This window comes from Nocardia anocheti (assembly GCF_029675105.1).
In the GTDB taxonomy this organism is placed as follows: domain Bacteria; phylum Actinomycetota; class Actinomycetes; order Mycobacteriales; family Mycobacteriaceae; genus Nocardia.
In genome coordinates, this window is the sequence record NZ_JAQQFV010000005.1 from 1 (window position 1) to 55,684 (window position 55,684).

General features: G+C 69.3%; 58 protein-coding genes (1 of these 58 cut by a window edge). 26 read left to right on the top strand and 32 right to left on the bottom strand.

Annotation, left to right across the window (positions count from 1 at the left end):
• Positions 1-232: 232 nt before the first annotated feature.
• Positions 233-511 carry a type II toxin-antitoxin system RelE/ParE family toxin gene (locus tag QC180_RS13940; RefSeq protein WP_278263154.1) on the top strand — a complete coding sequence of 93 codons (279 nt, stop codon included), beginning with the start codon at positions 233-235 and terminating at the stop codon, positions 509-511.
• A gap of 13 nt (positions 512-524) precedes the next feature.
• Positions 525-833 (top strand): HigA family addiction module antitoxin, encoded by a 309-nt coding sequence (locus QC180_RS13945; protein ID WP_278263155.1) that lies wholly within the window; start codon positions 525-527, stop codon positions 831-833.
• Positions 834-856: 23 nt separating this feature from the next.
• Here the strand turns inward: QC180_RS13945 and QC180_RS13950 are convergent, their stop codons facing one another.
• The 4 genes from QC180_RS13950 to QC180_RS13965 are packed head-to-tail and all read right to left on the bottom strand — an operon-like array spanning position 857 to position 3,786.
• Positions 857-1,840, bottom strand: a complete 984-nt coding sequence (locus tag QC180_RS13950) for an LLM class F420-dependent oxidoreductase (RefSeq protein WP_278263156.1) — start codon at positions 1,838-1,840, stop codon at positions 857-859.
• 44 nt (positions 1,841-1,884) lie between these two features.
• The gene (locus QC180_RS13955; RefSeq protein ID WP_278263157.1) at positions 1,885-2,319 is read right to left on the bottom strand and encodes a PIN domain-containing protein; all 435 of its coding nucleotides are present in this window, start codon (positions 2,317-2,319) and stop codon (positions 1,885-1,887) included.
• Positions 2,316-2,561: a ribbon-helix-helix protein, CopG family gene (locus QC180_RS13960; RefSeq protein ID WP_278263158.1), complete on the bottom strand. Its 246-nt coding sequence runs from the start codon at positions 2,559-2,561 to the stop codon at positions 2,316-2,318. Before QC180_RS13960 ends, QC180_RS13955 begins: the two co-directional genes overlap by 4 nt.
• Positions 2,562-2,598: 37 nt before the next feature.
• Positions 2,599-3,786 carry an FAD-dependent monooxygenase gene (locus QC180_RS13965; RefSeq protein ID WP_278263159.1) on the bottom strand — a complete coding sequence of 396 codons (1,188 nt, stop codon included), beginning with the start codon at positions 3,784-3,786 and terminating at the stop codon, positions 2,599-2,601.
• 113 nt (positions 3,787-3,899) lie between these two features.
• Between QC180_RS13965 and QC180_RS13970 the strand changes: the two genes are divergently transcribed.
• Positions 3,900-4,601, top strand: coding sequence for a TetR/AcrR family transcriptional regulator (locus QC180_RS13970; protein ID WP_278263160.1), 702 nt, complete (start codon positions 3,900-3,902; stop codon positions 4,599-4,601).
• Positions 4,602-4,646: 45 nt separating this feature from the next.
• Positions 4,647-5,069 (top strand): limonene-1,2-epoxide hydrolase family protein, encoded by a 423-nt coding sequence (locus tag QC180_RS13975; protein WP_278263161.1) that lies wholly within the window; start codon positions 4,647-4,649, stop codon positions 5,067-5,069.
• On the opposite strand, the gene QC180_RS13980 is transcribed toward QC180_RS13975, so the two are convergent.
• The gene (locus tag QC180_RS13980; RefSeq protein ID WP_278263162.1) at positions 5,070-5,342 is read right to left on the bottom strand and encodes a hypothetical protein; all 273 of its coding nucleotides are present in this window, start codon (positions 5,340-5,342) and stop codon (positions 5,070-5,072) included. It abuts the gene before it with no gap.
• Between the two features lie 308 nt (positions 5,343-5,650).
• Here QC180_RS13980 and QC180_RS13985 point away from each other — a divergent pair, with 308 nt between their 5' ends.
• The 3 genes from QC180_RS13985 (at position 5,651) to QC180_RS13995 (ending at position 8,761) form a co-directional block, all read left to right on the top strand.
• Positions 5,651-7,033 carry a PhoH family protein gene (locus QC180_RS13985; RefSeq protein ID WP_278263163.1) on the top strand — a complete coding sequence of 461 codons (1,383 nt, stop codon included), beginning with the start codon at positions 5,651-5,653 and terminating at the stop codon, positions 7,031-7,033.
• Between the two features lie 183 nt (positions 7,034-7,216).
• Entirely contained in the window at positions 7,217-7,828 is a 612-nt protein-coding gene (locus QC180_RS13990; RefSeq protein ID WP_278263164.1) for an LGFP repeat-containing protein, read from the top strand.
• A gap of 78 nt (positions 7,829-7,906) precedes the next feature.
• The gene (locus tag QC180_RS13995) at positions 7,907-8,761 is read left to right on the top strand and encodes an acyl-ACP desaturase (RefSeq protein WP_278263165.1); all 855 of its coding nucleotides are present in this window, start codon (positions 7,907-7,909) and stop codon (positions 8,759-8,761) included.
• A gap of 51 nt (positions 8,762-8,812) precedes the next feature.
• On the opposite strand, the gene QC180_RS14000 is transcribed toward QC180_RS13995, so the two are convergent.
• Both QC180_RS14000 and glpX read right to left on the bottom strand, forming a co-directional pair.
• The gene (locus QC180_RS14000) at positions 8,813-10,216 is read right to left on the bottom strand and encodes a class II fumarate hydratase (RefSeq protein ID WP_278263166.1); all 1,404 of its coding nucleotides are present in this window, start codon (positions 10,214-10,216) and stop codon (positions 8,813-8,815) included.
• Between the two features lie 122 nt (positions 10,217-10,338).
• Entirely contained in the window at positions 10,339-11,382 is a 1,044-nt protein-coding gene (glpX, locus tag QC180_RS14005) for a class II fructose-bisphosphatase (RefSeq protein WP_278263167.1), read from the bottom strand.
• Between the two features lie 127 nt (positions 11,383-11,509).
• Between glpX and QC180_RS14010 the strand changes: the two genes are divergently transcribed.
• Complete coding sequence (locus QC180_RS14010; protein WP_278263168.1) at positions 11,510-12,079, top strand: DUF4245 domain-containing protein; 570 nt, start codon at positions 11,510-11,512, stop codon at positions 12,077-12,079.
• 18 nt (positions 12,080-12,097) lie between these two features.
• Here the strand turns inward: QC180_RS14010 and QC180_RS14015 are convergent, their stop codons facing one another.
• The 3 genes from QC180_RS14015 to QC180_RS14025 form a co-directional block, all read right to left on the bottom strand.
• Complete coding sequence (locus QC180_RS14015; protein ID WP_278263646.1) at positions 12,098-12,358, bottom strand: exodeoxyribonuclease VII small subunit; 261 nt, start codon at positions 12,356-12,358, stop codon at positions 12,098-12,100.
• Entirely contained in the window at positions 12,355-13,647 is a 1,293-nt protein-coding gene (gene xseA / locus QC180_RS14020; RefSeq protein ID WP_278263169.1) for an exodeoxyribonuclease VII large subunit, read from the bottom strand. The genes QC180_RS14015 and xseA overlap by 4 nt, the downstream gene beginning before the upstream one ends.
• Positions 13,648-13,829: 182 nt before the next feature.
• The gene (locus tag QC180_RS14025; protein WP_278263170.1) at positions 13,830-14,426 is read right to left on the bottom strand and encodes a lipid droplet-associated protein; all 597 of its coding nucleotides are present in this window, start codon (positions 14,424-14,426) and stop codon (positions 13,830-13,832) included.
• A gap of 114 nt (positions 14,427-14,540) precedes the next feature.
• Between QC180_RS14025 and QC180_RS14030 the strand changes: the two genes are divergently transcribed.
• A complete protein-coding gene (locus QC180_RS14030) occupies positions 14,541-15,560 on the top strand; it encodes a 4-hydroxy-3-methylbut-2-enyl diphosphate reductase (RefSeq protein ID WP_278263171.1) in 1,020 nt (339 codons plus the stop codon).
• Positions 15,561-15,615: 55 nt separating this feature from the next.
• Here QC180_RS14030 and QC180_RS14035 read toward each other — a convergent pair whose 3' ends face one another.
• Together QC180_RS14035 and QC180_RS14040 are read right to left on the bottom strand one after the other, a co-directional pair.
• On the bottom strand, positions 15,616-16,470 hold the full coding sequence (locus tag QC180_RS14035) for a DUF6542 domain-containing protein (protein WP_278263172.1): 855 nt from the start codon (positions 16,468-16,470) through the stop codon (positions 15,616-15,618).
• 51 nt (positions 16,471-16,521) lie between these two features.
• The gene (locus tag QC180_RS14040; RefSeq protein WP_278263173.1) at positions 16,522-17,670 is read right to left on the bottom strand and encodes a DNA recombination protein RmuC; all 1,149 of its coding nucleotides are present in this window, start codon (positions 17,668-17,670) and stop codon (positions 16,522-16,524) included.
• A gap of 133 nt (positions 17,671-17,803) precedes the next feature.
• On the opposite strand from QC180_RS14040, the gene QC180_RS14045 reads away from it, so the two are divergent.
• Positions 17,804-18,988 (top strand): exonuclease SbcCD subunit D, encoded by a 1,185-nt coding sequence (locus QC180_RS14045; RefSeq protein ID WP_278263174.1) that lies wholly within the window; start codon positions 17,804-17,806, stop codon positions 18,986-18,988.
• Positions 18,989-19,013: 25 nt separating this feature from the next.
• On the top strand, positions 19,014-22,448 hold the full coding sequence (locus tag QC180_RS14050) for an AAA family ATPase (RefSeq protein WP_278263175.1): 3,435 nt from the start codon (positions 19,014-19,016) through the stop codon (positions 22,446-22,448).
• A gap of 43 nt (positions 22,449-22,491) precedes the next feature.
• On the opposite strand, the gene yczE is transcribed toward QC180_RS14050, so the two are convergent.
• The 5 genes from yczE to QC180_RS14075 form a co-directional block, all read right to left on the bottom strand.
• Positions 22,492-23,112 carry a membrane protein YczE gene (yczE, locus tag QC180_RS14055; protein WP_278263176.1) on the bottom strand — a complete coding sequence of 207 codons (621 nt, stop codon included), beginning with the start codon at positions 23,110-23,112 and terminating at the stop codon, positions 22,492-22,494.
• A gap of 77 nt (positions 23,113-23,189) precedes the next feature.
• The gene (locus QC180_RS14060) at positions 23,190-23,702 is read right to left on the bottom strand and encodes a methylated-DNA--[protein]-cysteine S-methyltransferase (RefSeq protein WP_278263177.1); all 513 of its coding nucleotides are present in this window, start codon (positions 23,700-23,702) and stop codon (positions 23,190-23,192) included.
• The gene (locus QC180_RS14065) at positions 23,699-25,186 is read right to left on the bottom strand and encodes an AlkA N-terminal domain-containing protein (RefSeq protein ID WP_278263178.1); all 1,488 of its coding nucleotides are present in this window, start codon (positions 25,184-25,186) and stop codon (positions 23,699-23,701) included. The genes QC180_RS14060 and QC180_RS14065 overlap by 4 nt, the downstream gene beginning before the upstream one ends.
• A gap of 78 nt (positions 25,187-25,264) precedes the next feature.
• Positions 25,265-25,513, bottom strand: a complete 249-nt coding sequence (locus QC180_RS14070) for a YbdD/YjiX family protein (RefSeq protein ID WP_474646444.1) — start codon at positions 25,511-25,513, stop codon at positions 25,265-25,267.
• Positions 25,510-27,765, bottom strand: a complete 2,256-nt coding sequence (locus tag QC180_RS14075) for a carbon starvation CstA family protein (protein WP_278263179.1) — start codon at positions 27,763-27,765, stop codon at positions 25,510-25,512. Before QC180_RS14075 ends, QC180_RS14070 begins: the two co-directional genes overlap by 4 nt.
• Before the next feature lie 602 nt (positions 27,766-28,367).
• Here QC180_RS14075 and QC180_RS14080 point away from each other — a divergent pair.
• On the top strand, positions 28,368-29,519 hold the full coding sequence (locus QC180_RS14080; RefSeq protein ID WP_278263180.1) for an esterase/lipase family protein: 1,152 nt from the start codon (positions 28,368-28,370) through the stop codon (positions 29,517-29,519).
• Positions 29,520-29,574: 55 nt separating this feature from the next.
• On the opposite strand, the gene QC180_RS14085 is transcribed toward QC180_RS14080, so the two are convergent.
• Positions 29,575-29,985 carry a VOC family protein gene (locus tag QC180_RS14085; RefSeq protein WP_278263181.1) on the bottom strand — a complete coding sequence of 137 codons (411 nt, stop codon included), beginning with the start codon at positions 29,983-29,985 and terminating at the stop codon, positions 29,575-29,577.
• A 4-nt stretch (positions 29,986-29,989) separates the two neighbouring features.
• Entirely contained in the window at positions 29,990-30,835 is an 846-nt protein-coding gene (locus QC180_RS14090; protein WP_278263182.1) for a helix-turn-helix domain-containing protein, read from the bottom strand.
• Positions 30,836-31,060: 225 nt separating this feature from the next.
• Here QC180_RS14090 and QC180_RS14095 point away from each other — a divergent pair, with 225 nt between their 5' ends.
• Both QC180_RS14095 and ychF read left to right on the top strand, forming a co-directional pair.
• Positions 31,061-31,978, top strand: coding sequence for a quinone oxidoreductase family protein (locus QC180_RS14095; RefSeq protein ID WP_278263183.1), 918 nt, complete (start codon positions 31,061-31,063; stop codon positions 31,976-31,978).
• 165 nt (positions 31,979-32,143) lie between these two features.
• Positions 32,144-33,223, top strand: a complete 1,080-nt coding sequence (ychF, locus tag QC180_RS14100) for a redox-regulated ATPase YchF (RefSeq protein ID WP_278263184.1) — start codon at positions 32,144-32,146, stop codon at positions 33,221-33,223.
• A gap of 109 nt (positions 33,224-33,332) precedes the next feature.
• Here the strand turns inward: ychF and QC180_RS14105 are convergent, their stop codons facing one another.
• Both QC180_RS14105 and QC180_RS14110 read right to left on the bottom strand, forming a co-directional pair.
• On the bottom strand, positions 33,333-34,154 hold the full coding sequence (locus QC180_RS14105) for a hypothetical protein (protein WP_278263185.1): 822 nt from the start codon (positions 34,152-34,154) through the stop codon (positions 33,333-33,335).
• Positions 34,147-35,130: a type IV toxin-antitoxin system AbiEi family antitoxin gene (locus QC180_RS14110; protein ID WP_278263186.1), complete on the bottom strand. Its 984-nt coding sequence runs from the start codon at positions 35,128-35,130 to the stop codon at positions 34,147-34,149. The genes QC180_RS14105 and QC180_RS14110 overlap by 8 nt, the downstream gene beginning before the upstream one ends.
• A 96-nt stretch (positions 35,131-35,226) precedes the next feature.
• On the opposite strand from QC180_RS14110, the gene QC180_RS14115 reads away from it, so the two are divergent.
• Positions 35,227-35,571 carry a DUF1801 domain-containing protein gene (locus tag QC180_RS14115; RefSeq protein WP_278263187.1) on the top strand — a complete coding sequence of 115 codons (345 nt, stop codon included), beginning with the start codon at positions 35,227-35,229 and terminating at the stop codon, positions 35,569-35,571.
• 6 nt (positions 35,572-35,577) lie between these two features.
• Here QC180_RS14115 and QC180_RS14120 read toward each other — a convergent pair whose 3' ends face one another.
• On the bottom strand, positions 35,578-37,422 hold the full coding sequence (locus QC180_RS14120; RefSeq protein ID WP_278263188.1) for a WD40 repeat domain-containing serine/threonine protein kinase: 1,845 nt from the start codon (positions 37,420-37,422) through the stop codon (positions 35,578-35,580).
• Positions 37,423-37,487: 65 nt separating this feature from the next.
• Positions 37,488-37,925 (bottom strand): VOC family protein, encoded by a 438-nt coding sequence (locus QC180_RS14125; RefSeq protein ID WP_278263189.1) that lies wholly within the window; start codon positions 37,923-37,925, stop codon positions 37,488-37,490.
• A gap of 247 nt (positions 37,926-38,172) precedes the next feature.
• On the opposite strand from QC180_RS14125, the gene QC180_RS14130 reads away from it, so the two are divergent.
• Positions 38,173-39,123, top strand: a complete 951-nt coding sequence (locus tag QC180_RS14130; protein ID WP_278263648.1) for an alpha/beta fold hydrolase — start codon at positions 38,173-38,175, stop codon at positions 39,121-39,123.
• A 117-nt stretch (positions 39,124-39,240) separates the two neighbouring features.
• Positions 39,241-40,236 (top strand): DoxX family membrane protein, encoded by a 996-nt coding sequence (locus QC180_RS14135; protein ID WP_278263190.1) that lies wholly within the window; start codon positions 39,241-39,243, stop codon positions 40,234-40,236.
• A 55-nt stretch (positions 40,237-40,291) separates the two neighbouring features.
• Here the strand turns inward: QC180_RS14135 and QC180_RS14140 are convergent, their stop codons facing one another.
• On the bottom strand, positions 40,292-40,714 hold the full coding sequence (locus tag QC180_RS14140) for a hypothetical protein (RefSeq protein ID WP_278263191.1): 423 nt from the start codon (positions 40,712-40,714) through the stop codon (positions 40,292-40,294).
• 218 nt (positions 40,715-40,932) lie between these two features.
• Here QC180_RS14140 and QC180_RS14145 point away from each other — a divergent pair, with 218 nt between their 5' ends.
• Positions 40,933-41,226 carry a hypothetical protein gene (locus tag QC180_RS14145; RefSeq protein ID WP_278263192.1) on the top strand — a complete coding sequence of 98 codons (294 nt, stop codon included), beginning with the start codon at positions 40,933-40,935 and terminating at the stop codon, positions 41,224-41,226.
• Between the two features lie 3 nt (positions 41,227-41,229).
• On the opposite strand, the gene QC180_RS14150 is transcribed toward QC180_RS14145, so the two are convergent.
• Together QC180_RS14150 and QC180_RS14155 are read right to left on the bottom strand one after the other, a co-directional pair.
• On the bottom strand, positions 41,230-41,553 hold the full coding sequence (locus QC180_RS14150; protein WP_278263193.1) for a hypothetical protein: 324 nt from the start codon (positions 41,551-41,553) through the stop codon (positions 41,230-41,232).
• A gap of 18 nt (positions 41,554-41,571) precedes the next feature.
• Positions 41,572-42,057 carry a MarR family winged helix-turn-helix transcriptional regulator gene (locus QC180_RS14155; RefSeq protein ID WP_278263194.1) on the bottom strand — a complete coding sequence of 162 codons (486 nt, stop codon included), beginning with the start codon at positions 42,055-42,057 and terminating at the stop codon, positions 41,572-41,574.
• A gap of 67 nt (positions 42,058-42,124) precedes the next feature.
• Here QC180_RS14155 and QC180_RS14160 point away from each other — a divergent pair, with 67 nt between their 5' ends.
• Positions 42,125-43,555, top strand: coding sequence for an MFS transporter (locus QC180_RS14160; RefSeq protein ID WP_474646462.1), 1,431 nt, complete (start codon positions 42,125-42,127; stop codon positions 43,553-43,555).
• Here the strand turns inward: QC180_RS14160 and QC180_RS14165 are convergent.
• Entirely contained in the window at positions 43,552-44,292 is a 741-nt protein-coding gene (locus QC180_RS14165) for a helix-turn-helix domain-containing protein (protein ID WP_278263195.1), read from the bottom strand. The genes QC180_RS14160 and QC180_RS14165 overlap by 4 nt on opposite strands.
• A complete protein-coding gene (locus QC180_RS14170; RefSeq protein ID WP_278263196.1) occupies positions 44,289-45,041 on the bottom strand; it encodes a helix-turn-helix domain-containing protein in 753 nt (250 codons plus the stop codon). Before QC180_RS14170 ends, QC180_RS14165 begins: the two co-directional genes overlap by 4 nt.
• Before the next feature lie 421 nt (positions 45,042-45,462).
• Between QC180_RS14170 and QC180_RS14175 the strand changes: the two genes are divergently transcribed.
• The 3 genes from QC180_RS14175 (at position 45,463) to QC180_RS14185 (ending at position 48,169) form a co-directional block, all read left to right on the top strand.
• Positions 45,463-46,047, top strand: a complete 585-nt coding sequence (locus QC180_RS14175) for a CHAP domain-containing protein (RefSeq protein ID WP_278263197.1) — start codon at positions 45,463-45,465, stop codon at positions 46,045-46,047.
• Between the two features lie 149 nt (positions 46,048-46,196).
• On the top strand, positions 46,197-47,354 hold the full coding sequence (locus QC180_RS14180) for a hypothetical protein (protein ID WP_278263198.1): 1,158 nt from the start codon (positions 46,197-46,199) through the stop codon (positions 47,352-47,354).
• Positions 47,355-47,458: 104 nt separating this feature from the next.
• Positions 47,459-48,169 carry a DUF1906 domain-containing protein gene (locus tag QC180_RS14185; protein ID WP_278263199.1) on the top strand — a complete coding sequence of 237 codons (711 nt, stop codon included), beginning with the start codon at positions 47,459-47,461 and terminating at the stop codon, positions 48,167-48,169.
• Positions 48,170-48,173: 4 nt separating this feature from the next.
• Here QC180_RS14185 and QC180_RS14190 read toward each other — a convergent pair whose 3' ends face one another.
• Together QC180_RS14190 and QC180_RS14195 are read right to left on the bottom strand one after the other, a co-directional pair.
• Positions 48,174-48,533, bottom strand: coding sequence for a hypothetical protein (locus QC180_RS14190; RefSeq protein WP_278263200.1), 360 nt, complete (start codon positions 48,531-48,533; stop codon positions 48,174-48,176).
• 103 nt (positions 48,534-48,636) lie between these two features.
• Positions 48,637-49,356 (bottom strand): Rv1157c family protein, encoded by a 720-nt coding sequence (locus QC180_RS14195; RefSeq protein WP_278263201.1) that lies wholly within the window; start codon positions 49,354-49,356, stop codon positions 48,637-48,639.
• A 335-nt stretch (positions 49,357-49,691) separates the two neighbouring features.
• Between QC180_RS14195 and QC180_RS14200 the strand changes: the two genes are divergently transcribed.
• On the top strand, positions 49,692-50,924 hold the full coding sequence (locus QC180_RS14200) for a mannosyltransferase (protein WP_278263202.1): 1,233 nt from the start codon (positions 49,692-49,694) through the stop codon (positions 50,922-50,924).
• Here the strand turns inward: QC180_RS14200 and QC180_RS14205 are convergent, their stop codons facing one another.
• Positions 50,925-51,221 (bottom strand): 4a-hydroxytetrahydrobiopterin dehydratase, encoded by a 297-nt coding sequence (locus QC180_RS14205; RefSeq protein WP_278263203.1) that lies wholly within the window; start codon positions 51,219-51,221, stop codon positions 50,925-50,927.
• 53 nt (positions 51,222-51,274) lie between these two features.
• Positions 51,275-51,451: a hypothetical protein gene (locus tag QC180_RS14210; protein ID WP_278263204.1), complete on the bottom strand. Its 177-nt coding sequence runs from the start codon at positions 51,449-51,451 to the stop codon at positions 51,275-51,277.
• Between the two features lie 125 nt (positions 51,452-51,576).
• On the opposite strand from QC180_RS14210, the gene typA reads away from it, so the two are divergent.
• The 3 genes from typA to mshB all read left to right on the top strand — a co-directional run.
• Positions 51,577-53,481: a translational GTPase TypA gene (gene typA, locus QC180_RS14215; RefSeq protein ID WP_278263205.1), complete on the top strand. Its 1,905-nt coding sequence runs from the start codon at positions 51,577-51,579 to the stop codon at positions 53,479-53,481.
• A gap of 153 nt (positions 53,482-53,634) precedes the next feature.
• Positions 53,635-55,353 carry an ABC transporter family substrate-binding protein gene (locus QC180_RS14220; protein ID WP_278263650.1) on the top strand — a complete coding sequence of 573 codons (1,719 nt, stop codon included), beginning with the start codon at positions 53,635-53,637 and terminating at the stop codon, positions 55,351-55,353.
• Positions 55,350-55,684: the 5' end (the start) of an N-acetyl-1-D-myo-inositol-2-amino-2-deoxy-alpha-D-glucopyranoside deacetylase gene (mshB, locus tag QC180_RS14225; protein WP_278263206.1), read on the top strand. 559 nt of this gene lie beyond the right edge of the window; 335 of the gene's 894 nt are visible here — the first part of the coding sequence; it begins with the start codon at positions 55,350-55,352; its stop codon lies off the right edge, out of view. The genes QC180_RS14220 and mshB overlap by 4 nt, the downstream gene beginning before the upstream one ends.

The window sequence follows — 55,684 nt, forward strand, 5'->3', positions numbered from 1 at the left end:
CGCCCTGGCGGGTACGTCGGATACGGAGACGCTGCGTGGTCGGGTGTCGAAGTTGGCGCAGAGTGTCCCGCTCTACCAGGGCCTGGAGGACTGGCGCCTCCTCGGCTGATCCCCAGCCCGTTCGCTTGTCGGCCCTCTGCTTGATTCGATCAGGCAGAGGGCTGACGCGTCTTCGGAAGTCGGTCGGAGCACAGCTTCGTCCAACTATGACGCGATGCGTTATAGTTGGAAGGTGATCCAGTCCTTCAGGGGCAAGGAGGCTCAGAAGCTATGGACCGAGAGATCGGCACCCAAACTCGGCAGCGTTCAAAGGGCGGCGCTGAGGAAGTTGACGATGCTGCACGCGGCGACGCAGCTGGATGACCTGCGAGCGCCGCCGGCCAACCGGCTGGAGAAGCTCAAAGGTGACCGGGAGGGTCAGCACAGCATCCGAATCAACGACCAATGGCGGATCTGCTTCGTCTGGGAATCGGCGGGGCCACGTGACGTAGAGATCGTCGACTATCACTGAAAGGGAGAGTTTCATGGCTACGACAACTCCGCTGCCTCCGACTTCTCCCGGCGAGGTTCTCGCCGAAGAGTTCATGGAGCCGTTGGGCATCAGCCAGAACGCACTCGCGCGAGCTCTGGGCGTACCCCCGCGTCGGATCAATCAGATCGTTCACGGTCAGCGGGCTGTGACGCCGCGTACCGCACTGCTGCTGGCCAAGTATCTCGGAACCACCCCGGAGTTCTGGATCAACCTCCAGACGCACTTCGACCTGGTGCGGGAGCGTGAGGCCATCCGCGACCAGCTCGCCCGGATCGTCCCGAACCGGCTCATCGCCTGCTAGCTCGTCCGGCGGCTGGACAAGCCTTACGCCACCAAAGGCTTCAATGCCTGGCCTGCCAGGTCGAGGGTGCCGGGTTCGTGGCCGTTGGCGACCATGTTGACGATGACGCCGTCGATGCCGTGGTCGAGGACTCGGGTTTGGATCTGTTCGGCGACTTCGTCGGGGGTGCCGACGAATTGGCGGTCGGCGATGGTGGCGCGGCGTTCGGCTTCGGTGAGGGTGGACAGGTCGATGCCCTGGCGGGCGAGGATGTCGGCCTGGAGTTTGCGGGCGCGGTCGCCGTCGGTGTCGACGATGACGAAGGCGAGGAAGCTGGTGTCGAGGGTGGCCGGGTCGCGGTCGGCCTCGGCGCAGCGCTGCCGCAGGGCCTCGACCTTGCCGGGCAGTTCGGAGGCGTTGCAGATGATGTTGAGGTGGTCTGCGAACTGGGCGGCCAGCCGGAAGGTCTTCTTCTCGCCGCCTCCGCCGAGCAGGATCGGCAGATCGTCGCGGATGCGCGGCTCGTTGATCGCGTTCTCGGTGCGGTACCACTTGCCGGTGAAGGTGGGGCGTTCGCCGCGCAGCATGGGGGTGATGATCTGCAGCGCCTCGTCGAGCCGCTCGAAACGTTCGGTGAAAGTACCGAATTCGAACCCGTACTGCTGGTGCTCGAGCTCGAACCAGCCCGCCCCGATCCCTAGCACCGCGCGCCCGCCGCTCACCACGTCGAGCGTGCTCACGGTCTTGGCCAGCAGCGCCGGGTTGCGATAGGTGTTGCCGGTCACCAAGGCCGACAACTGGATTCGCTCGGTCGCCGTCGCCAGCCCCGACAGCGCCGAGTACGCCTCCAGCATCGGCTCGTCGGGTGCGCCGAGCAGCGGCAGTTGATAGAAGTGATCCATCACGAACGCGGCGTCGAACCCCGCCGCCTCCGCCGCCTTGGCCTGCGCGATCACGGTCGGAAACAACTCCCGCACCGACGCGGTGTTGCTGAAGGTGGGCATCTGATATCCGAGGCGAATGCTCATGCTCCGAGCGTATGAGTTGGAGTGCACTCCAAGTCAAGCGGGAATCACAGGTCGTCGGGAAGGATCCGGAATGCCTTCTCGGGAGTCAGCGGTTCGATCGCCCGGAAGTCGCGGCGGTCCAGCGTCAGGATGTCGACGGTCGCGTACTGTTCGGCCAGGCTGACATTGGTGGCATCGGTCAGGTCCAGTTTCAGTGCGAGATAGCGGTTCTGGACGCGGCGAGCGGTGCGAAACGTCTCCGCGGTGATGCCGGGGATCTCGACGCGGCCCTTGCTCTCCTGCGCGAGCAGCCAATCGTTGACCCCGTAGGCGACCTGGCGATTCAGGTTCCGCGTCACGATGTGTTCGATCTCGAGCATCACGAGCGGGGAAACCACGGTCAGGCCCGCCTGCTGCAGGGCCGACCGGGCGGCGGCGTGCTCCGGGTCCTGCGGGTTGAAGGCGGCGACCAGACCCGAGGTGTCGCCGATCAGGATCACTGCTCGGTACCGTCGACGACGGCGTTGTGGATCGTGTCGTGGATCTCGTCGTCGGAGATCGGGCGATCGAAGTCGAGCACCGGGATATCCCATTCCTCCTCCCACCTGCGCGTGCGGAGCGCGGCCAGGTGGAAGGCCTCGCGGAAGTACTCGGACTCGGGTCTGCCCTCGCGTGCGGCGGCTCGTTTGATCAGCTCGAGGTCGTGTTCGTCGACCATCACCGTCGTCTTCTTCAGCGCCATATGGTTATGGTACCCGCACCATAACCAGGCGCAGGGGTCATCGGGTGGCTTCGATCAGGGACGGGTAGTCGATGAGGTCGATGTCGTTGGCGGCGTTGTCGCCGTATTTCAGCATGAGGGTGAACAGGCGGGAGCTGATGAACCAGTTGCGGGCCTTGATGCCGAGGGCGGTTTTGGGGGCGAGGAAGCGGCCCGCGTTGGTGTTGCCCGCGATCTTGGCGTAGCGGCGCATGATGCGGTCGTAGGCGGCGAAGGCGGTGACGTGGTCGCCGTCGGCGGTGGCGAGTTCGCCCGCCAGGACGTAGGCGCCGACGATGGCGAGGCCGGTGCCGAAGCCCGCCAGGGTGTTGCCGTAGGCCGCGTCACCGACCAGGGCGACCCGGCCGCGGGTGTAGTGGCCGTCCATCCTGACCTGGCTGATCGAGTCGAGGAAGACGTCGTCGAATTCGGCCAGGTCGGCGAGCATGCGCGGGGTGTGCCAGCCCATGTCGGCGAAGGTGCGCTCGATGATCGCGCGCTGGGCGGCCGCGTCGTTGCGCGGGTAATCGAGTTCGGGCGAGGCGAACATGTACATCTGCTGGGCCTTGGAACCGCCGTCGATGGCGAGGCGTCCCGGCGTGTTGTGGGCGTAGCCGCGGGCGCGGTCGCGCGGGGTGGTCGCGTCGCTCCAGCGGCTCGCGCCCGCCACGCAGTAGTAGTGGCCGAGGTGGGTCACGTAGTCGGCCTCCGGACCGAAGGCCAGCGCGCGCACGCGTGAGTGGATGCCGTCGGCGCCCAGGACCAGGTCGAAGGTGCGCGGCGGCGCGTTCTCGAATTCGACGTGCACGCCCTCAGCGGTGTCGCGCAGGGCGGTGACGGTGTCGCCGAAGAGGTACTCGACCCGGTCGGCGGTGCGCTCGTAGACGACCTCGGCGAGGTCACCGCGCAGGATCTCCAGGTCGCCGCCGGTGAATTCGCCGCGCATCACGCCGAGCTCGTCGCCGTCGCGGTCGACGAAGACCAGGTCGGTGGTGCCGGTGCGACGGGCGCGCACGTCGTCGAGGACGCCCATCCGCTCGAGCACGGTGAGGTGGGTGCGGCCCTTGAAGTCGACGGCCTGACCGCCGGGGCGCAGCGCGGGTGCCCGCTCGACGACGGTGACGGTGAAGCCGTAGCGGTGCAGCCAGTAGGCCAGGGCCGGGCCCGCGATGCTGGCGCCGGAGATGAGAACGGTCTGGTCGCGCATGGTGTGCTCCTCGATGAGTATTTGTGTCCGGAGTAATCTGTATCCGGTGGACACGATTAAGAGTATGGTAGACACAGTTCCGCGTCAACCGGGAATCTCGAGAGGATCAGCCGATGCCGTCGCCGACCACCGTCGACCTGCTCTGGGGTGCGCCCCAGCGCCCCAAGCGCGGACCCAAGCCCGCCCTGACCCTCGACGGGATCGTCGCCGAGGCGATCGCGCTGGCCGACGCCGAAGGACTCGCGGCGCTGTCGATGCAGCGGCTCGCCGAACGGCTCGGCTTCACGAAGATGTCGTTGTACCGCTACGTGCCGGGCAAGGAGCAACTCACCGCCCTGATGGTGGACACCGCCATCGGCGCGCCGCCCGCGCTCGACTCATCCGGCTGGCGCGTCGGCCTGCGGACCTGGGCCGAAGCCATCTTCGCCCGCTATCGCGCGCACCCCTGGGCCATCGAACTCACCCTCGGCATCCGCCCGATCGGCCCCAACGAGATGGGCTGGACCGAGGCCGCGCTGCTCGCCCTGGCCGACACCGGCCTGGCCCCCGCCGAACAACTCGACACCATCGTGCTGGTCAACGGCCACGCTCGCAGCCTCGCCCAGCAGGTCGCCTCGGTGCGCGACGGCGACGCCGAGACCGAATTCGCCGAGCAGTTCACCGCCATGATGACCGCGGCGGGCGACCGTTTCCCCGCGGTCACCGCGGCCTTCACCGCCGAGGCCGTGGCCGGGCACGGCGACGCGTTCGACTACGGCGTCGAGCGCATCCTCGACGGGCTGGCGGTGCTCATCGACCAGCGCGCGGATCGGTAGCGCCGAAGTCTGGTCCGGGAGCCGCGAACGTCCTAGGCTCGCATCATGACCGACGAGCCGGAGCTGCCGGAGAGCGCTGTCACGGTGGTGCGCGAGTTCTTCGCCGCGCTCGAACTGAGCGCGGTGCCCGAAGCGCTGGAACTGGTGCATCCCGAGATCGTGTGGAAGAACACCGGGCTGCCCGATGTTCGCGGCATCGGCCGCGTCCGCCCGATCCTGAAGGGGCTCGGGCGCAAGCATCTGGGCTTCGCGGCCGACATGCACTACATCGCGCAGAACGCCAACGGTCTGGTCGTCACCGAACGCACCGACTACCTGCGCGGCGGACCGGTGCGCATCGCCTTCCCGGTGTCGGGCAACTTCGAACTCCGCGACGGCCTGATCGTGCTGTGGGACGACCACTTCGGCTGGGGCGACCTGCTGCGCGGCACCAAGGACGGCGTGCTGAACGCGGTGCGCCGCCGCTGATCAGGCGTGTTTGCGCAGGTAGTCCAGGTAGGTGGGGCGTAAGACGTCGGCGAGCTTGCCGTCACCGGCGTGCACGTAGTCGTCGAGCATGGGCAGCACGTATTTGATGTCGGCCTCGCTCTCGCCCAGATCGCCCGCCTCGGCCTGCGCGGCGGGAATGGCCTTGAGCAGATCCCACAGGAATTTCACGTCGCCGTGTCGCACGGCGGTCTTCACCGCGCGATCGTGCAGTTCCTTCGACGACAGCTTCTCCAGATCCTGGTCATCGGCCATGTCATCGACTCTAGCGCGCGGCGACACGCCTGTGCCGGGATCTACTGCGTCGGTGCTGGTTAACGACAAATTCACCGACGCGTCCGGCTGTCTGCCAGCGCTGCCGGGCGTTCGGCGGTAGCGTCGGTGGTGCGGGTTGCATCGGTGTGACTCGTACGGGAGGTTCTGACCGTGACTGAGCTATTCAGTGCGAGAGGGCCGGCACCCGGCCCTCGTGGCGGCTGACCAGCGCGTCGGCAGCCCACCAGGACGGACCGGTCCAGCGAGATCGTTCACGCGGTGCCGCGTGAACACCTAAGGAGCCCACCGTGACTGCTGCACGCTCCGTTTCCGGCCCCGCGATGCACACGGCCTCGAACTCCACGCACTCGAAGAAGGGGGAGCGCCCCTCGCGTTCCGGTCGTAAGACTTTCGTCGTCGATACCTCTGTCCTGCTGTCCGATCCCTGGGCGGTGACGCGCTTCGGTGAACACCGGGTGGTCCTGCCGCTGGTGGTCATCAGCGAACTCGAGGCCAAGCGGCACCACCACGAACTCGGCTGGTTCGCGCGCGAAGCGCTGCGCATGCTCGACGACCTGCGCGTGCAGCACGGCAGACTCGATCAGCCGCTGCCCATCGGCACCGAGGGCGGCACCATCCAGGTGGAACTCAATCACACCGACCCGTCGCTGCTGCCCGCCGGATTCCGTTCCGACACCAACGATTCCCGCATCCTGGCCTGCGCGCTGAACTTCGCCGCGGAGGGCGAGGACGTGATGCTGGTGTCCAAGGACATCCCGCTGCGCGTCAAGGCGAGCGCGGTCGGCCTGGCCGCCGACGAATACCACGCCCAGGACGTGGTGACCTCCGGCTGGAGCGGGATGGTCGAACTCGATGTCGCGGGCTCCCAGATCGACCAGCTCTACGCCGAATCGGTGATCGACCTCGACGAGGCGCGGGAACTGCCCTGCCACACCGGAATCCGGTTGCTCGGCAGCAGCTCCAGCGCGCTGGGCAGGGTCACCGCCGACAAGCGGGTGCAGCTGGTCCGCGAACGTGAGGCCTTCGGCCTGCACGGGCGCTCGGCCGAACAGCGCATCGCGCTGGATCTGCTACTCGACGAGAGCATCGGCATCGTGTCGATGGGTGGGCGCGCGGGAACCGGCAAGTCGGCGCTGGCGCTCACGGCCGGGCTCGAGGCGGTGCTCGAACGCCGCACCCAGCGCAAGGTGGTCGTGTTCCGGCCGCTCTACGCGGTGGGCGGGCAGGAACTGGGCTACCTGCCCGGTTCCGAGAGCGAGAAGATGGGCCCGTGGGCGCAGGCCGTCTTCGACACCCTCGACGGGCTGGCCAGCCGGGAGGTCATGGAGGAGGTGCTCAGTCGTGACATGCTCGAGGTGTTGCCGCTGACCCACATCCGCGGCCGCTCGCTGCACGATTCGTTCGTGATCGTCGACGAGGCGCAGTCGCTGGAACGCAATGTCCTGCTGACCGTGCTGAGCAGGCTGGGCACCGGCTCGCGGGTGGTGCTCACCCACGATGTCGCCCAGCGTGACAACCTGCGCGTCGGCAGGCACGACGGGGTCGCCGCGGTGATCGAGAAGCTCAAGGGTCATCCGCTGTTCGCCCACATCACCCTCACCCGCAGCGAACGCTCGCCGATCGCGGCACTGGTGACCGAGATGCTGGAGGAATACGGCCCCAACGCGTAACTCTGGCAATCGGGCCGCGTCGGCGGCCCGATCAGGCGTGAAAACGTCGAATGGTGGGTAATATCCGCGAAGACACCAATCCAGCAACGGCTCGGCGAACACAGTTCTGCCGGGCCGTTGCGGATGTCGGCCAGGCTCCATCCGGGGGCGTGCCCCCGGGGGGCCACTCGCGAGAGGATGGATATGAACCGCATCGCTCGACGTACTGCCACCGGAGGGGCCGCGGTGCTCGCCGCCGCCGGTCTGCTGCTCGCCACCGGCTGCAGCGACGACAACAAGGACAACGAGAACGACACGATGGCCTCGGTCACCTCGATGATCGGTGGCGGCTCGACCACCACCACCCGGGCGGCCGAGGGCACGACCACCACGGGCGAGGGCACCGAGACCACCTCCGGGATGACCACCACCTCCGGCACCGCCGCCGCGGGGGAGTCGACCACCATCTCCACCCCGGACGGCGACATCACCGTCTCCGGCGAGGTCTACAAGAAGTACGTCGCCGTGGGCGGGGCCACCAGCCCGCTCGGCGTGCCGGAGGAAGCCCAGGAATCGGGCCCCAACGGCGGCGAGTACCAGGACTTCGAGGGCGGCACCATCTACTGGAGCAGCGACTCCGGCGCCCACATCGTCTGGGGCGACATCCGCGAGGCGTGGGAGGAGAACGGCGGCGCCAACGGCACGCTGGGCTACCCGACCAGCGACGAGAAGGACATCCCCGGCGGCAAGCAGAGCGATTTCACCGGCGGCACCATCACCTGGGTCGGTGGCCAGACCACAGTCACGCCGAAATAATCTGTGTGCGGTCCCAGCGCGGGGACCGGGTTCGCCCTTGCGTCCCCGCGCTCGCGGCCGAGGTACTAGGTTGTCCTGGTGCAGAAAACTTTGACCGATCGTGAGCTGCTCGACGCGCTCGCGGGCGTGGTGGACACCAACCTCGACCGCCACATCGAGGCGGCCGAGGGCTGGCAGCCGCACGAGTTCGTGCCGTGGTCGGACGGGCGCAACTTCGCCTTCCTCGGTGGCACCGACTGGAACCCCGAGCAGGGCGAGCTCAGCGAGACCGCCGTCCTCGCGCTGACCGTGAGCGTGCTGGTCGCCGACAACCTGCCCTCGTATCACCGCGAGCTCGGCAAGCACCTGCGCACCGGCCCGTGGTGGCGCTGGGTGGGTCGCTGGACCGCCGAGGAGAACCGTCACGAGATCCTGATCCGCAACTACCTGATGGTGTCGCGGTCGGTGGACCCGGTGGCGCTCGAGCGGGCCCGCATGCAGCACATGACCGACGGCTTCAACCGTCCGCCGATGCACCTGATCGACGTGCTGGCCACCTGCGCGTTCGAAGAGGTCGCCGCGGGCATCCGGCACCGCAACACCGCCGCGCTCGGCGAGAACCCGGTGGTCACCGCGATCTCCGAGAAGATCGCCGTCGACGACGAGCTGCAGGCGGAGTTCTTCGCCACGCTGGTCTCGGCGGCGCTGGACCTGGTCCCCGACCAGGCCGTGCGCGCCATCGCCGACCGCGTCGCCGACTTCCGCGTGCCGCACGTGGAGCTGCCCGGTGGCGGTTCCAGCGACGAGGCGCTGGCGGCGGCGGGCATCTACGATCCCGCCAAGGAAGCGGAGCTGGTGTTCGCACCGCTGCTGCGCCGCTGGAACATCTTCACCCGCACCGACCTCGGCGAAGAAGGCGAAAAGGCCCGCGCGGAGCTCGCGCACCTGGCCTGATCCGGTCCTACGAGAGGCCGTCACCCGCTCGGGTGACGGCCTCTCGTCGTCTCAGTCGCGGTCGACGTTCGCCATGGCGAGCACGTCGAGGCGCTCGTCGAGCTCGGCCTCGGTCAGTTTGCCCGGGACCAGGCCGCGGTCGATGACGGTCTGGCGGATCGTCTTCTTCTCGCGCAGCGCCTGCTTGGCGACCGCGGCGGCCTCCTCGTAACCGATGGCGGAGTTGAGCGGGGTGACGATCGAGGGCGAGGACTCGGCCAGCGTGCGCAGGTGCTCCTCGTTGGCGACCAGCCCGACGACGCACTTGTCGGCGAACAGGCGGGAGACGTTGGCCAGCAGGCGGATCGATTCGAGCAGGTTGCGCGCCATCACCGGGATGTAGACATTGAGCTCGAAGGCGCCGCTCGCGCCGCCGAAGGCGATGGCCGCGTCGTTGCCGACGACCTGCACCGCCACCTGCGTGACCGCCTCGGGCAGAACGGGATTGACCTTGCCGGGCATGATCGAGCTGCCCGGCTGCAGGTCGGGCAGCTGCAGTTCGCCCAGGCCGGTCAGCGGGCCCGACCCCATCCAGCGGATATCGTTGGCGATCTTGGTCAGGCTCACCGCGATGGTGCGCAGGGCACCCGAAGCCTCCACCAGACCGTCGCGCGCCGCCTGGGCCTCGAAGTGGTCCTCGGACTCGCGCAGCGCGTCGATCCCGGTGGTGCGCACCAGTTCCGCCACGACCTTGGCGCCGAAACCGGCGGGCGCGTTGAGCCCGGTGCCCACCGCGGTGCCGCCGATCGGCAGCTCGCCCAGGCGCGGCAGGGTGGCCATGGCGCGTTCGATGCCCGCGGCGATCTGGCGGGTGTAGCCGCCGAATTCCTGGCCCAGGGTCACCGGCACGGCGTCCATCAAGTGGGTGCGGCCGGACTTCACCACGGTGCGCCACTGGGTGGACTTGTCGAGCAGGGCCAGCCGCAGGTGCTCTAGCGCGGGCACGAGCTCGGTGATGACGGCCTCGGTGGCGGCCAGATGGGTGGCGGTGGGGAAGGTGTCGTTGGACGACTGCGACATGTTCACGTCGTCGTTGGGATGCACGGTGACGCCGTCGCGCGCCGCGATCGAGGCGATCACCTCGTTGGCGTTCATGTTCGAGCTGGTGCCCGAACCGGTCTGGAAGACATCGATCGGGAACTGGTCGTCGTGGCGGCCCTGCGCGATCTCGTTGGCCGCGGCCACGATCGCGTCGGCCTTCACCGGGTCCAGCAGCCCCAGATCCTTGTTGACCTGCGCGCACGCGGCCTTGAGCAGCCCCAGCGCCCGGATCTGCGCCCGCTCCAGCCCACGCCCGCTGATCGGGAAGTTCTCCACCGCCCGCTGCGTCTGCGCCCGCCAGAGGGCATCCACGGGAACCCGGACCTCACCCATGGTGTCGTGCTCGATCCGGTACTGCGCGTCGTCATCAGCCATATCACGACCCTAGGACGAGAACGCCGCGAATGGGGTTGCCACGTCAGCGGAAAATCCCACACCGTCCCCAGGAATAGACCGAGCCCCGGGGCACGCTGCCTCGGGGCTCGGTTCCGCCTATGTCACGGCAGCGGCGGGTTCGCGCTGTCGTCGCCGTCGAAGTCGACCGAGGAGTACTCGCGGAGCTTGGTGAGGCGGTGGTAGGCGTCGATCATGCGGACCGTGCCGGACTTGGAGCGCATGACGATCGACTGGGTCGAGGCGCCGCCGCCGAAGTAGCGCACGCCGCGCAGCAGGTCGCCGTCGGTGACGCCGGTGGCGCAGAAGAAGACGTTCTCGCCCGCGACCAGGTCGGTGGTCGACAGGACGCGGTCCAGGTCGTGGCCCGCGTCGATGGCCTTCTGGCGCTCCTCGTCGTCCTTGGGGGCCAGCATGCCCTGCAGCTCGCCGCCCAGGCAGCGCAGCGCGGCGGCGGCGATGATGCCCTCGGGGGTGCCGCCGATGCCGACGAGGATGTCGACGCCGGACTCGGGGCGGGCCGCGGCGATGGCACCGGCGACGTCACCGTCGGAGATGAGCCGGATGCGCGCGCCCGCGTCGCGGGTCTGCTGGATGATCTCGGCGTGGCGGGGGCGGTCCAGGATGCAGACCGTCAGGTCCGAGACCGAGGACTGCTTGGCCTTGGCCACCCGGCGGATGTTCTCGCCGATGGGGGCGGTGATGTCGATCGAGCCCGCGGCATCCGGGCCGACGGCGATCTTGTGCATGTAGAACACCGCGGAGGGGTCGAACATGGCGCCGCGCTCGGCGACCGCGAGCACCGAGATGGCGCCGGGGGAGCCCTTCGACATCAGCGTGGTGCCGTCGATCGGGTCGACCGCGAAGTCGACCTCGGGGCCGGTCCCGTCGCCGACGGACTCGCCGTTGTAGAGCATCGGCGCCTCGTCCTTCTCACCCTCGCCGATGACGACGACGCCGCGCATGGAGACCGAGCTGACCAGCTGACGCATGGCGTCGACCGCCGCACCGTCGCCGCCTTCCTTGTCGCCACGGCCGACCCAGCGGCCCGCGGCCATCGCTCCTGCCTCGGTGACGCGGACCAGCTCGAGTGCGAGGTTGCGGTCGGGTGCCTCGCGGCGGCTGGGGGCGGGCGATGATGCCGTCATTGCGGGGTGCCTCCTTGGCGTTGGTGTTACGGGTGCATTGTCGCATTCGGAATCGGCACGCCCGTGCACGACCTCCCGCGCGGCCCCCTGGCGGTGCTGGTCAGGTGCCGAGTGGATACTGGTAGCCGTGGCCCAGCAGAAGCACCGGATCTTCAACGACTATCGCGATCTGTTCTGGTCGCTGATCCCGTTGGTGCTGATCGCCATCGTGCTGGCGGGTGCGGCGAGCCAGTGCACCGTCGCGACCAACGGCCCGACCCAGGGTCAGGTGCCGCATTTCGACGTCGACGCGGCGCTGACCGCCGACGCCAGGAGCATGCAGTTCCCGATCCGCAACCCGAAGGTGCCCCAGGACTGGGTCTCGAATTCCGGCAGCCGCGACACCGTGACCGCGGCCGGGGGCGGTCCGGTGAGCACCGTCGGCTACATCACCGCGCAGGGCACCTACATGCGCTACTCGCAGAGCAGCGCCTCGGAGGAAGCCCTCTCCCGCCACATCCTCGGCTCGCGCTATCCGACCGGCACGGTCGATGTCGGCGGCCACAAGTGGGTCGTCTACACCGAGCCCACCGAGGAAACCGCCTGGATCGCCGACTTCGGTGACGTGCGCGTCCTGATCACCGGCGCGGGTGACGAGGCCGCCTTCACCACCCTGGCCGAGGCGATCACCGCGGCCACGCCGCTGTCGAAGAAGTGATCCCGCCGCGCTGACCCGCTATTCGGCGGTGTCGAGATCGGCGCGCGACAGCGCGTCCTCGACGCGGCGGCGGGCACCGGCGAGGTGCTGTTCGCAGCGGGCCGCGAGCGCTTCGCCGCGTTCCCAGAGGGTGAGCGAGTCGTCGAGGTCCAGGCCGCCCTGTTCGAGCATCTTCACGACATTGATGAGTTCGTCGCGGGCGCGCTCGTAGCCGAAACCGGCGATCTCGGCGAGGGAGTCGGCGGCGGTGGTCTCGGAGCCGGTGTCGGCCACGGTCAGGTCCTCTTCTCGTCGGTGGTCTTCGGCGTCAGGCGCTGGGTGCCCAGGGCCGCGGCGGAGACGGCGCCGTCGGCGACCCGGATCCGCAGCTGGCTGCCCGCGGGGGCGTCCTCGATCGACCGGACGACATGGCGTTCGGGCCCGGCCACTCGCTGCACGACAGCGTAACCACGCGCCAGCGTGGCGGCCGGACCCACCGCCGTGAGTTTCTCGCGCAGGTACACGGTGGTGGTCGCTTCGGCGCGCAGTAGGTGGTCGATGCTGCGCTGGGCCGCGGTGCGCCAGCGTTCCAGCTCGTCGTGGCGGTGCCCGAGTTCGCGCAGCGGGTCGGCCAGGACCGGCCGTGAGCGCAACTGCGCCAGCGTGTGTTCCTCGCGTCGCACCCAGCCGCGCAGCGCGGCCGCCGCGCGTTCGCGCATCTCGCGCACCCCCGCCAGTTCGGCCGCGGCGTCGGGCACGATCCGCTTGGCGGCGTCGGTCGGGGTGGCCGCGCGCAGGTCGGCGACCAGGTCGAGCAGCGGGTTGTCGGGTTCGTGGCCGATGGCGCTGACGATCGGCGTGCGCGCGGTGGCGACCGCCCGGCACAGCGCCTCGTCGGAGAACGGCAGCAGATCCTCGGTGCTGCCGCCGCCACGGGCCAGCACGATCACCTCGACATCGGGGTCGCGATCCAGCTCGGCCAGCGCCTCCAGCATCTGCGGCACCGCCGTGGGCCCCTGCACCGCCGTGTTCCGGATGACGAAACGTACTGCGGGCCACCGCTGCTGGGCCACACTGAGCACGTCGCGTTCGGCCGCGCTCGCGCGCCCGGTGATCAGTCCGACGGTGCCCGGCAGGAACGGCAGTGGTCGCTTGAGTTTCGCGTCGAAGAGCCCTTCGGCGCCCAACAGTGCCTTGAGCCGCTCGATCCGGGCCAGCAGCTCACCGATGCCGACCGCTCGGATCTCGGTGACCCGCAACGAGATCGTGCCGCGTCCGGTGAAGAACTGCAGCTTGCCGTAGACCACCACCCGGCTGCCCTCGGTGAGCGGCACCGGCAGCCTGCGCAGCAGATCGGGATCACAGGTCAGCGACAGTGACATGTCTGCGGAGGTGTCGCGCAGCACCAGGAACGCCGTGCGCGTCCCCGGCCGCAGATTGATCTGGGTGACCTGCCCCTCCACCCAGATACTGCCCAGCCGCTCGATCCACTGCGCGACCTTCACGGCCACCGACCGCACCGGATACGGCTGCTCGGCCGAATTGGCCGGAGCACCCGCCTGCCCGCCCGCGCCACCCTCGGTAGTCATACGACAGGTATACGCGGCCCCACCGACACATCAAAAAGGCGGCCGCATCGGCGCCGAAGGCGCGGATCGCGGCCGCCTCGATTCTGGACTGACTGACGAAGAGAAGGAGCGAAGCGACTGAACGCAGGAGGGAAGAATCGAGGCCCCCCGGGCCGCGATCCCCGCGGCGCCAGCCGCCCATGTCACTGCGCTTGAACGGTGGCGATCCGGTTGGTCAGCATGGTGACGAACGGGGCGCGGGCGCGGGTCTGCTGCTCGAAGGCCAGCAGCTGGGCCAGCTCCTCCACGGTCAGCATCCGCAGCCGGGCGCGCAGCTGGGCCAGCGTCATCGACGGGTAGTCGTAGCGGATCGCGACCTCGGGGGCCTCGACCTCGGCGGGCTCGTCGGCGGCGGGTTCGTCGACGGTCTCGGTCTCGAGCAGCAGCAGCGTCGCGGGGGCGACCTCACCGTTGACGGGCGCGACCGGCGCTTCCTCGGTGAACAGGTCGAAGCGGCTGGCGTAGCCGTTGGTGGCCGCGGCGGGCTCGGGCGCGATGTCCTCGTCGAAGGTCGCCCACTCGGGCTGTTCCTGCGGTGCCGAGCCGAGGCGCTCGAACACGGCGTCACCCTTGAGCGCGAGGCTGGTGACGAACTGCTGCAGATGCATGGTGGTCTGCAACACGCGACTCAGGGCCGTGATGGGGAGATTCACAGCCGCGACCGGGAGCCGCCTGGTCTCTTCTAAGGCATATACGGCGGCACCGGCGGCGACCCGGGCCACGAACGGAGGTCGGAACATGGTCCCAGCCTGCCGCAAACGGTCTGTGATGCAAAGGTCCAGCCTGCCCGAATGTGACTTTCGCCCCTCGAACCGCCCGGATCGCGCCGTCCGCGCGCGTATACCCTGGGGGACATGACCTCGGCAATTCCCTTGAACGTCGGTATCGCGCGCTCGGCGGGCGCGACTGCTGCCGGTGGCAAGCGCGTGCTGCTGGCCGAGCCCCGTGGCTACTGCGCGGGCGTCGACCGTGCCGTCGAGACCGTGGAGAAGGCGCTGGACAAGCACGGCGCCCCCATCTATGTGCGCAAGGAGATCGTGCACAACCGGCACGTGGTGGAGACGCTACGTGAGCGCGGGGTGGTCTTCGTCGACGAGAACGACGAGGTGCCCGAGGGCGCGCTGGTGGTGTTCTCCGCGCACGGGGTGGCGCCGACCGTGCACGAGAGCGCGGCGGCCCGCAATCTGCGCACCATCGACGCCACCTGTCCGCTGGTCACCAAGGTGCACCAGGAGGCCAAGCGCTTCGCCCGCGACGACTACGACATCCTGCTGATCGGTCACGAGGGCCACGAGGAGGTCGAGGGGACCGCCGGTGAGGCGCCCGAGCACGTGCAACTCGTCGACGGCCCCGCCTCGGTGGACGCGGTGACCGTGCGCGATCCGGCCAAGGTGATCTGGCTGTCGCAGACCACCCTGTCGGTGGACGAGACCATGGAGACCGTCGAGCGGCTGCGCGAGCGCTTCCCGACCTTGCAGGACCCGCCCAGCGATGACATCTGCTACGCCACCTCCAACCGTCAGACCGCGGTCAAGGCGATGGCGCCGGAATGCGATCTGGTGATCGTGGTCGGTTCGCGCAATTCCTCGAACTCGGTGCGCCTGGTCGAGGTGGCGTTGGGCGCTGGCGCGCGGGCCGCGTATCTGGTCGACTACGCCCGCGAAATCGACCCGGCCTGGCTCGACGGTGTGCGGACCGTCGGCATCACCTCGGGCGCGTCGGTGCCGGAGATCCTGGTCACCGGGGTGCTCGACCTGCTCGCCGAGCACGGTTTCGGTGAGGTGCAGCCGGTGACCACGGCCAACGAGACCCTGGTGTTCGCCCTGCCGCGCGAGCTGCGCCCGTCGCGCAAGGACGCCGCGGCCAAGAGCTGACACCCGAGCAGAACAAACCCCCGCCGCGCAGGTCGCGGCGGGGGTTGTCGTCTGCTCAGCCCTTCTCGGGGCGGCGGCGTTCGGTGCGGGCCGAGTCGGCGCGGTCGCGGTAGCGCACATTCGGCTGCGGGTGCGGCGGGGCCTCACCACGTCGGCGTGGCACGCGGGCGGGTTCGGGCTCGCGGGCGCCGCGCGCGGCGCGGGGTTCCCGATTGCGGGCAGGGGCGGGGGCGCGCTTGGGGTCGCGCGGCTGACGGCGGGCCGGGCTGGCCATGTCGACCTCGGTGACCGGGTCGTCCAGGACGGCGGTGGCGCGCCGGGGACGTCGGCGAGCCTCGGCCGGGTCGGCGGCGGGCTCGGGACGGCGACGCTTGACCGGCTTGCGCTCCGGCGTGCGTTCGGCCTTGGGCTTGCGTTCGGGGCGCGGCTTGCGCTCGCCGCGCCGCTCGGTGGCCGGGCGCGCGGTCGCGGGGGCGCGCTTGGCCACGGCGATCCGGATACCGCCGATGAGCAGCACCAGCACGGTGGCCAGCATCATCGTCGGGAAGCGCTCCACCAGCGGGATGACCAGGTTCATCAGCACGTCTTTGATGGAGGTGGTGGCGCGTCCACCCAGGAGCTGGCAGGCCAGCGGCACCGCGAGGAACAGCAGCAGCGGCGGCATCACCATGGTGGCGAACAGCCCGCGCATGCGGACCGCGCACACGGCCAGCACGCAGCCGAAGACGTACAGCGCCGAGAACGTGCCGGTCGGGTAGGTCTCGCCGCCGAGCCCGTCGATCAGGAACCCCACCATCGTCGCGCCCGCGGCCAGCGCGATCGCGGCCCAGGCGGGGATGCCGGGCACCGAGGGCAGGATCGAACGTTGCGGCGCGGGCACCCGGGGTCGCGCACGTTGGGAAGCAGCCACCCTATGACACTAACTGCACATCGGCCCGGCGGGCGCTACGGCACGGAGAACTCAGACACGATCCTCCGCCTCGGCGAACGCGACGACGCGCGGTCTGGTCTCGGTGAGCCGGATTGCCGGAAGCTCCTGATCGGCGATCCCGAGGTCGTGCATCCGGCGCGCGGTGACCAGGACCCGCGACTCCACCGAGCCGACGGTGGCGTTGAAAGCGGCTACGGCCTTACCGAGATTCACGCCGAGGGTGTCGAGGTGTTCGGCCACTTTGCCGACCCGGGTGTAGAGCTCCTTGCCCAATTGCTGCACCGTTGCCATATCACGAGACAGCGCCTCCTGCCGCCAGCTGAACGCCACCGTGCGTAACAGCGCGATGAGTGTAGTGGGGGTTGCCAGGATCACGTTCCGGCCGAACGCGTACTCGAGCAGGCCCGCGTCGGTGGTCAGCGCCGCGTCGAGGAACGGGTCACCGGGGACGAACAGCACCACGAACTCCGGTGCCGGGTCGAACGCGGCCCAGTACGCCTTGTCGGCCAGCTGGTCGACGTGGGCGCGCAGTTGCTTGGCGTGTCGGGCCAGCAGTTGATCGCGACCGGACGGGTCGTCGGTGGTGGCGGCGTCGAGGTAGGCCGTGAAGGGGACTTTCGCGTCGACCACGATGTGTCTGCCTCCGGCCAGGCGTACCACCAGGTCGGGGCGCACCGCGCCGCGGTCGTCGCCGCCGTGGCGATGGACCTGGGTGTCGAAGTCGCAGTGCCTGGTCATCCCGGCCAGCTCGACGACGCGTTCGAGTTGGATCTCGCCCCAGCGCCCGCGGATCTGCGGTGCCCGCAGCGCCGCCACCAGTTGCCCGGTCTGATCGGAGAGCCGATGCGAGGTGCGCTGCATTCCGGCGACCTGCTCGCGCAGCCCCGAATACGCGTCGATCCGATGATGTTCGACCTGTCTGATCTGCTGTTCCAGCGCGCCGACCGCCGCCCGCAGCGGATCGACCAGCGCGCCGACCGCGGCCGAATGTCTGCGTGCCGCATCCTCGTTCGCCGCGTGCAGCGATTGTTGCAGCAACCGCTGGTTGTCCTCGGCCGCGGCGAGCCGCGCCTCGGCGGTGGCCGCGCGTTGCCCACCGCGGGCGGCACGGCTCAACCAGCCGAGACCGAACCCGGCACCGAAAACCAAGACGAGCGCGACGAGCATCGAAGCGGTCATAGCGGCGATAGTGCCCGAGGCCACCGACAAGTTCGCAATCGCCGGGCAACCCGGCGGGTCGCCACGCCGGTGAATCACACCGATGTAGTGCGTCGATTGAATCTTGTCGGGGGTGTGCCCTACGGTTCGCGGCATGCGGATCCTGCACACCTCCGACTGGCACATCGGGCGCACCTTTCACGGTGTCGACCTGCTGGCCGATCAGGCGCGCGTGCTGGCGGCCGTCGCCGACCTCGTCGCCGCCGAAGCGGTCGATGTCGTGGTGGTGCCGGGCGACATCTACGACCGCTCCATCCCCAGCGCCGACGCCATCTCCGTCTGCAACCGTGGTTTCGAGGCGATCCGGGCCGCGGGCGCGACGATCATCGCCACCTCGGGCAACCACGACTCACCCGCGCGACTCGGCGCGGGCGCCAGTTTCGCCGCCGCCGGTGGACTACATCTGTGCACCAGGGTCGCCGACGCCGACCGTCCCGTGCTGCTCGCCGACACCCACGGCGAGGTGGCCTTCTACGGCATCCCGTACCTGGAACCGGAGATCACCCGCGTCGAACTCGGTGTCCCGCAAGCCCGTTCGCACGCGGAGATCCTGGCCGCCGCGATGGCCCGGATCAATGCCGACCGCGCCGCCCGGCCCGGGGTGCGATCGGTGGTGCTCGCGCACGCGTTCGTCGTCGGTGGCGAGGCGACCGGCTCGGAGCGGTCCATCTCGGTGGGTGGGGTGGAAACCGTGCCCATGTCGGCCTTCGACGGCGTCGACTATGTGGCGCTGGGCCATCTGCACTCACCGCAGACGCTCGCGGAATCGGTGCGCTACAGCGGTTCTCCGCTGCCGTACTCGTTCGGCGAGAACTCCCATCGCAAGGCGGTCTGGATCGTCGACCTCGACGCGCGCGGCCTGGCGGACGTGCGCAGGCACGATCTCCCGCTGGTGCGTGGCCTGAGCAAGCTCACCGGCACCCTCGACGCGCTGCTCACCGCGGCCGAATTCGCCGCCGCCGAGGACCATTACGTGTCGGCGACACTCACCGACAGCAAGCGGCCGGTCGACCCCATGCGTCAATTACGCGAGCGGTTCCCACACGCGGTGCACGTGGAATGGGAACGCCCCGAGGGCAATCCGGAGCTGCGCTACCGCGAGCGCGTGCACGGGCGCCGCGATACCGAGGTGGCGGCGAGTTTCCTGACTGATGTTCGAGGTACGCCGAGCGAGGGGGAGATGGCATGGGTGGAGCGGGCACTGGCGGCCGCGGTCCGCGAGACCGAGTCGGTCCGGGTGGGCGGCGGCGACGACGGGCCCTCGGAGCTGACAGCGTGAGCGTCGACCCGTTCGGTGGTGCCGCATGAGGCTGCACCGGCTCGAACTCACCGCGTTCGGCCCGTTCGCCGAGACCACCGTGGTCGATTTCGACGCGCTCGGCGCCGACGGGCTCTTCCTGCTGCACGGGCACACCGGCGCGGGCAAGACCACCGTCCTCGACGCCATCGCCTTCGCCCTCTACGGGCGTGTCCCTGGTGCGCGCGGCGAGAGCAAACGCCTGCATTCCGACCATGCCGACGCCCAGACCCCGCCGCGCGTGAGCCTGGAGGCCACCCTCGGCTCCCGACGCCTGCGGCTCATCCGGACCCCCGAGTTCGAGCGCCCCAAGCTGCGTGGCACCGGCACCAGGATCGAACCGGCCAAGGCCACGCTGACCTGGCTCGACGGCAGCGGCGAGAACCTCTCGCGGATCACCGACATCGGCGACGAGGTGCTGCGCCTGCTCGGGATGAGCGCCGATCAGTTCTTCCAGGTCGTCCTGCTGCCCCAGGGCGATTTCGCGCGTTTCCTGCGCGCCGAGAACGAGGACCGCGAGAAGCTGCTCGAAAAGCTCTTCGACACCCAGCGTTTCGGCACCGCCGAGCACTGGCTGGCCGAGCGCCGCCGCGCCGCCGGTGCCGCGCTCGAGACGCACCGTCAGGGGATCGACCGCCTGATCACGATGGTCGGCATGGCCGGTGGCTACCAGGGGTCGGAATCGGTCGAAGTGCGCGATGCTGTGGTCTGGTCGCAGGAACTCCTGGCGACCGCGCGGGCCGAACTCGCCGACGCGACCACCGCCACCGACCTGCGCCGGAAGGAATCCGCCGAGGCCCGCACCGAAGCCGAGGAACAGCGCCGCCTGACCGACCTGCGTACCCGCCGATCCGCCGCCGAGGCCGAGCTGGCCGCCTACACCGCCGACGCCCCCCGCCGCGCGGCCCGGCAACACGAACTCGACCAGGCCCGTCGCGCCGAGCCCGTCGTCCACGCCATCGACGAGGCCCGCTCCACGGTCCGCACCCTCCGCCGCGCCGAATCCGCCACCCACACCGCCGCCACCACCCTCGCCGACCGCATCACCGCCCCCGAGGCCGCCGACATCAACGGCGTCGACCTGCTGACCGTCGTCCCTGAACTGACGGACGCACCAGGCGGAGTCGAGCGGTCCGGGCAGCCCGGCGCGCCGGGCGATGTCGTGGGTGATCTCGATGCCGCGATCAGTGTGTGGAACGGGCTGCTCGGTGTGCTCGCCGAGGTGCGAGGCGATGCGACTACCGCCGAGCAGTTGACCGCCGACGTGGCGGCGCACGAGCGGGAGGCCGCGCGGCTCGGCAGGCGGGCCGAGGAGTTGGCGAAGCGGCGCGGTGAACTGCCGGTCGCGCTGGCGTCGGCACAGGAGCAGTTGCGGGAGGCCACGGATGCGGCGGCCGCACTGCCCGGAATCCGCAACGAGCTGGCCAAATGGCAGGATTCGGCGGCCGCGGCGGTCGAGCTCGCCCGGCAGCGACCGGCGCTGGACCGGGCACAGGGGGAACTCGACATCGCGCGGCGCGCGCACCTCGATGCCCGCGAACGAGTGCTCGACCTGCGCGCCCGGCGGCTGGCCGGAATGGCCGCCGAACTCGCGGGAGCGCTCGCTCCTGGCGCGCCCTGCACGGTCTGCGGTTCGGCCGAGCACCCCGAACTCGCCCAGCCCACCGACGACGCGGTGTCCAAGGACGCCGAGGACGCGGCGGCCGCCGCCGAACAGTCGGCGGAGGCGGCCCGCGACCGCATCGCCGAACGAATCGGTGGCATCGAACGCGAGATCGAGGCGCTGACCGCCCGCGGCGGCGACACCGACCCCGTCGCCCTGGCCGACGCCGTGCGCGCCGCCACCCACCGCTTCGACGACACCGCCGACACCGCCGAACGCGTCCCGACCCTCACCGCCCGCGTGGACACCCTGCGCGCCGAGGAGACCCGCCTCAACGACGAGTCCCGCGATATCGACGCCCGCCTCGGCACCACCACCGCCACCATCACCGCCACCCGCACCCGCCTCGACGAACTCACCCAGCGCCTCCGCACCGCCGCGGGCGCCGACCACACCCTCGAAGCCCGCGTCACCCGCCTCGAATCCCTCGTCACCGCCGCCACCACCCTGCGCACCGCCCGCACCGACGAATCCACCGCCCGCGCCGCCGTCCGCCGCATCGCCACCCGCGTCGAAACCCTCGCCCGCGCAGCGGGTTTCATCCCCGAAGGTCTCGAGGAGCAACCGGCACCGTCGGCCGAGAGCGATACCGCGAACAGCCCGGCCAACGCCTCCGCGGGCGGTGCCAACGCCACCGAGGGTGGCACCACGTCCGTCGAGCCGGTGCGGTCGGAGTCGGCACCGGCCACCGAGGGCGCGATCCTCGACCCGTCCGAGAACGCGGCGTCGGCAACCACGCCAGCGCGGGCCGATCGCGCCGACGACAACGGAGCCGCGGCGTCTGCGAAACCCGTGCGCGCGGCGGTAACCGAGCCCGAATCACCCAGTCTGTTCGACCTTTTCGACGAGGACCCCGCCGAGGAAGCACCCACGGAATCGGACCCGCCCGCACCCCGCGACGACATCGCCCTCCTCACCGCCTACGCCCAGCTCGTCACCGCCGTCGCGCGCACCGCTCGGCAGCAGGCCGAGATCGATGCCGAGCTCACCGCCGCCGATCGGGCGCGGGCGCATGCCGAGGCCGTGCTCGCGGAACCGCAGATCAGGGCGGTGGCCGAGCAGGTGCCGGGTGACCTGGCCGAACTGGAACAGCGTTTCGCGCAGGCGCAGAGTGCGTTGAACGCGGCGGTGGCGGTGCAGTCGGCGGCGGCCGAGCGGGTGGCCCAGCTCGAGCAGTTGGGTACCCAGCTGTGGGGTGAGGTCGAGCGGATCGCGCCGGAGCAGCGGGCCTTCGATGAACTGGCCGGGCTGGCCGACGTGGTCGCGGGGCGGGGTGAGAACAGTCGTCGGATGTCGTTGCGGTCGTATGTGCTCGCCGCGCGCCTGGAGGAGGTCGCGGTCGCGGGCTCGTTGCGCCTGCGCCGGATGTCGGGCGGCCGCTATGAATTCGTGCACTCGGACAAGGCGGGCCCGCGCGGTCGTCGCGGTGGCCTCGGCCTCGACGTCCGCGACGACTACACCGGCGCCGTGCGCTCCGCCAAAACCCTGTCCGGCGGCGAAACCTTCATGGCCTCCCTCGCCCTCGCCCTCGGCCTGGCCGACGTGGTCGCCGCCGAATCCGGCGGCGTCGTCCTGGACACCCTGTTCATCGACGAGGGTTTCGGCAGCCTCGACGCCGATACCCTCGACGCGGTCATGGGCGTCCTGGACGAACTCCGCGCGGGCGGCCGCGTGGTCGGCGTGGTGAGCCACGTGGACGAAATGCGCCAACGCATCCCCAGCCGCCTCCACGTCCTGCGCGGCCGCACCGGCTCCCGCCTGGAAGCCACCGTCGCCTGACCCCAAGTACACCGGCCTGATCCCAGACCGGCCGCGGACCTGGCTAGGCCGCCACGGGCTCCGGTCGTGGCATCGGCGTGAACCCCGGCAACCACCGGTCCACGAACGGGATCATCAGCTGGATCAGCGGGCCGATGCCAAAGGCGTAGACCAGGGTGGCGATCCCGACGGTGCCGCCGAGGAACCAGCCGGTGGTCAGGACCGTGGCCTCGATCCCGGTGCGCACCGACCAGACCGGCCACCCGGTCCGCGCGACCAGTCCAGTCATCAGTCCATCGCGCGGGCCGGGACCCATTCCGGCGCCGATGTAGAGCACGGTCGCCGCCGCGTTGACGACCACCGCCAGCACCATGGCCACCCCCTGCCACCACAGCTGACGCACCTCGGGGATCAGCCACAGCCCCACGTCGACGGCGATCGCGATCACCACCACATTGCTCACGGTCCCCAGCCCCGGCCGCTGCCGCAGCGGAATCCAGGCCAGCAGCACCGCGATCCCGGTCAGCGCGGTGACCACGCCGAAACTCAACGGCACGTGCGTGGCGACGCCCTGATGGAAGACATCCCACGGATCGAGTCCGAGCCCGGCCCGGATCATCACCGCCATCGACGTCCCGTACAACCACAGCCCGGCATACAGGGCGACCAGACGACGAGTGAGCATGCCTCACAGCATCCGACGCCAACTGGACCTTCGGGAAGAGCCACTCATCGAATACTGGCCTGATCCACGAGGACCGCTCACCGCTCGTGCGCGAGCAACCACCGCTTCGCCTCGAGCCCCCACCGGAATCCACCGAGCTGCCCACCGATGCGCAGCACGCGATGGCACGGCACGAACAGCGCCGCCGCATTGCGCGCGCAGGCATTGGCCGCCGCCCGCGTGGCCGCCGGACGACCGGCCAGCCCGGCGAACTCGGTATAGGTCACCGGCTCCCCGGCGGGCACCTTGCGCAGGACGTCCCACGCGTGGGTGAGGAATTCTCCCGAGTGCTGGCGCACGGGGATCGGGTCGATCGCGGTGAGGTCACCGGCGTGGTACGCGAGCACGGCCTCGGTCACCGCGCCGAGCGAATCCCGCTGCCGCAGTTCGGTGGGCCGCAGGCTCGCGTGGACGACGGCGGTGAGTTCGCCGGGATCGCCGGTCCAGCCAGCGGCCAACACGGCCCCGTCCGCGTCGACGATCGCGGTGAACGGGCCGATCGGCGTCGCGACGGTGGCGACATCGGCGGAACGAGTGGGTGTGGTGGTCATGAGACTTCGCTTTCGATCGCGGGGAGGGCGGGGATGACGCCGCGCTCGACGAGCGCCGTCTTCCACAGATGCATGGACAGGTACGAGCGCCACGGCGCCCAACGGGTGGTGTGGTCGAGGTCGACTCCGGCCAGTAGCGCGCCTTGGCGCACCACGAGATCGGTGTCGAGCAGGATGTCGGGATCGGCGAGCAGCCGCATGGTGACGTAGTCGGCCGTCCACGGGCCGATCCCGGCCAGGGTGAGCAGGTCGCGGCGCAGGTCGGTGGCGGTGCGCCCGGCGTGCAGGGCCAGTTCGCCGTCGGCGATGGCCCGGGCCGCGGCGACGATCGCGGCGACCCGGCGCGCGGGTCCGGTGAGCACCTCGGCGCCGTGCTCGGCGATCGTCTCGGGGGTGGGGAACAGGCGCGGTGCCGGTCCGTCGATCCGCTCGCCGAGCGCGTCGACGAGCCGGGCGGTGTGGGTGGCCGCGGCGCGCACCGAGATCTGCTGACCGATCATGGTGCGCAGCAACAACTCCGGACCGTCCGGACAGCCGGGTACCCGGATGCCCGGCGACCAGCCGGGATGCCCGGCCCCGAGCGCCTCGTCGATCCCCAGCGGGTCCGCGTCGAGGTCGAGCAGATGCCGCACCCGCGCCACCGTCGGCGCCAGATCGCGCATATCGCGCAGCGCGAGTTCGGCGCGCACATGGCCGGGCCGCAGCGACAGCCGCACCGTCGCGTACCCGTGGGGGGTGCGCAGACTGCGCGTGTAGACGCCCTCGTCGAACAGTTCCATCCCCGGCACGGTGTGCGCGGACAGGAACCAGGTGAGCCAGGCGGTGTCGAGCGGCTCCCGATACGGCAGACGCAGGGTCAGCAGGCCGGGCACGGCCGGGGCGACGACATCGTTGCGTGGGGAGGCGCGCAGTTCGGCGCGCATCGTCGTCGGGCTGACGGCGAACACCTCGCGCACGGTGTCGTTGAACTGGCGGATGCTGGCGAACCCGGCCGCGAACGCGATATCCGACATCGGCATCTCGGTGGTCTGGATGAGCAGTCGCGCGGTGTGCGCGCGGTGCGCCCTGGCCAGCGCGAGCGGTCCGGCGCCGAGTTCGGTGGTGAGTACCCTGGTCAGCTGACGCTGCGAGTACCCCAGCGTCGCGGCCAGGCCGGGCACCCCGCCGCGTTCGACCACCCCGTCCCCGATCAGCCGCATGGCGCGCGCGGCGAGATCGGCGCGGACATTCCACAGCGGAGAGCCGGGCGCGGCGTCGGGCAGGCACCGGCGGCAGGCCCGGTAACCGGCCTGCTGGGCGGCCGCCGCGGTGGGTAAGAAGGAGACATTGGCCCGTTTGGGCGTGATCGCCGGGCACGAGGGCCTGCAGTAGATGCCGGTCGTGCGCACCGCGGTGAAGAACTGCCCGTCGAAGCGGGAGTCTCTGGTCGACACCGCGCGGTAGCAGCGTTCGAAGTCCAATGCCGTGATCGTCACGGGTTCCACAGTGTCAGCACGACGGCGCCGACGCTAGCGGAAATCGGCCACATACCCCCGACGGGGCGCGGGCCGGTGCGGGGCCGGTCAGCAGCAGCGATTGGTGGGGTTGCGGTCGGCTTCGGCGTAGCGTTCGCGCCAGTAGTCCCGTTCCGAGGCGATCGGCTCGCCCGGATGGGTGCGCGCGCGGTGTTCGACATACCGGCGGTAGTCCTGGCCGCCGTTGATCGCGCTGTACCACCAGGCGACCCCGCGTGCCGCCGACCGCGTCCACGCCCACCCGGCGCCGACCACCGATCCCAGGGACCGGCGGGCGGCGCCACGGGCGGCGCTCACGACACGTGCGCCGATCCGGGCGCGCTCACCTTGCCCTCGGCGATGAGCACATCCCACTCCTTCTGCACGTCCTTCTCCGCCGCCGTGGCCAGGAAGCCACTGGGCGAGAAGATCTTCGAGGGCTGCTCCTCGGACTCGGTGCTCGACACCGTGCCCGAACGGATCGCCTTGAGACACACGTACGCGCCGACCACGGTCACGATCAACACCAGCACCGCGAACACGATCGAGAGCGTGCCCTGGATGAAGGTGTTGCGAATGGCTGTCTCGACCTGCTCGGGCGTCTTGGCCGTCAGACAGCCCTTGCCCGCGTCCTTGGCCGCCTGGCACAGGCTGTGCTGCTTCCAGTAGCCGAGCTTGGGATCGTCGGAGAAGATCTTCTGCCAGGACGCGGTCATGGTGACGATGAGGTCCCAGACCAGCGGCACGCCCGGAATCCACGCCCACTTCCACTGCCCGCGTTTGACGATGATGGTGAGCACCACCGTCAGCGCGATCGCGGCGAGCAACTGGTTGGCGATGCCGAACAGCGGGAACAGTGCGTTGATGCCACCGAAGGGATCGTTGACGCCCATCAGCAGCACGCTGCCCCAGCCCGCCACCACCAGCAGCGAGCACACCCACGCGCCGACCCGCCAGGACGGATCCTTGAACTTGCGGAAGCCACCGCCGAAATTGCCCAGCGCGTCCGACACCAGGAACCGTGCCACGCGGGTGCCCGCGTCGATGGTGGTGAGGATGAACAGCGCCTCGAACATGATCGCGAAGTGGTACCAGAACGCCTTCATCGACTCGCCACCGAGGAACTGGTGGAACACCTCGGAGATGCCGACCGCCAATGTCGGGGCGCCACCGGTGCGCGAGATGACCGAGTTCTCGCCGACATCGGCGGCGGCGTCGGCGAACAGTTCCGGCGTGGCGGGCGGACCGCTCAGCCCCAGCGAATTGGTGTAGGCGGCGGCGGTTTCCGGGGTGTTGCCGGTGAGCCCGCCCGGCGCGTTCATGCCGAAGTACAGGTGCTGGTCGATGATCGAGGCGGTGATGATCGCCATCACCGCGACGAACGACTCCATCAGCATGCCGCCGTAGCCGATCATCCTGGCATTGGACTCCTTGGCCAGCAGCTTGGGCGTGGTGCCCGAGGAGACCAGCGCGTGGAAACCCGAGAGCGCGCCGCAGGCGATGGTGATGAACAGGAACGGGAACAGGCTGCCCGCGAACGCCGGACCCGTTCCGCTGTGCGCGAATTCCGAGACCGCGGGCGCCTTCAGCACCGGCATCGTGATCAGGATGCCCGCCGCCAGCAGCACGATCGTGCCGACCTTCATGAACGTCGACAGATAGTCGCGCGGCGCCAGCAGCAACCACACCGGCAGCACCGAGGCGAAGAAGCCGTAGGCGATCAGACACCAGGCGATGGTCGTGCGCGAGAGGGTGAACCAGTCGGTGCCCCACTCGGTTTCCGACACCATGCCACCGCCGACGATGGCCGCCAGCAGCAGCACGATGCCGATCGCGGAGACCTCACCGACCTTGCCCGGCCGCAGATACCGCAGGTACACGCCCATGAACAGGGCGATCGGGATCGTCATCGCGATGGAGAACACGCCCCACGGGCTCTCACCCAACGCGTTGACCACCACCAGCGCGAGCACCGCGAGCAGGATGGTCATGATGGCCAGGATCGCCACGATCGCGGCCACACCACCGACCGTGCCGAGCTCGTCGCGCGCCATCTGCCCGAGGCTGCGCCCCCGGCGCCGGGTCGAGGCCCACAGCACCAGATAGTCCTGCACCGCGCCCGCGAAGACCACGCCGACGATGATCCAGATGGTGCCCGGCAGATAGCCCATCTGCGCGGCCAGCACCGGACCCACCAGCGGTCCGGCGCCCGCGATGGCGGCGAAGTGGTGCCCGTAGAGCACCCGCCGGTCCATCGGCATGAAATCCTTGCCGTTGTCGTAGATCTCGGCGGGCGTGGCCACGTCGTCACGCGGCTTGGTGATCTTCCATTCGATGAACCGCGCGTAGAAGCGGTAGGCGATGATGTAGGTACAGACCGCCGCGATCACGATCCACACCGCGTTCACCGACTCGCCGCGCACGAAGGCCACGACGGTCCAGGCGATGGCGCCGAGCACGGCGATCCCCGCGAACACGGCCTTCTTGGCCGGGGTGATCGGCGTGCGGTCGACGAGACCGACCGGAGGAAGATCCGGCTCGGTCCGCAGATACTCGATGGTCGTCGCCATGGACTCACTCCTGATCGAACGCGTAGAGCCTCGGGTGGAACATCGACAAGGTAGCGGATCGACTCTCCGGATCGAGCGGGATCTCCGCCCTCGCGGCCAAGATGAAATTTTGTTCAGGGTTATTGGAGCGCTGGCGCGCTCGAGTTCGCGCCCCCTGGGGTCCCGTCGATCAGGCACCGTGGCTTGCTCCTTCGTCGCCTACGCCACGGCGCCTGATCGACGGGACGGGCGCGAACCGCCGACTTCGTCGGCGATCCCTCCTCGGGGTCGGGATTCTTTTGGTTGCGGATTGTTTTGTGTGCTGGACAGTGAATTCGGCTAAGTGTCTGTTGTGGATCACTGTGGCTGGTTCTGTGCTGGTCAGCGGGGTGTTGGTGGGGTTTGTTCTTGGCTCGGCGGAATTCTCCATAATTTCCTGTGCGCGGCCATGGGGTTGTTCGTGATCTGTTCGTGAGCTGTCCAGATGCGGTGGTACCGCGCCGATTTCACGGTGTTCGCGCCATAGGTTCGGGGCGGCTCATGGGCCGAATCCTTTTTCCTTCGGAAGGCAAGTCTTTATGCGAACTACCGGCGGCCGCAGACGCAGTGTGCATGCGGCAGTGATGATCGGCGTCAGCGCTCTGGCTGTCGCCATGTCCGGGGCGGGTGCCTCGGCGAATCCCACCCCCGAACCCACCGAGCAGGCGCTGGCCGAGATCATCGGCGCGGGGGCCATCGCGGGGCCCAGCGGCAGCGCGTCGGGGTCGGGGTGCAACTCGGGTTCGGGCACGGGCTCGGGCAACGGGTCCGGTGACTGCTACGGCGGCTCGGGCTCGAGCTCGGGGTCCGCGGGCGGCTACTCCAGCGACACCAAGGGCTGGGGGCCGCAGCAGTCGGCGTTCCTGCCCGCGTTCGCCTACGGCCTGGCCAACGGTGACGCGGCCCCGCCGGGCACCAACGACTGGAACTGCAAGCCGACCGCCGAACATCCCCGTCCGGTCCTGCTGATCCACGGCACCTGGATGAACGCCTACAATGGCTTCGCCTACATGAGCCAGCCGATCAAGGACGCCGGGTACTGCACCTTCACCTTCAACTACGGCCGCTCGAACCTGCTCGAGGGCGGCGGCCTGGGCTCGGTGCTGCCCGGCGTGATGGGCACCGGCTACATCCAGGACTCGGCCAAGCAGCTGGCCACCTTCGTCGACAAGGTGCTCGCCGCGACCGGCGCCGACGAGGTCGACCTGGTCGCCCACTCCCAGGGTGGGTCGATGTCGAACTGGTACACCAAGTACGAGGGCGGCGCGGCCAAGGTGAAGAACCTGATCACCTTCGGCGCCACCCACCACGGCACCTCGCTCGACGGCATCGGCGCGCTGGGCCGCATGATCAACAACCTCGGTATCGACATCCTCGGGTTCATCGAGATCTTCGTCGGTCACGCGGGTATCCAGCAGACCATCGGCTCGGACTTCGTCAACCAGCTCAACGCCAACGGCGACACCGTCCCCGGCGTCGACTACACCGTGGTCGGTAGCCGCTACGACGAGGTCACCAACCCCTACGACCTGACCTTCCTGAAGGCCGGTCCCGGTGCCACGGTCGACAACATCACCCTCCAGGACGGTTGCGAGCAGGACGTCTCCGACCACCTGACGATGATGTACTCGCCGCGAGCCCTGTCCATCGCGCTGCGCGCGCTGGATCCGGCCGCCAGCCCGAACCTGGTGTGCGAGTTCAACCCGTGGCTCGTGGGAGGGGGTGGTTCGCTGTAATTCTTCGCAACCGGACGGACGCGGTGGGTGGCTGGTGCAGCCGCCCACCGCTTCGTCATTCCCCGGTGTAGGTGCCGAAGCTCCAGAGGTTGCCCTCCGGGTCGGCGGCGCTGAAGCCGCGCGAGCCGTAGTCCTCGTCGCGCAGGCCGCGGATGATCCTCGCCCCCGCGGCGGTGGCGCGGGCGTGCAGGGCGTCGGGGTCGTCGGTGATCAGGTAGAGGGCGGCCGCGCCCGCGGGACGGCTGCCGAAGGGGGATTCGTCGCGGCCGGTGGAGCCGAACATGATGCCGCCGCCCGCGGGCCAGCGCAGTTCGCCGTGTTCGACGACCGACGGGTCGTCCTCCCTGGCGTAGACCGCGGTCTCGATGAAACCGAAGGCGGTGGTGAGGAATTCGATCATGGCGCGGGCGTCGTCGAAGGCCAGGCAGGGCCAGACGCCGGTCTTGGTGTTGGTGGTGGTGTCCATGGATTCAGCCTCGCGTGTCGGCGGCGTCCGGGTCTTGGACGGATGGAACCTCTTCCTCGCTCAGCCAAATGCTGGGGGAGCAGCCAGCCAGCTCGGTGAAGTCGCGGTCGAGGTGGGCCTGGTCGTAGTAGCCGCACGCGGCGGCGACCTGGGCGATGGAGACGAACGACGGGGTCGCCGCGAGCATCCGCCGGGCCCGCTCGAACCGGATGATCCGCGCCGCCAGTTTCGGGCTCGCGCCGAACTCGGCGCTGAACTTGCGGGTGAGGTGCTGACGACTCCACCCGATCCGCTCGGCCAGCGGGGTGATCTCGCAGGTGCCGCCGGTGCCGACGAGGGTGCGCCAGGCCCAGGTGAGTTCGGGTCCGGCCAGTGACCCGGTGCGGGCCGCCGCCGACAGCGCCCGGTCGCAGGCGGCGAAGCGGTCCGGCCACGCTGGACTCGACTGCACGGCGTCGGCGAGTTGGTCGCCCAGGTCCCGCTGGGCGTCGGTGCATTCGATCGAGAGGTCCCAGAGTTCGCTGGCGGGCATCCCGAACAGCACCCGGCTGCCCAGTGGTGTCAGCTCGATGGCGACACCCTCCTGGAAACCGGTGTGCGCGATCATCGCCGGTGACGCCTGCAAACCGCTCAACACGCAGCGATAGCTGCCCGGGGCCTGGTGCGGATCGGTCTGGGTGACCACGTCGATGGTCGGGCCGATCGCGACGATGAAGGTCATGTGCCGCGAGGGCAGGCCGCGATGCAGGCCGGGCGCGTAGCCCGCCATCCGATAGCCCACATACCGGTCGATGAACGCGGCCAGCACCGGCGCGGGGGCCGCGGTCACCACCTCGGTGGTCGCCTCCATGTCCGCCACGCTACGCCGGGACAGGACCGCGCGGCCAGGTCAAGGCCACGGGGGTGTGGGATGACGCACGCGTCCCGGCTACCCGAGCGGGGTAACCGTTTCGTGAAGGTGCTCTCCGCAGTGTCGCGGAGTCGGTGAGATTTCGCACTCACACGTCCATGGCCTGTGGAAACGCGCACTCGCCCGGTTAACGTTGCGCCTTCGCCCAAATCTGTAGGAGGTGTCATGCGGCGGGTTCAGTACGAGCGCAGCGGTGGTCCGGAGGCGTTCGAGGTCGTCGCGGCGGAGGTGCCGGTGCCCGGCGCCGGTGAGCTGCTGGTCCGGGTCGAGGCCGTCGGGGTCACGCTGTCGGCGATCCGACGGATCAGCGCGGTCGCGCAGGAGTCGCGCGCCGAGGTCGCCGGTGAGGTGGTCGCCGTCGGTGACGGGGTCGACGGCTACAGCGCCGGATACCGCGTCGTCGGCCTGTGTACCTCCGACGCCTACGCCGAATACGTCGTGCTGGCCGCCGACCAGGCCTCCGCCATCCCCGACGGCGCCTCCGCCGTGGACGCGGTCGCGCTCATGCGCAGCGGCCTGGTCGCCCTGGGCGCCCTCGACACCGCCGCCCCGCGCGAGGGCGAGACCGCCCTGATCACCGCCGCCTCCGGTGGCGTCGGCCACCTCGCGGTCCAGCTGGCCCGCGTGCGCGGCGCGGCCTGGGTCGTGGCCGCCGTCTCCGATCCCACCAAGGCCGATTTCGTGCGCGAACTCGGCGCCGACGAGGTGTTCACCTACGACCAGCTGCACTGCGGCAAGCAGGCCGACTACGCCCTCGACGGCGTCGGCGGCACCGGTCTCGGCGGCACCCTGGCCGGGCTGGCCGAGGGCGGCCGCGTGGTCACCTACGGCACCGGCGGCGGCCTCATCGACGCCGAAGACCTGCTCGCGGGCGGCAAGACCCTCACCGGCTTCCGCATCGGCCGCCTCGCCCAGCGCGACCCCGCCCGCTACGAGGACCTGCGCCAGGAGGTCTGGCAGTACTACGCCTCCGGCCTGCTGCACCCGGTCGTGCACGCGGAGTTCTCGCTCGACGACGCGGCCGCCGCGCACGCGGTCATCGAGCAGCGCGCCAACCTGGGCAAAGTCGTGCTGGTTCCGTAAAAAGAACCCACGCACCCCCGACCCCTGGGGAGGGGCCGTTCGCGGCCCGGCCCGCCGGTCAGGTGCCGCGGCGTAGGCGACGAAGGAGCAAGCCGCGGTACCTGACCGGCGGGCCCCAAGGGGGCCGCGAACACGCCGCGCCGCAGGTGCGGCAAAATAAACACAGTGAGCCTCACCCTCGGAATCGTCGGTCTGCCCAATGTCGGTAAGTCGACGCTCTTCAACGCGCTGACCAAGAACGACGTGCTGGCCGCGAACTACCCGTTCGCGACCATCGAGCCCAACGTCGGCGTCGTCCCGCTGCCCGACCAGCGGCTGAACAAGCTGGCCGAGATCTTCGGTTCCGAGAAGATCGTGCCCGCGGTGGTGTCGTTCGTCGACATCGCGGGCATCGTCAAGGGCGCCTCCGAGGGCGCGGGCCTGGGCAACAAGTTCCTGGCCAACATCCGTGAGGCCGACGCCATCTGCCAGGTGGTGCGCGTGTTCGCCGACGACGACGTGGTGCACGTCGACGGTCGCGTCGACCCCACCGCCGACATCGAGGTCATCGAGACCGAGCTCATCCTGGCCGATCTGCAGACCCTCGAGAAGGCCATCCCGCGCCTCGAGAAGGAAGCCAAGGTCAAGAAGGACCGCAAGCCGCTGCTCGACGCCGCGGTCGTGGCCCAGGACTTCCTCAACCAGGGCACCACCCTGTTCGCCGCGGGCAAGAAGATCGACGCCGACCTGCTGCGCGAACTCTCGCTGCTCACCGTCAAGCCCTTCCTCTACGTCTTCAACGCCGACGAATCGGTGCTCACCGACGAGGCCAAGGTCGCCGAACTGAAGGCCGCCGTCGCCCCCGCCGACGCCGTCTTCCTCGACGCCAAGGTCGAAGCCGAACTCCTGGAACTCGACGACGAGTCCGCCCTGGAACTCCTCGAGTCCATCGGCCAGACCGAACCCGGCCTGCACGCCCTGGCCCGCGCCGGTTTCCACACCCTCGGCCTGCAGACCTACCTCACCGCAGGCCCCAAGGAAGCCCGAGCCTGGACCATCCACCAGGGCGACACCGCCCCCAAGGCCGCGGGCGTCATCCACACCGACTTCGAACGCGGCTTCATCAAAGCCGAAATCGTCGCCTTCACCGACCTCGTCGAAACCGGCTCCATGTCCGCCGCCAAGGCCGCGGGCAAGGTCCGCATGGAAGGCAAGGATTACATCATGGCGGACGGCGACGTTGTCGAGTTCCGCTTCAACGTGTAATTCGTTGCGCCTGGGGTGAATTGAAGGAGCCCCAGGCGCATGAATTGCTTCAGAGGCGACACTGGGGCGTTCTTCGTCAGGATATCCCGCAGGACGACGGACTGAGAATTCATTCGTAGAGAAACGCAGTCAGTCCTGTGATCGCTCGGTCAGCCGCTGCTCGGTCGGGACGTGTTCTCGACCGTTGGCGAGCGAAGTACTCGGTCAGTAGCTCGCGATTGGTGCGCTGCCACGCCGCTGACAACTCCGCGACGCGGTCGCTGCCGAGAATCTCAGCCATTTCCTCGCCGAGGAGGTGGAGCGCAGCGACGTCTACGTCGATTTCCGCACGCAGGAGAAGGTCGGTGCGCGGCCCGTAGAGCGTGGCACGGATGTCCGCGTCCTCCTGATACCAGCTACCTGCGGTCGCGATATCGCCCGCATCCTTGTACTCGCCGTTGATCGACCTGTCGCACCAGGCCTTCAGCTTCAGCGCGGTGTAGCCGGCTGGTGTGGGAATCCGGACCCGGTGGTTGCTCGGCAATCGCAAAACCTCTGAATGGGAAAAGACTTCACGGAAGCCGAAGACGTCCAGTGTCTCCTTCCTGCCTGCTAGTACCGTCGTCCCGGCCGGGTCCTCGATCTCGCCGAACGGCACGATATCGACCGAGATACCGGCGATCGAATAGCGAATCTCGGTTCTTCCTGAGGGCGGAAATGTCGAGACGATCTGTCGGTACGCGGCGTCTCCATCAACCGCCACGCCGAGGTCGACATCGCTGGTCGAGCGGAGTACGTCGGCGCGTCCGAACGATGCGTGCAGCAAGTCGCGGCAGTGTGCGCCGACGACCATGATCGATGTGTCGGTTGCCCCTGAACCCGACACCAATGCGTCGACGACCCTGTCGACCAGACTCAGCGCCTGGGTGTCGATGCGCTGAGGGTCAAACAAGATGGTCCCTCCTCAGTGCCTCTGCTACGTCGATCTGTCGTGGCTCTCCCGAGGCGAGAAGATCCGCGTACACCATCAGTGACGGGACTGCTGATTCCGTGAAGATATCTTTCTCCTCTAGGGCGGATGCCCATGTCGGCGCATCCCAGAACTTTCGGCGGACCTCTATGTTCGGGTCACTTGACTTGCGCCAGCCGTTTTCAACAGCCTCGATCGGGTCGAAGTTCTTGACATAGATTGTGAGTGTCTGCGGTCGCCGGATCGTTTCGACAGCGGACTCACCACTCACCTCCCATCCCGGCGGTGGCGACCAATTCGTGATATCTCCCGTGAAGGATGTCTCACGGAGTTTCGAGATCAACGTGGTTCTGTACGCGGCAGCCCATAGATCGATGAGTTCGTCGCGCCGATGGAGGGATCGTCCGATTACGTAGTCGGACTCCTTCATGATCTCCAGTGTCGACTGTGTGATTCCCACCGATGTTCCGGCGGTGTCGGCGATCGTGCGAACCGGCCGGTTCACGAGATCTGGCCATGCAAGGAGGACGAACAGCACCTGCATTCGCTTCGCGCTGAACAGGTTGCCATCGGCAGATCCTCGCCCCCTTATCGGTGTGATGCGGGGGCGTCCACGAATGTCCACCAGGACCGGGTCGAAGTTCAGGTGGGCGTTTCCAGCGCAGTCGATGTAGTCGATACGTGCTGCACGAAGCGCATCGGCGGTCCGGCTGCTGACGTGGGGGCCTGCGACGAGTAGGCGATACGTCTCGTCGGGCCGCTCGATCTGCGACAGTGCCGACAGTGTGATGTGCGAAATCCATGCCATCCGATACTTCGCACGGAACCCGCCGCGGGCCAGTTCGACGATCGCGGTCGTCTCCGACTCCCAGCGCACCAACCTGAAATCGATCGCGATCGTCGCCAGGACGTCCGCCGCCATGCGCTCTACGTCGTCATGGCTTGTTCGATCAAACATGCTGTTCATCTTAATTGAACAGACATCAAAATTGAACACGACGCCGCGGAGGGCTGAGCCCGTAGAGCTGCGGGTTCTGGGCCTTACCATCAGGAGATGGCAGAGGACTGGCGGGTTGGCAGGGTTGATGACATTCGGTCGTTGATCAAGGCGGCGGAGCCGGATGTGGTCGAGGAGATGAAGTGGAAGAAGCCGTCCAATCCGGACGGGGTGCCCGCTTTTTCGCTCGATGGGTTGATCTGCACCCTGGAGATGTACAAGGGGAAGGTGAAGGTCAACTTCGCCAAGGGGTCGTCGGTGAGCGATCCGGCGGGGTTGTTCAATGCGAGTTTGCAGGCGCCGGTGGGGCGGTCGATCGATCTGCACGAGGACGATGAGCTCGATGCGGAGGCGTTCAAGGCGTTGATCAATGAGGCTGTGCGGGTCAATCGGTCGCGGTGAGGCGGGTTATTCGGGCAGTGTGAGGGTCCATAGGGCCACGCCGGTGTCCGTGCCGATGGCGAGGACGGTGCCGGTGGGGTCGACGGCGAGGGCGTTGCCGCCGGAGGTGGTGAACGGTGTGATCGGCTGGCGGGTTCGCGTGTCCCAGAGTTGAGTCTTGTCGCCGACTGCCGCGAGGGCGGTGCCGTCGGGGCTGAAGGTGACGGCGTTGTACGAGTTGGAGCGGCTGTCCTTCCAGGGGCTCACCTTCGTCGCGGTGATGTGCGCGTCGAGTTGCCAGAGCTGGATGTTTTCGCCCTCCACGGCGGCGAGCATGGTGCCGTCGGGGCTGAATGCGAGCGAGGTGATCGTGGCCTGATGGGCGAGCGGCTGGCCGATCGGCTGCTGGGCGGGGATGCTCCAGAATCGAACGGTCCGGTCGAAGCCGCCGGTGGCCAGCACGGTGCCGTCGGGGCTGAAGGCGATCGCTCGCACGGTGTCGCCGTGGCCGACCAGTTCTCCGGTGGGTTGTCCGGTGCGCGTGTTCCACAGGCGGACGACGGTGCCCGTCGTGCCCGCGGTGGCCAACAGTGAACTGTCCGGGCTGAACGCCGCCGTGTGCTGGTCGCCGCCGGTTAGTGGGGGTCCGACCGGTGTGCCGTCGCTCGTCCTGGCCATCGGCGCGCCGGAGTTCTGGAGTGCCACCACGGCGCCGTCGGGACTCCACGCGAGCACCGGTTTGTCGAATTCGCGGGTGATGTTCGTGGTCGCGACATCCCAGATCCGCCTGTCTCCGAAGATCTGTGAACCGTCCCGGCTGAACGAACAGTGCCTGACGCTGTCCCTGGTGGGGAGAGTGGTTCGGAAATCGGCTGTGGGCGTGCGCCTCGTCGGCGGTGTGGCGGCACTCGTCGACGGCGAGTCACGGTGCAGCAGAAGGGGGATCGTGGTTCCCGCGACGGCGATCGGCGCGATCACGGCCGCGCCGATGAGCACCTGTCTGCGGCCGATCTTGCGCGAGGATACGGCCGTATCGGGTTGTGCGCGAGTCAGTTCCGAGAACGCGGTCGCCAATTCGCCGCAGCTGGTGAACCGGTCGTCCGGATGCTTGGCGAGGGCGCGGGTGATCACCTCGTCCACGCCGTGGGGGAGGTCGGGCCGGGCCTGCGTGCAGCGCGGTGGGGTGGCCGTGAGATGTGCCGCGACCATCGTGGCCTGTTCGGTGCTCTCGAACGGCGTTCTGCCGGTGAGCAATTCGTAGAGCGAGCAGCCGAGTGAGTAGACATCGGCGCGTTGGTCGGCGGGTGAGCCGAGGAAACGCTCCGGCGCGGTGTAGGCGAAGCTGGCCATGATGCCCGACATCGTCAGCGTGTGGTCGGCGGCGCGGGCGATCCCGAAATCGGTGACCAGCGCGCGCTCGCGGCCGTCGGGCCCGACCTCGACGAGCATATTGGCGGGCTTCACATCGCGATGCAGCACGCCCGCGCGGTGCGCGTGATCGAGGCCCGCCGCGATATCGCTGATCAGCTGTGCCGCGCGGGCCAGGGGCAGCGGTCCCTGCTGCCGGACCAGAACCGAAGCGTCCTGTCCCACAACATATTTCATGGCGATCCACAGTCGCGGTTCGTCGGGTGAGCTGTGGTCGTACACCGGCACGATGTTGGGGTGCTCCAGGCTCGCCGCCAGCGTGGCTTCCCGTTCGAAATTCCGGCGCATCTTCGCGTCGCTGTCGGCCGTCTCCTCGAGGACTTTCAACGCCACGCGCCGGTCCATTCGAGGATGCCGGGCGAGATAGACCGCGCCCATCCCACCTGCGCCCAGCAGTCGTTCGATGACATAGCCACCGACCACCGTGCCCGGTGCCAACCTCACACATGCCTCCCCGGGCGTCGACGCCACGCCAGTCTGTCAACCCTCGGAGGCGGTGTCCAGCCGGGTCAGTGCAGCGATTCGGCGAGACCGATGAGGATTTTCTCCGGGCCACGGATGTAGCAGAGGCGGTAGACGTCTTCGTAGCGGATGACCTCGTCGCTGACGAGTTCGGCGCCGTGGGCGCGGAGGCGGGCGAGGGTGTCGTCGATGTCGTCGACCTCGAACATGACGCGCAGGTAGCCCAGGGAGTTGACGGGGGCGGTGCGGTGGTCGGCGATGACGGCCGGTTCGAGGAAGCGGGACAGTTCGAGGCGGCTGTGGCCGTCGGGGGTGCGCATCATCGCGATCTCGACGCGCTGGTGCCCCAGACCGGTGACGCGACCGGCCCACTCGCCCTCGACGGAACCCTGACCTTCGAGTTCCAGGCCGAGCTCGCGGAAGAATTCGATCGTCGCGGTGAGGTCTTCCACGACGATGCCGACGTTGTTCATCCTCACGGTCATGGCGCGAGTCTAGGGCGATGCGCGCTAGAAGGAGGAGAGAAGCCAGACGAAGAACACGGAGGTCAGCAGGGAGCTCGCGAGCGTCTGTCATATTCCCCCCTCGATGGTGATGCCGAGGGTAGCGGGCAGCACCTAGGTGGGGATTCTGTGCACCCTCGGGGGTCGGGTGCCAGCACTCGGGGATCTGCTGGTGGGGGCCGATTCGGCGCAGAGTTGTACGTGTCAACCACCCGGATCGGAGGCCATGATGTCGACCATCAGCACAATCGCCCGCACGGCGGAGCGGCGTGTCACGGTTTCGACCGACGATGGGGTGGAGCTGGCGGTGCGCGAGTACGGGCGGCGTGCGGCGGAGGTCACCATCGTGCTCATCCACGGGCACTGCCTGCGCAGCGAATCGTGGACCGACGTGCGCGACGTGCTGCTGCGCGACAATCCCGACGCGCGGGTGGTCTGCTACGACCATCGCGGCCACGGGTCTTCGGCGGCGTCGGACGGGCGGTCGTATCACCTCGAGCAGCTCGGTGCGGACCTGCGCGAGGTGCTCGACGCGGTCGCGCCGACCGGGCCGGTCGTGCTGGTCGGGCACTCGATGGGCGGGATGACCGTGCTGACCTACCTCGACCAGCATCGCGACGAGATCGGGACGCGCGTCGTCGGCGTCGGGCTCATCGCGACCGCCGCGAACGGGCTCGCCGACGCCGGGTTCGGGCGACTGCTGCGGCACCCGATCGTCGCCGGATTCCAGGCGGCCGTGCGGCGCGCGCCGCGGCTGATGCAGCGGGTCAAGCGGGTGGCGTGCACGGTGTTCGCGCCGGTCGTGCGGGCTGCGGAGTTCGGCGATCGGCAGGTCAGCCCCCGGGTGCTGGCGCTGGCCTACGCGATGCACAACGAGACGCCGATCGTCACCATGGCGAGTTTCCTGAGCGCCTTCATGACCTACGACCGCACCGATGTCCTGCCCGCGCTGTCGGCCATCCCGACCCTGATCCTGAGCGGCACGGCCGACCTGATGACGCCGCCTTCCCACTCGGTCGCCATGGCCGCCGCCGTCGACTACGCGGACTTCGTCCTTATCGAGGGCGCGGGCCACTCGGTCATCCTCGAACAACCCACCCGAGTCGCCGAGGCCATCACCCGCCTGGCCGACCGGGCGAGCGGTCATCGGGCGCGGAACGCGGTGCTGGCGGCGGCCTGACGACGTCACTCGGTAGGGCACGGGTCCGTCGGCGCGTCGTTTCGGTTCGGGAGGTCCGGGTAGACGCAGGATGAGGAGCTGCGTTCTCCCCAGTCGTAGACGAAGGGATTTCCCACGATGCCGATCAAGCCTGTCCGCCGTCTCGCCCGTACTCTGCTGGCCACCACGTTCGTCGCCGGGGGTGTGAACGGGTTGATGAATCCGAAACCCCGGGCGCAGGCCGCGTCCGCGCTGGCCGACAAGGGGCGTTCGGGGCTGCCCGACGCGCTCGCCGCGAAGGTGCCCGACGATCCGGGGCAGTGGGTGCGGATCAACTCGATGGTGCAGATCGCGGGTGGGTTGTTGCTGGCCAGCGGCCGCGCGCCGCGGCCCGCCGCGCTGGTGCTGGCGGCGACGGTGGTGCCGGGGACGGTCACCGAGCAGGACTTCTGGGCCGAACCGGACCCGGATCGGCGCGCGGTCAAACGCATCGGATTCCTGAAGGATCTCGGCCTGCTCGGCGGGCTGCTGATCACCGCCTCCGACACCGCGGGCAAGCCGTCGCTGGGGTGGCGGGCGCGCAAGGCGCTGGAACGCCACGACTCCAAGGCGGAGGGTGCCGCGCTCGTCGGCGCCGCCAAGCTGCGCGGGGCCCAGCTGGCCGATGCCGCGCAGGGACAGGGCGAACATCTCGCCGCGATCGCGCAGGAGCGGGGCGCGCAGCTCAGCGAGTTCGCCAAGGAGCGTGGACCGCAGGTCGCCGAGGTGGCCAAGGAACGCGGCCAGCAGCTCGGTGAGCTGGCTCGCGATCGAGGACCGCAGCTGGCCGACGCCGCCAAGGAACGGGGGCAGCAGCTGAGCGAACTGGCTCGGGACCGGGGCCCGCAGCTGGCCGAGGTGGCCAAAGAGCGCGGCGCGCACTGGGGCGAGCTCGCCCGCGAACGCGCGCCGCAGCTGGCCGAGGCCGCGAAGGAACGCGGTGCTCATCTCGCCGAGATCGCCAAGGACCGGGGGCCGGAGCTGGCCGAGGCCGCCCGTCAGCGGGGTACGGCCCTGGTCGAGGTCCTGCGCGAACGCGTGGACGCGGCCACCCAGCACGCGGAGCCCGCCCGCAAGACCCGCCGCTTCCGCTGACATCCACGCGCGAACGCCGGGGTGACGGAGATTCCGCACCCCGGCGTTCGCGCGTCTACGCGACGGCGAAGGTCGCGAACCCGGGCGTGGTGGTGCCGCCGCTGATCGAGGTGAGCATCAGCGCGATCTGTCCGGCGCCGGTCTCGATCGTGGCGCGGGGCGCGATGCCGTTGAGCCCGTCGGAGAGCTGGGCGTAGCCGGTCGCGCCGGTGGTCAGGTTGACCCAGTGGACCGGCGCGGACAGCAGGCAGCCCCACCCGCCCGCGTTCCCGCCGGTGATCACCGCCGATCCGGGCTGGTCGAGGACGACGGCGCAGCGGATCGGGGGAACGTCGAAACTGCCGTTCGGATTGCCGAAGGGCGCCGGATTCACCTGGAAGGGCACGACGACCGGGTCGGCGGCCGCGCCTCCGGTCGCCGAGAGCGTCGCGGCGACCACGATCGCCGCGCCGATGCCGATTCCGCGAACAACATTCATGACCGCCAACTCCTGTGCCACTGGGGAACCCGACCTGACGTGCCGAGCCTACGCTCCCGCGCTGCCCCGAGATCCGGTGTCTATCGGCCCTTGCCAGCGCGCGTCATGATGGGAAAGGCTCGCGCCCGTCACGCAATCCGGGCGAATCGGGCTCGGTGCCGAGTTGTGGCGTGAATACTGCATACTCGCAGTGATTTCCGAGAGTGGGTTCGAGGTTGATGTTGTCCGGTCGTGAAACGTCCAAGCCGTATGCCGTGCGGGTCGCCCTGGTGGGTGCCGCGCTGACGATCGGGCTGATCGGGGCGGCGGCGCCCGCCTCGGCCGTGCCGGGAACGGGCTCGGCGACCGGGTCGGCCACCGGCTCGGCGAATCTGGCCACCGGGTCGGCGCAGCTCGCGACCGGTTCGGCGCAGGCCTCGGCGGCCGCGGCCGATTCCTATTTCACCTGGCAGTCGGCCCAGTTCCTGCAGAAGGCGCTGCAGCTGCTGCTCGCTGTCGGCCCGAATCGGTAGCGGTCACTTCCACGCCTGCTGCCAGCGTTCGGCGGCCCAGTCCCGCACGCCGGGGCTGACCAGGATCGCGGGCAGCAGGATCGCGAAGCCGAGCACCAGCACGGCCAGTCGCAGCCAGACGCTCAGCTCGATCACCGCGCGCACCAGCGCGGGCAGCACGCACAGTCCGGCGAGAACCACCAGGACGATCGCCGCGAGGTTGCGGCCCGGCCCCGCGATCAGGGCCGCGCAGGTGCCGAAGCACAGGCCCAGGACCAATCCGCCGACACCGACGAAGTAGTTGTCCCATGCGAGCCAGCTCGGACGCGCGGACCGGTGAGTGATCACGCGCGGCAGCCTAGCGCGCTAGCCGTCGGTGTGCGGCGGTCTCGGCCACGGGTTGCGCTCGATCTGTTCGACCGAGCGATTGAACTTGCGCATCAGCCTGCTCAGTTCGCTGATGTCGGCGGCGTCCCAGTCGGCGACGACGATGCCGATCCCGTCGGCGCGATGCTTGCGGTCGGCGGCCAGCGCGGCCCTGCCCTCGGCGGTCGCGCGGATCTTGCGGGCCAGCCCGCCCTCGGGGTCGGGCACCCGTTCCACCAGCTCCTGTTTGAGCATCGCGCCCACCTGCCGGTTGATGGTGGAGATGTCGAGCTGGAAAGCCTCCGACAACTCCTTGAGGCTGAGCGGTTCGCCCAGGTCGAGGCGGGTGAGGATGAGGAATGCCGAGCGGTCGAGCTGGAAGCCGGGGCGGCGCCGCGAGGTCGTCGGGAAGTGCCGGGAGATCAGGTTCAGCTCGAAAACCAGGCGGGCGAACGGGGTGTCGTCGGCGGGGCCGGAATCGGACATGTGCCCACTATGTCGCGTGATTCACCCGAAACCAAATTGTGTAGTATGCACATGCTGTGTACGGTGCATATTCGTGTCCGTAACTACCGCCGACGTCTCCTCGGCCACCCCCGAAACTCGCCGGATCACCCCGGCGGTGCTCATCGCGGTGCTCAGCACGGTCGGCGTCGTCGTGTCGCTGATGCAGACGCTGGTCATCCCGATCATCCCCTCGCTGCCCACCCTGCTGAGCACCTCGGCGTCCAACGCCTCCTGGGTGATCACCGCGACGCTGCTGGCGGGCGCGGTCTCCACGCCGATCTCCGGCAAGCTCGGCGACATGTTCGGCAAGCGCCTGGTGCTGGTGGTGAACCTCGGGTTCATGATCGTCGGCTCGGTGGTCTGCGCGAGCTTCTCCTCGCTGGTGCCCGAGATCGTCGGCCGGTCGCTGCAGGGCGCGGCGGTGGGCGCGATCCCGCTGGGTATCAGCATCATGCGCGACGAACTGCCCCCGGCCAAGGTCGGCGGCGCGATGGCGGTGATGAGCGCGACGCTCGGTGTCGGCGGTGCCATCGGCCTGCCCTTCGCCGCGGTGATCGCGCAGAACGCCGACTGGCACATGCTCTTCTGGACCGCGGCGGGTCTTGGCATCGTCTGCGCGGTGCTGGTGTTCGTGTTCGTGCCCGAATCGCCGGTGCGCACGCCCGCCAAGTTCGATTTCGGTGGGGCGCTGGGTCTGTCGATCGCGCTGCTGACGCTGCTGATCGCCATCACCAAGGGCGCGGACTGGGGCTGGGCCAGCGCTTCGATCCTGGGTCTGTTCGCGGCGTCGCTGGTGAGCTTCCTGCTCTGGGGTTTCTACGAACTGCGCCAGAGCGCGCCGCTGGTCGACCTGCGGGTCTCGGCGCGTCCGCGCGTGCTGTTCACCAATATGGCCTCGATCGCCGTCGGCTTCGCGCTCTACGGCATGTCGCTGACCTTCCCACAGCTGCTCATGGCCCCCGAGGCGACCGGTTACGGCTTCGGGCTGTCGATGGTGGTCGCGGGTCTGGCGATGGCGCCGACCGGGCTGGTCATGATGCTGCTCTCGCCGGTCTCGGCGCGGCTGTCGGCCGCGAAGGGGCCCAAGCTCACCCTGGCGCTGGGCTCGGCCGTGATCGGTATCGGGTACCTGTGCGCGGTGCTGATGATGGACAGCGTCTGGCAGATCATGCTGGCCTCGGTGATCGTCGCCGGTGGTGTGGGCTTGGCCTACGCGGCCATGCCCGCGCTGATCATGGGCGCGGTGCCGATCACCGAGACCGCGGCGGCCAACGGCCTGAACTCGCTGATGCGCTCGATCGGCACCTCGACCTCGGCCGCGGTGATGGGCGTGGTGCTCGCGCACATGACCATGCAGCTCGGCCCGCACGTGCTGCCGTCTCGCGAGGGCTTCCACACCGCGTTCTTCATCGCGATGGCCGGTGCGGTGGTCGCGATCGCGCTCACCGCCTGCATCCCGATGCGCAAGGCCGACTAGCGCGGGTCCGGCACCGGGGAGAACACCACCAGCGCCCATTCCCGGCGCGGAATGGTGTAGTCGAGGACGTGCATGGTCATGGTGACCGACTCGCCCGTCTCCGGATGCCGGACGCGCTGCACCGGACGGTCCAGATGGGTGGGCGCGTCCGGTTCGGTCGTCCAGAACTCGGTCCACTCCTCGGCCTGGGAGCAGGTCGCGACCAATTCGTCGATCCGGCGCTGCGGCACCACACCCGGGCTCATCACCCGGAACCCGTAGACGCACAGGTGCACCTGCTTGTGCCAGTCCAGCATCGCCACCCGCGACCGGGGGTCGAGCATCATCCACTCGAGCAGGGTGGTGCCCGCGTGCAGGCCGGGGAAGTGCCGCTCCCAGGCCGCGTTGGCGGCCACGATGTCGAAGGACGAGTACACCTGCAGGCTGGCCGGGTAGGGCAGGGAGTTCAGCAGGTCCAGGTCGGCGGCGGGCACGGTGCCGGTGTCGGGCACCGAACTGTCGTAGCGGTCGGCGTAGGACAGCGACACCAGGTGGTCGCGGAACAGGTCGGGCACCTCGAGCACGTCGAACAGGGCGTTGAGCGTCTCCACGGTGGGGGTGCGGGTGCCCTGTTCGATCTTCTGGATGAGCGCGGGGGAGATGCCCGCGGCGGCGCTGAGCGCGGTGCGGGTCAGCCCCGCCGACTCGCGGCGCTCGCGCAGGTAGCGCGCGATCGAGGCGTGCGGGTCGTCCTTCACATGTCACTCCTTCTCCGCGCGGCGTGCGGCGCCACGGTGACCAGCGACCAGGGTCGGCGCGGCAAGGTGAACTCCAGATTGTGCAGGGCCGAGCGCGTCGGCTCGCCGGTCTCGGGGTGGCGCAGCAGCAACTCCGGAGCGTCGGCGTTGTCGGGGATGTCCGGGGCCGTCGTCCACAGTCGGGTCCACACGGCGGCGCGCGAGCACGAGTCGACGATGGCGTCGATGCGTTTCTGCGGCACCACGCCGGGCGCGGTCACCCGGAAGCTGTAGACGAACAGGTGGATCTGGCGCTCCCAGTCCAGCACCACTTCCGGAGCCGCCGGGTCCAGCAACATCCACTCCAGCAGCGTCGTTCCCGCCACCATGCCGGGGAACTGCCGGTCCCAGCCGGGATTGGTGGCCAGGATGTCGGAGGTGGGATACACCAGCAGGCAGGCGGGCTGGGTGAGGTTGTCCAACAGGGTGAGATCCGCCTCGGGGACCTCCGGTGCGAGGGCCGGGGCGGGCGCGTCGTAGCGCGGGGACAGCGACAGCGACACCAGGTGCTCGCGGAACAGATCGGGCACGTCGAGTGCCTCGAACAGCGAGGTCAGCGCCTCGAGCGTGGGGACGCGGGTGCCCTGCTCGATCTTCTGCACGAGCGCGGGGGAGATCCCGGCGCGGGCGCCGAGCGCGGCTCTGGTCAGGCCCGCCGACTCCCGGCGTTCGCGCAGGAATCGCGCCACCGGTGCGTGCGGGTCTTCCACGCCACGTTCCTCCGCTGCGTCGATGGGACAAATTGGGACAGTCGTCTAGCTTGACCGACAGTAAAGCGTTCGCAAAAATTCTCACAGCCGGGCGGGACACCGCACGGCTACCAGTCCAGCATCATCGGGCGCCGCGCGTCGGCGTCCACGCTGGTCCGGTCAGTGTGTTCCGGAGCGGTACGTGTTCGAAACCACGTCCGCGCCCCCGTGCGCGGATGTCGCCGGAGGGGATGGCACGCACGCTTGCTGCGCGCCGAGAGCGCGGTTTGTCGAGCCGACGCCCGGGTGGCGCAGGGGTCCACCCGGTGGTCGTGCTCCCGCCCGGCCCGCTCCGGAGCACACCGACCGGTTTCCCTCAGGGGGAACCCACGGCGCCTCCGGTTCGTCTTAGAGTGCACAGGCACAACGAAAGCGGGGGGCGATGACGCAACTTCAGACCGAACCCACCGGCCGCGTCGGCCGCTGGATGCTCGGTATCTCCGGACTGCTGGCGGCCACGGCCGTGATCGTCGGCGGACTGGTGTGGTGGCAGCACGACTGGGGCGAGCCGTTCCCGTCGCTGGACACCGAACACCTCGACGATCAGCAGATCGCGCTGGTGGAGGTGCTGCGGCGCGAATACGAGCAGCCCGGTGACGGCCGCAAATACGCCGAGGGCGTCGAGGAGGCGTGGTGCGCCGACTTCGTCAGCTGGACCATGCGCGAGGCGGGCAGGCCGCTGGCCAACCCGAACTCCGGGGCCTGGCGCATCCCGGGCGTCTACACGCTGCAGGAGTACTACCAGCAGGTCGGCCGGTTCACCCGTAACGACGTCGGCTACCGGCCGCGCACCGGTGACGTGGTGCTCTACGGCCCGGACAGTCCCTTGGGTCAGCACACCAACATCGTGCTGGAGTCCGACGGCGAGACCATCACCACCATCGGTGGCAACGAACTGGGCGGTATTCGGGTCCGCACCATCACCCTGGCCGAAACCAACGATCTGGTCGGCTATGGACGTTTCTGAAATCGATTGTCGCTCAAGACAACTGCTGTGAACCTGGACGGCGGTGCCACGCGGGTGCCCGTACCATGGACAGTGCGGCGCCCGGCAGCGCCGCCGATGGCTCCTCCGTCCTGCTTCCCCCTCATCGGCAGGACGGAGGAGTTGTTACGGTGTCGGATGTGCATGCGCAGGTGACCGATGAGGCCCGTCGAGACCCGACGTGGATCGATTACGCCGATTTCGGCGAGCGCTTCGTCACCTACGCGGTGACCGAGGACCGCATCGCCGCCGCCGTGGCCGGGATGACCGGGCGCGGGGTGCAGATCGGCCCGTTCTCGCTGGGTCCGGCCGGGCTGGCCGGGTTCGCCGCCGAGGGCACGCTGGGCACCCCGGTGGTCACCCGCACACCCGGTGACGCGCTCAGCTTCGGCGTGAAGATCCCGCTGACCTTGGCCGTCAACCTGGTGCTGGGCGGCCGCAAACTGGGCCTGGCCGCCGTGGTCGAGATCGGCCTGACCCTGCACGCCCGCACCGCTGCGCCCCTGCTGGTGGTGATCGACGTGGCCCCGGTGACCGCGCGGGACGTGAGCTTCACCCTGCGCGCCGAAGCCGTCGACAGTGCCTGGGAGATGCTGCTCGACCCCATCGCGGGCCTGGTCCAGCGCGAGGTCGCGGGCCGGGTGAACGCCATCGTCGGTGACCCGAAGGTGCGCTCCGAGCGCGTCTTCGACATCGAGGCCATCCTCGACGGCTACCGCTCGCCGCACCGCAACGACACCGTCTTCGAGTGGATCGACTACCGCGAGTTCGGCCTGCGCTTCTTCACCACCATCGTCACCCGCGAGCGCGTGCACGGCGTGGTCGGCCAGATGGCGGGCAGCCCGATCGAGGTCGGCCCGCTCTCGGAGGGCCCCCGTGGCGCCGCCACGGTGACGGTGCGCGGCGCGATCGAGGAGCCACGCGTGCTCGACCGAGGCACCGGCGCACCCGGTGACCTGCGCGTCTTCGACATGGTGCTGCCGGTGGGCCTCGACATCACAGTCGACGTGCTCAAGGCCAACCACTACCGCGCCGACCTGCGGATTCCGCTGGTCCTCACGGCCAGGGCCGCCGAGCCGCTACAGATCGTCATCGATGTGCCGCCGCCCGCGGTCGAGGACATCTCGATGGAGTTCCGGGCCAAGGGTTTGCGCGCGGCAACGCTGGCGCGCCTCGCCGGGATCAAGAAGCAGATCATCTCCCAGGTCGTCGCGGTGGTGAGTACCGAGCTGGCCGATCCGAGCGGCCGGACCATCGACGTGGGCGCGGCGATCGACGGCGCCACCTGACACCCGTGTGACTCGTGGGGTGAATGTGGCCGTTGGTTCTGGCGGTTCCCCTGTGGTTGTGGTGCAATGAGGCGACGTTCGAGGCTGCGTGAAGGAGTCCTGCGATGCGTTCCACCTCTGTGAATCGGCGGGAGTTCTTCGGATTCGCCGCCGCCGCGGCCACCGTGGGGATGGGCCTGGCCGCCGCCCCCGCCGCCGCCCGGTCCTTCGGCACCATGGTCGACTACGCGGCGGGCGTGCCCTCGGCCTCGGCCATCCGCGCCGCCGGACACATCGGCGTGATCCGCTACGTCTCCGATCGCAGGCCCGGCGCCGAGTGGATGGAAGGCAAGCCGCTGCGGGCCGCCGAGGTGGAGGATTTGTGGTCGGAGGGCCTGTCGATCGTGTCGAACTACCAGTTCGGCAAGGGCCCCACCGCCGACTGGCGCGGCGGCCGCGAGGCGGGCAAACGCCACGCCGAGCGCGGCTGGCAGCTGCACAGTGCCGCAGGCGGCCCCGATTCCGCCCCGATCTACGCCTCGATCGACGACAACCCCGACGAGGACGAGTTCGACGAGATGATCGCCCCCTACATCGAGGGCTGGGAATCGGTCCTCGGCCACGACCTCGTCGGCATCTACGCCAACACCCCCACCATCGACCGCGCCCTGGACGCGGGCCTGTCTTCCTGGTTCTGGCAGCACAATTGGGGCACCCCGCGCGGCTACGTGCACCCGCGAGCACAACTGCACCAGTTCGAGATCGACAAGCGCAGCATCGACGGCGTCGGCGTCGATCTGAACCGGGTACTGGCCTCCGACTACGGCCAGTGGTGAACCACTAGGTCTGACTGTGCCGCGTCGGCGCGAGCCGCAACTCGGGCTCGTCGTCGGGCACCACACGCAGCGCGGCCCGGTTCTCGGGCGCCGAATGCACCCCGAGCCACGACAGCAGCGACCACCGCGACAGCCCCGAGAACGCCGACCCCAAACTCACGAACGAGCCCGACGAGATCACCGACCCGAACGACCCCACCGACCCGACCGAGAGCACCGACCCGACACTGCCGATCGAGAGCACCGAATACGCCGACCCGATCGACAGAATCGACCCCTCGGACCGCCACGACAGAATGGACCGGTGCGATCTCCTGCTCCGGATCGACCGGAGATCCTGGACAGAGCTCTGGTTGGTCGCCATCGTCTCGGTCTACCACATACCCCGCGCCACCGGAACACCCCGGAAACGACCGAACCCGGTCCGTTCGATGGGAACGGGACCGGGTTCGGTGAGTTCTCTACTCCTAGACGGTGAAGAAGCCCAGGGTCGGCATGAAGGAGCAGGTGCGGGGGGCGGCGCCTTCGGCGGCGGTGGTGAGGGAGCCGGAGACGACGGCGACGACCCGGCCGTGGCCGGTGTTCGCGATGGCCGAGAGGGTGGCGGGGCCGCCGGGGTTGATCTTGGCCTCGTCGGTCAACGTCTGCACGGCCGACTGGCGGGTGTCGAGGTTGAGCCACTGGACCGTCATGGGCGGGTTCTGTTCGGCGGTCGGCGCCTTGGTGCCGAGCGCGGTGAACACGAAACCGGCCTGACCGGCGGCGGGGCCGGGCGGGGGCAGCTGGGCCGGACCGGCGACCGCGAGCGCGGTGCCGACCGAGTCGGCGCCGTCGCCGATGCAGCCCTTGCCGATGGTCGGGTAGAGGAACTGGGCGATGACCGGCCCGTCTTCGGGGATCTCGGGGCCGCCGCCACCGCTGCCGTCGAGGAAGGTGATGATCCGCTCGAGGGTGGACTTGATGGCGGGCGGGAGGTTCAGCGTGGCCAGCAGGGTGCGCGCCTGGTCGAGCAGCGCGGTCTGCGGGTTCGCGACGTCGGCCGGGCCCGCGATGAGACCGGCGACGGCGGGGGCGAAGGCGGCGAGCGCGTCGACGGGGACGCCCTCTGGCACCATCGGGACGCTGATCGGCGCCGCCTGCGGGGCGGGCGCGGGAGCGGCGATGGTCGACGCCGGTGCGGCGAGCATGGCGCTGGCCGCGATGGCGAAAGCGGTCGTTGCGATCCGCGATCCTCGGCTACGAAGCACTGGTCCAGCCGTCCTTACCTCGGTGTTGCGATGGTGACGAGGAGTCGAACCCGTCTGTGTCGGGGTCACTCTAGGGACAACGCCGCTGTGTTGTACAGCCGCCCGGCCCGATGTCGTGTCCGGACCCGAAACCGTGTTCATCGACGCTAACCCCGGTGCGTGTTACAGATGGGGATGTTGATGCAACTGTTACCGATGGTGTCGAGGGGTGTGCGGGTGGCTGGTCAACCCGTGCGCGTAGGCGCGCGCACGAGCCCGGTTAAGGTTGTCTCACCATGGCATCGAACAGACATCTCCGATGGGCGCTCGTGCTGCTCGGACTGTCCGTGCTGGCCCGCCTGGGCTGGATGCTGTTCGCGCCGAACGGCCTCAACGTCGTCGACCTGCACGTCTACGTGGACGGCTCGGCCTCGCTGCTCACCGATCGGCTCTACGACTTCACCTATTCGGAGGTGACGCCGGACTTCCCGCTGCCGTTCACCTATCCGCCCTTCGCGGCGCTGGTCTTCTTCCCGCTGCACTATCTGCCGTTCACGCTGGTGGCGGTCGGTTGGATGCTGGCGACGGTGGCCGCGCTCTACGGCGTGATCCGGATCAGCCTGGAACTGCTGGTCGGTGCCGAGCGCGCCCGGCAGACCCGGTGGATCACCCTCGCGGTGGGCTGGACGGCGCTGGGTGTGTGGCTCGAGCCGGTGCGCACGACCATCGACTACGGCCAGGTCAATGTGTTCCTGGTGTTCGGCGCGATGCTGGCGGTGCGCAGCGCGCGGTGGTGGATCTCGGGCACGCTGGTCGGCGTGATCGCGGGCATCAAGCTGACCCCGGCGATCACCGGCCTCTACTTCGTGGCCCGGCGCCGCTGGGCGACGGTGCTGTGGTCGGCGGCGGCCTTCGGGCTGACCGTCGCGGTGAGCTTCCTGATCAACGCGCACGAGGCGCGGCGCTACTTCGGCACCCTGCTCGGTGACGCCGACCGGATCGGGCCGGTGGGCTCGGTGTGGAACCAGTCGCTGCGCGGGACCATCAGCCGGATCCTGGGCCACGATGTGGAATCCGGGCCGTGGTGGATCGCGGCGGTGCTGCTCACCGCGGTGCTCGCGCTGCTGGCCTGGCGCACCCTCGGCCCCGACGACCGGCTCGGCACGCTGGTGCTGGTGCAACTGTTCGGGCTGATGATCTCGCCGATCTCCTGGTCGCACCACTGGGTGTGGTTGATTCCCACCTCGCTGTGGCTGCTCTACGGGCCGCTGCGCGAGCAGCGGATGGCGCGGATCATCGCCGGGTTCTGGGTGCTGACGATGCTGGTCGGCGTGCCGTGGGTGCTCTCCTTCGCGCAGCCGACCATCTGGACCATCCCGCGGCCGTGGCCGCTGGCCTGGCTGGGCGCGGTCGACGCGATCGGGGTGTTCGTGCTGCTGGGCTGGCTGATCTGGCACGGGCGCGACACCCTGCGCGCGCAGGTGCGCTCGCTCGGCCGCGAGCCGGTCGAGGTGGCGGCGAACCGCTAGTCAGCCGACGATCTCGTCGATGCTGTGCGCCAGCGCCGTGTCCTTCGCGGTGATCCCGCCCGCCGAATGCGTGCTGAGCGTGAAACGCAGCGTGCGCCAGCGGATATCGATATCGGGATGGTGATCGGCCGCCTCGGCCGCCGCCGCGATCCTGCGCACGAACTCGATGCCCGCCAGGAAACTCGGCGCGTCGACCGTGCGGGTGAGCGTGTCGCCCTCGTGGGACCACTCCGGCAGGGTGGCCAGGGCGATGGTGATCTCGGGGTCGCTGAGCAGTGCCGGTTTCGGAGTACCCATGTCCGCAGTTCTACGCCTGTTCCGGGCATGGCGCATCGCCCGTCGTCACAGGGTCAGGCGGCACGCGCTTTCTTCAGCGCTTTTTTGAGATCTTTGCCGCATATTCCGGCGGCCTCGGCCTTCTTCATCCGCATGATGACGACGGGACACTTGAAGCAGCGCGTCTTCTTTCTGCAGCACTTCTTCTTCGGTTTCAGGCTCGACACCTTCTTGGCCTTCACCTTGCCCATGGGGGTTAGCCTAGCCTCAGTACAAAGCCTGACACGTGTGGGCCACCGGGGTACCGGTAGGGTGTAACAGGCCGCGATGCCAGTTGAATGCGCGCCAATACACCAACATGCAGGAGGATTGAGGCGTGTCGTCTACACGCGATTTTCGCAACGTCGCCATCGTGGCCCACGTCGACCACGGCAAGACGACGCTGGTCGACGCCATGCTTCGTCAGTCGGGCGCGTTCGCTGAGCGAGCCGAGCTGGTCGATCGGGTCATGGACTCCGGTGACCTCGAGCGCGAGAAGGGCATCACCATTCTCGCCAAGAACACCGCGGTGCACCGGCACCACCCCGACGGTTCCGTCACCGTCATCAATGTGATCGACACCCCCGGCCACGCCGACTTCGGTGGCGAGGTCGAGCGCGGCCTGTCCATGGTCGACGGCGTGGTGCTGCTCGTCGACGCGTCCGAGGGCCCGCTGCCGCAGACCCGCTTCGTGCTGCGCAAGGCGCTCTCGGCCAAGCTGCCGGTGATCCTGGTCGTCAACAAGACCGACCGTCCCGACGCCCGGATCGAGGAGGTCGTCGAGGAGTCGCACGACCTGCTGCTCGACCTGGCCTCCGACCTCGACGACGAGGCCGCCGAAGCCGCCGAACTGGCGCTGGACCTGCCGGTCCTCTACGCCTCCGGCCGTGAGGGCAAGGCCTCCAAGGAGCGTCCGGAGAACGGTCAGGCGCCCGACGCGGAGAACCTCGACGCGCTGTTCGACGTGCTGCTCAACAACATCCCGGCGCCCAAGGGCAACGCCGACGCGCCGCTGCAGGCCCACGTCACCAACCTCGACGCCTCGGCCTTCCTCGGCCGTCTCGCCCTGGTCCGCGTGCACAACGGCGAGCTGCGCAAGGGCCAGAACGTCACCTGGATCAACGCCGACGGCGCCAAGCAGGTCAAGATCACCGAGCTGCTGCAGACCATCGGTGTCGAGCGTCAGCCGGGCGAGGTCGCCGTTGCCGGTGACATCGTCGCCATCGCCGGTATCCCCGACATCATGATCGGCGACACCCTCGCCGACATCGACAACCCGGTGGCGCTGCCGCGCATCTCCGTCGACGAGCCCGCCATCTCGGTGGTCATCGGCACCAACACCTCGCCGCTGGTCGGCCGGGTGCAGGGGCACAAGCTCACCGCCCGCATGGTGAAGTCGCGCCTGGACCAGGAACTGATCGGCAACGTGTCGCTGCGCGTGCTCGACATCGGCCGCCCGGACGCCTGGGAGGTGCAGGGCCGCGGTGAGCTGGCGCTGGCCATCCTGGTCGAGCAGATGCGCCGCGAGGGCTTCGAGCTCACCGTCGGCAAGCCGCAGGTGGTCACCAAGCAGGTCGACGGCAAGGTGCACGAGCCGTTCGAAGAGCTGACCATCGACTGCCCCGACGAGTACCTGGGCGCGATCACCCAGCTGCTGGCCGCCCGCAAGGGCAAGATGGTGCAGATGAGCAACCATGCCGCCGGGTGGGTGCGCATGGAGTTCATCGTCCCCTCGCGTGGCCTGATCGGCTTCCGCACGGTGTTCCTCACCGAGACCCGCGGCACCGGCATCGCCAACGCCGTCTCCCACGGTTACGCGCCGTGGGCCGGTGAGATCCGCGCCCGCCACACCGGTTCGCTGGTGTCGGACCGCGCGGGCACGGTCACCCCGTTCGCCATGATCCAGCTGGCCGACCGCGGCCAGTTCTTCGTGGAGCCGGGCGCCGACACCTACGAGGGCATGGTCGTGGGCATCAACCCGCGCGCCGAGGATCTCGACATCAACGTCACCCGCGAGAAGAAGCTGACCAACATGCGCAGCGCGACCGCCGACGTGATGGAGACCCTGGCCAAGCCGCTCACCCTGGATCTCGAGCTGGCGATGGAGTTCTGCGCCGGTGACGAGTGTGTGGAGGTCACCCCCGAGGTGGTGCGCGTGCGTAAGGTCGTGCTCGGCGCCAACGAGCGTGCCCGCGATCTGTCCCGCCGCAAGGCGCGCGACCGCGCGGCCGCTGGTTCCTAGTAGTTCGCGAGTCGAGGGGACGGTGCTTCGGTACCGTCCCCTCGTTCGTTTCGGTGGGATGCGCGTGCGTGTCCCCGGACAGATGGGGCAGGTAGAGTGCCGAGCGTGAGTTCGGGGGTCAGACGCGCGAAGTGGCGCGCAGCGTTGGTGGCGATGACCGCGGCGGTGGTCCTCGCCGGTTGCACGGCGAATCCACCACCGCCGATCGAGAGCACCGATTCCCCCAAGACCACCCAGGCCAAGCCGGGCAAGAACACCGTCGTGGTCGCGATCGACGACATCGGCATCGGCTTCAATCCACATCTGCGCTCGGATCAGTCGCCCGCGACCAGCGCGGTGAGCTCGATGGTGCTGCCCAGCCCGTTCCGGCCCGCGCCGAATCCGACCGCGCACAACGAGGTGAACTGGCTGCCCGACGCCTCGCTGATCGAGTCGGCCGACGTGACGGCCCAGGAGCCGTTCACCATCACCTACACCCTGCGCAACCAGGCCAACTGGTCCGACGGCGCGCCGATCGCCGCCGAGGACTTCCGGTTCCTGTGGCAGCAGATGGTCACCCAGCCCGGCGTGGTCGATCCGGCGGGCTACCGGCTGATCACCGACGTGGCGTCCTCGGGCGGTGGCAAGACGGTCACCGTGACGTTGTCGCAGCCCTATCCGGCCTGGCGTGAACTGTTCGCCAACCTGCTGCCCTCGCACCTGGTGAAGGATTCGCCCGGTGGGTTCACCAGTGGTCTGGTGGACCGGATTCCGGTGTCCGGCGGCAACTTCACCATCAAGTCGGTCGACCGGGGTCGCGACGAGATCCTGCTCGAACGCAACGACCGCTTCTGGGGCACTCCGGCCGCGCCGGATCAGATCCTGTTGCGTCGCGGCGGAACTCCCTCGCAGCTGGCCGAATCCTTGCGCACCGGCGACGCGCAGATGGCGCTGGTGCACGGTGGCGTGGCCACCCAGGCGCAGCTTGCCGCGATCCCCTCGGTGCGGACCACGATCATGCCGCAGGCCCGTGAGCTGCAACTCTCGCTCAACGGCCGCTCCGGTGACCTCACCGACACGCGGGTCCGCAAAGCCGTACTCGCCCTGCTGGATCCGGCGCTGCTGGCCACCGTCGGCGCGCAGACCGGCGGCTGGGTGGAACCCGCGCGCGCCCAGGTGCTGCCGCCGTCGAGCCCCGGCTATGTGGCCACCGCGCCGCCCCGGCTCAGCACCGACGACGCCTTCGCCCTGCTGGCCGAGGCCGGGTTCGGGCGCGCCCCGGAGACTCCGCAGACCGGCTCGCCCACCTCGCCCGCCCCGCAGCCGCGTTCGGTGGCCCGCAACGGCAAGGGCCTGTCGATCCGGATCGGTGCCGTCAACGAGGACGCCACCGCCCTCGCCGTCGCCAATACCGCCGCCGACCAGCTGCGCAGCGCCGGAATCGACGCCACCGTGCGCGGGGTGGCCGCCGACGAGCTCTACGGCAAGGCCCTGACCGAGTCGTCGATCGATGCCGTGGTCGGCTGGGAACTGGCCGGTGACGATCCGGCGACCGTGCTGGCCTCGCGCTACGGCTGCCCGCCGCCCGAGCCGCCCAACGCCGAGGGCAAGGTGCTCGCGGCGGCCGAGGCGTATCGCAAGGCGCCCAGCAATATCGGTGGGGTCTGCGATCCCGGCCTGCAACCCGCCATCGACGAGGCGCTGCGCGGGATCGAGGTCGGCCGGACCCTGGCCGAGGCCGAACCGCGCCTGTGGGAGCTGTGGACGGTGCTGCCGATCGTGCAGGACAACGTGGTCGCGGCGGCCGGTCCCCGGGTGGATGGTGTCTCGCTGTCCGGTGCCATCCAGATCGGCGTCTTCGGTGACACAGCGCAATGGCGGAGGCTCCCATGACCGATCAGGCCGCGCAGACCGGTGGGCTGCTGCTGGTGCACGCCCACCCCGACGACGAGACCCTGACCACCGGCGGCACCATCGCGCACTATCGGCGCCGTGGTGTGCCGGTGACCGTGGTGACCTGCACGCTCGGGGAGGAAGGCGAGGTGATCGGCCCGCGCTGGGCGCGGCTGGTCGCGGCCGAGGCCGACCAGCTCGGTGGGTACCGGATCGGTGAACTCGCCGCCGCGCTGGCCGCGCTGGACGCGGGGGAGCCGTGGTTCCTCGGCGGTGCGGGTCGGTGGCGCGATTCGGGCATGGCGGGCACGCCGTCGGCCGAGCATCCGCG

Coding starts and splice junctions, on each gene's coding strand:
- QC180_RS13945 (WP_278263155.1), top strand. CDS start 525: ATGGCTACGACAACTCCGCTGCCTCCGACTTCTCCCGGCGAGGTTCTC.
- QC180_RS13950 (WP_278263156.1), bottom strand. CDS start 1,840: ATGAGCATTCGCCTCGGATATCAGATGCCCACCTTCAGCAACACCGCG.
- QC180_RS13960 (WP_278263158.1), bottom strand. CDS start 2,561: ATGGCGCTGAAGAAGACGACGGTGATGGTCGACGAACACGACCTCGAG.
- QC180_RS13965 (WP_278263159.1), bottom strand. CDS start 3,786: ATGCGCGACCAGACCGTTCTCATCTCCGGCGCCAGCATCGCGGGCCCG.
- QC180_RS13970 (WP_278263160.1), top strand. CDS start 3,900: ATGCCGTCGCCGACCACCGTCGACCTGCTCTGGGGTGCGCCCCAGCGC.
- QC180_RS13975 (WP_278263161.1), top strand. CDS start 4,647: ATGACCGACGAGCCGGAGCTGCCGGAGAGCGCTGTCACGGTGGTGCGC.
- QC180_RS13980 (WP_278263162.1), bottom strand. CDS start 5,342: ATGGCCGATGACCAGGATCTGGAGAAGCTGTCGTCGAAGGAACTGCAC.
- QC180_RS13990 (WP_278263164.1), top strand. CDS start 7,217: ATGAACCGCATCGCTCGACGTACTGCCACCGGAGGGGCCGCGGTGCTC.
- QC180_RS14000 (WP_278263166.1), bottom strand. CDS start 10,216: ATGGCTGATGACGACGCGCAGTACCGGATCGAGCACGACACCATGGGT.
- glpX (WP_278263167.1), bottom strand. CDS start 11,382: ATGACGGCATCATCGCCCGCCCCCAGCCGCCGCGAGGCACCCGACCGC.
- xseA (WP_278263169.1), bottom strand. CDS start 13,647: ATGACTACCGAGGGTGGCGCGGGCGGGCAGGCGGGTGCTCCGGCCAAT.
- QC180_RS14025 (WP_278263170.1), bottom strand. CDS start 14,426: ATGTTCCGACCTCCGTTCGTGGCCCGGGTCGCCGCCGGTGCCGCCGTA.
- QC180_RS14030 (WP_278263171.1), top strand. CDS start 14,541: ATGACCTCGGCAATTCCCTTGAACGTCGGTATCGCGCGCTCGGCGGGC.
- QC180_RS14040 (WP_278263173.1), bottom strand. CDS start 17,670: ATGACCGCTTCGATGCTCGTCGCGCTCGTCTTGGTTTTCGGTGCCGGG.
- QC180_RS14045 (WP_278263174.1), top strand. CDS start 17,804: ATGCGGATCCTGCACACCTCCGACTGGCACATCGGGCGCACCTTTCAC.
- QC180_RS14050 (WP_278263175.1), top strand. CDS start 19,014: ATGAGGCTGCACCGGCTCGAACTCACCGCGTTCGGCCCGTTCGCCGAG.
- yczE (WP_278263176.1), bottom strand. CDS start 23,112: ATGCTCACTCGTCGTCTGGTCGCCCTGTATGCCGGGCTGTGGTTGTAC.
- QC180_RS14060 (WP_278263177.1), bottom strand. CDS start 23,702: ATGACCACCACACCCACTCGTTCCGCCGATGTCGCCACCGTCGCGACG.
- QC180_RS14075 (WP_278263179.1), bottom strand. CDS start 27,765: ATGGCGACGACCATCGAGTATCTGCGGACCGAGCCGGATCTTCCTCCG.
- QC180_RS14080 (WP_278263180.1), top strand. CDS start 28,368: ATGATCGGCGTCAGCGCTCTGGCTGTCGCCATGTCCGGGGCGGGTGCC.
- QC180_RS14085 (WP_278263181.1), bottom strand. CDS start 29,985: ATGGACACCACCACCAACACCAAGACCGGCGTCTGGCCCTGCCTGGCC.
- QC180_RS14090 (WP_278263182.1), bottom strand. CDS start 30,835: ATGGAGGCGACCACCGAGGTGGTGACCGCGGCCCCCGCGCCGGTGCTG.
- QC180_RS14095 (WP_278263183.1), top strand. CDS start 31,061: ATGCGGCGGGTTCAGTACGAGCGCAGCGGTGGTCCGGAGGCGTTCGAG.
- QC180_RS14110 (WP_278263186.1), bottom strand. CDS start 35,130: ATGTTTGATCGAACAAGCCATGACGACGTAGAGCGCATGGCGGCGGAC.
- QC180_RS14115 (WP_278263187.1), top strand. CDS start 35,227: ATGGCAGAGGACTGGCGGGTTGGCAGGGTTGATGACATTCGGTCGTTG.
- QC180_RS14125 (WP_278263189.1), bottom strand. CDS start 37,925: ATGACCGTGAGGATGAACAACGTCGGCATCGTCGTGGAAGACCTCACC.
- QC180_RS14130 (WP_278263648.1), top strand. CDS start 38,173: ATGTCGACCATCAGCACAATCGCCCGCACGGCGGAGCGGCGTGTCACG.
- QC180_RS14135 (WP_278263190.1), top strand. CDS start 39,241: ATGCCGATCAAGCCTGTCCGCCGTCTCGCCCGTACTCTGCTGGCCACC.
- QC180_RS14140 (WP_278263191.1), bottom strand. CDS start 40,714: ATGAATGTTGTTCGCGGAATCGGCATCGGCGCGGCGATCGTGGTCGCC.
- QC180_RS14145 (WP_278263192.1), top strand. CDS start 40,933: ATGTTGTCCGGTCGTGAAACGTCCAAGCCGTATGCCGTGCGGGTCGCC.
- QC180_RS14155 (WP_278263194.1), bottom strand. CDS start 42,057: ATGTCCGATTCCGGCCCCGCCGACGACACCCCGTTCGCCCGCCTGGTT.
- QC180_RS14175 (WP_278263197.1), top strand. CDS start 45,463: ATGACGCAACTTCAGACCGAACCCACCGGCCGCGTCGGCCGCTGGATG.
- QC180_RS14185 (WP_278263199.1), top strand. CDS start 47,459: ATGCGTTCCACCTCTGTGAATCGGCGGGAGTTCTTCGGATTCGCCGCC.
- QC180_RS14190 (WP_278263200.1), bottom strand. CDS start 48,533: ATGGCGACCAACCAGAGCTCTGTCCAGGATCTCCGGTCGATCCGGAGC.
- QC180_RS14195 (WP_278263201.1), bottom strand. CDS start 49,356: ATGCTCGCCGCACCGGCGTCGACCATCGCCGCTCCCGCGCCCGCCCCG.
- QC180_RS14200 (WP_278263202.1), top strand. CDS start 49,692: ATGGCATCGAACAGACATCTCCGATGGGCGCTCGTGCTGCTCGGACTG.
- QC180_RS14205 (WP_278263203.1), bottom strand. CDS start 51,221: ATGGGTACTCCGAAACCGGCACTGCTCAGCGACCCCGAGATCACCATC.
- QC180_RS14210 (WP_278263204.1), bottom strand. CDS start 51,451: ATGGGCAAGGTGAAGGCCAAGAAGGTGTCGAGCCTGAAACCGAAGAAG.
- QC180_RS14220 (WP_278263650.1), top strand. CDS start 53,635: ATGACCGCGGCGGTGGTCCTCGCCGGTTGCACGGCGAATCCACCACCG.